Here is a 55442-nt window from a genome sequence, read left to right on the forward strand (position 1 = left end):
GTCCTGATCCTCGATGTGCGACGCGTCGGACCACTTCTCGACGGCACAGCGCAAGGCCCCTAAGGTTCCCCCGTGAGCACGTTTGCCGACGAGAACGTCCCCGGCCGCCACGGCCCCTCCGCCACCGTCCAGGCCGACCCGCGGGAGGTGGGCCGGGTGCGCACGGAGTACTCGCCCGCCCGCGACGGGGATCCCGACCCGGGCGAGATCGTCTGGACGTGGGTGCCCTACGAGGAGAACGACGGCCGCGGCAAGGACCGCCCGGTGCTCGTGGTCGCACGCGAACCGGCGGGGACGTTCCTCGCCGTGCAGTTGTCCAGCAAGCGGCACGACGGCGATCGGGAGTGGGTGCCGATCGGCAGCGGGCCGTGGGACCGGTCGGGCCGCGACTCCTGGGTCGACGTGGACCGGGTCCTGCGCCTGCACGAGGACGGGATGCGCCGGGAAGCCTGCGCCTTGGACCGCATGCGGTTCAACCTGGTCAGGCGCCGGCTGCAGGAGCGATACGGCTGGAGCTGAACGCCTTCCGGGTGCCGAGCACCTTCTCGAAGGCGCCCAGCACCGCACGGTCCCGCGTCCGGTCCAGGATCCCGAACACCACGTGCTCGAAGGCCTCCGCGAACCGGCCGCCGGGCCCCAGCAGCGCCCGGAACGCCTCCGCCACCCGCGCGGGGTCGTTGCGGAACACCCCGCAGCCCCAGGCGCCGAGGACGAGCCTGCGGTAGCCGTGGGCGACGGCCGTCTCCAGGACGCGTTCGCCCCGGACCGCGAGGGCCCGCGGCAGTTCGGGGGCCCGTTCGGGCGCCGTGCGGAGCACCACGCCCGCGTTGGGCGCGGGCGAGGTCAGGAAGCCTGCGGTGTACGGCTCGGCCAGCAGGCCGCCCCGGTCGTCGCGGAAGACGGGCACGGCCGGTGAGTGAATGACACGGTCCGTGTAGAACGGGTCGCGGTGGGCCCGGTGATGGTCGTAGAAGGCGCGGGCCTCGAGGAGGCAGGTGTAGAGCGCGGAGGCTCGGCACAGGGCCTCCTCCTGGGCCTGGGCGCCGTTCAGATAACCGCCGCCGGGATTACGGGCGGAGGCGAAGTTCAGCACGGCCACGTGCCCACCGAGCCGGCGGGCGGCCTCCAGGCTGCTCTCGCCCGTGACCTCGACCAGCGTCTCCCGCGCACCCGTCACCCGATCGGCGGGCACCGGCACCGGCTCCGGGCCGTACATGCGCGTCCCCGCGCGGGCCGCCCGCAACTCCGTGGCGATCGACACCTCACGGCCGTCCGCCGTCCGGTAGGCGCCCGCCGCGACGATCTGCTCGGTCTGTTGCGCGATACCGCGCAGGCGCGCGCTCACGACCCGACCCCCGTACGCGCCGTGACCGCGTCCCGCGCGGTCGTTCTTGTCGTGCTCACGCACGCATGGTGGGCGATCCCTGAACCGTGGCGCAACGGAGTTTCCGCGATCAGAGAAGGCCGGGCGAAGTCGCGGGAGATGCACGGCGAACCCGGACGACCGACCCGGAACGCCCCGATTGGCCCCCTTGTATCGAACAGCGCGAACGTCTTGGGTGGGACGAGTGATCCCGGTCCGGGCCGCCGAAGAGCCCGGACCGATGGCATGGTGGAATCTCAGGAGGATCCCGACATGTCCGAATCGATAGGTGGCTGTACCCGGCCACGCACCTCACTGTCCGAAGCAGAGGTCGAAGCACTGGTCCGCGGCATCTGCTTCAAGACCGGCCCGCCACGCCGCCTCGGGGTCGAGGTGGAATGGCTCGTCCACGAGCTGCGCGCCCCGCAGCTCCCCGTCACACCCGAACGACTCGAAGCGGCCTACGCCGCACTGCGGACCCTGCCTCTGAGGTCGGCGCTCACCGTGGAGCCCGGCGGCCAGCTGGAGCTGAGCTCGCCACCCGCCGCCTCGCTGACGGAGTGCATCGGTACCGTCTCCGCCGACCTCGACGCCGTCCGCGCGGTCCTGCGCCAGGACGGCCTCGCGCTCGTCGGCCTCGGCCACGACCCCTGGCACGAACCCCGCCGGTTCCTGCGTGAACCGCGCTACGACGCCATGGAGGCCTGCCTCGACCGCACGGGCCCGGCCGGCCGCGCCATGATGTGCACCTCCGCCTCCCTGCAGGTGTGCTTGGACGCCGGCCACGAGGAGCCCGGGCCCCTCGGCCACGTGCGGCGCTGGTGGCTGGCCCATCATCTGGGTCCTGTCCTGGTGGCCGCGTTCGCCAACTCCCCGCTCGCCGGTGGCCGGCCGACCGGCTGGCTGTCCACCCGGCAGCTGCAGTGGACGCGGATCGGCCCCGGCCGGGCGGGCGGACCGCCGCTGGACGCCGACCCGCGCGGCGCGTGGGCCCGGCACGTGCTGGACTCCCCCGTGATGTGCGTACGGCGGGACGGCGCGCCCTGGGACGTCCCGGAGGGGCTCACGTTCCGCGAGTGGATCCGCACGGGCGCGCCCAGGCCGCCCACCCGGGAGGACCTCGACTACCACGTCACGACGCTGTTCCCGCCGGTCAGGCCGCGCGGCCATCTCGAACTGCGCATGATCGACGCGCAGCCCGGCGACGACGGCTGGATCGTGCCGCTGGCCGTGACGGCGGCGCTGTTCGACGACCCGGAGGCCGCCGAGACCGCCTACCGGGCCGTGAAGCCGCTGGCCGAGCGCACGCTGGGGCTGCCCGCGCCGCACAATCCGCTGTGGCTCGACGCTGCCCGCTCGGGCCTCGCCGACGGGGAACTGCGCGAGGTGGCCGTCACGTGCTTCACGACCGCGCTGGACGCCCTGCCGCGGCTGGGCGCCGGCCCCGAGGTCGTCGAGGCCGTCACGGCCCATCTGGACCACCATGTCGCCCTGGGCCGCTGCCCCGCCGACGACTTGCTCGACCGACGGCGCGGCACGGACGGTCGCGCCCACGGGAAGGACTTCCGCCCATGACCGACACCCGTCCCGCCGTCACCACGGACACCGAGGCCGTGGGTCCGCAGACCGCTGACCCGGAGGTGCTGCGCGAGCGGGCGGTCGCCTCGCTCGTCGTCGCCCGCGACCGCACCACCCTGCTGACGAGCTGTGTCGAGGAACCCGACCTGACCGCACAGCACTCGCCGCTGATGTCACCGCTGGTGTGGGACCTCGCGCACATCGGCAACCAGGAGGAGCAGTGGCTGTTGCGGGCCGTCGCCGGGCAGGAGGCGATACGGCCCGAGATCGACACCCTTTACGACGCCTTCGAGCACCCGCGCGCCGAGCGGCCGAAACTGCCCCTGCTGTCGCCCGCCGAGGCCCGCGCCTACGCGGCCGACGTACGCGGCCGGGCGCTGGACGTGCTGGAGAAGGCCGCGTTCCACGGGACGCGGCTGACGGAGGCCGGGTTCGCCTTCGGCATGATCGCCCAGCACGAACAGCAGCACGACGAGACCATGCTGATCACCCATCAGCTGCGCAGGGGCCCGCAGGCGCTGACCGCGCCCGACCCGGAGCCGACGCCGCTGTTCACCGGCCCGTCCGAAGTCCTGGTCCCGGGCGGCCCGTTCACAATGGGCACGTCCACCGAGCCGTGGGCCCTGGACAACGAACGCCCCGCACACCGGCGCGAGGTGCCACCGTTCTACATCGACACCACACCGGTGACGAACGGCGCGTACCAGGCGTTCATGGAGGACGGCGGCTACGACGACCCGCGCTGGTGGGCCGCGGACGGCTGGGCCCACATCCGCCGGAACTCCATCACACACCCGCTGTACTGGCGGCAGGACGGCAGGCAGTGGCTGCGCCGGCGCTTCGGCGTCACCGAGGTGGTCCCGCCCGACGAGCCGGTGCTGCACGTCTGCTGGTACGAGGCCGACGCCTACGCCCGCTGGGCCGGGCGCCGGCTGCCCACGGAGGCCGAGTGGGAGAAGGCGGCCCGGTACGACCCGGCCGGGGACCGCTCGATGCGCTACCCGTGGGGCGACGCCGACCCGGGGCCCGAGCACGCCAACCTCGGCCAGCGGCACCTGCGCCCGGCGCCCGCCGGCAGCCACCCGGCCGGCGAGTCGCCGCTCGGGGTACGGCAGTTGATCGGCGACGTGTGGGAGTGGACGGCGAGCGACTTCCTGCCCTACCCGGGGTTCCGGGCGTTCCCGTACAAGGAGTACTCGGAGGTCTTCTTCGGCCCCGAGCACAAGGTGCTGCGTGGCGGTTCGTTCGCCGTGGACGCGGTGGCCTGCCGGGGCACGTTCCGCAACTGGGACTACCCGATCCGGCGGCAGATCTTCTCCGGCTTCCGCACGGCCCGCTCGCTCAAGGAGGCCTGATGTGCCGTCATGTGGCGTACGTGGGCCCGCCGGAGCGGCTCGGCCGACTTCTCGTGGAGCCCCCGCACGGGTTGTACCGGCAGTCGTGGGCGCCCCGGCACCAGCGGTACGGGACGGTCAACGCCGACGGTTTCGGCGTGGGCTGGTACGCCGAGGGCGACCCGGTGCCGGCCCGCTACCGCCGGGCCGGGCCGATCTGGGCGGACCTGTCGTTCGCTGACCTCGCCCGGGTCGTACGGTCCGGCGCGCTGCTGGCCGCGGTACGGGACGCGACCCTGGCGGGCGCGGACGCGGAGGCCGCCGCCGCCCCGTTCGCTGCGGGGACCTGGCTGTTCAGCCACAACGGGGCGGTCAGGGGCTGGCCCGGCTCGCTGGCCGCGGTGTCCCGGACGCTGCCGCGAGAGGATCTGCTGTCGCTGGAGGCCCGCAACGACTCGGCGCTCGTGTGGGCGCTGGTCCTGGCGCGGCTGCGCGGCGGTGACGAGGAGGGCCAGGCCCTGGCCGACACGGTCCTGGAGGTCGCCGCGGCGGCACCGGGCTCCCGGCTCAACCTCCTGCTCACCAACGGCGAGACCATCACCGCGACCGCCTGGGGCGACGCCCTGTGGTACCTCACCCTTCCCGGCGGCGGCACGGTCGTGGCCTCCGAGCCCTACGACGACGACCCGCACTGGCAGGAGGTCCCTGACCGCACGCTGCTCGCGGCGAGCCGCAGGGACGTGCTGCTCACGCCGCTGAAAGAACCGACCGCCGCCTGCGTGACCGCACCACCGAAGGAGCCCCGTACGTGAGCCCGTTCCACCTCACCCGTACCCTGCCCGAGGACACCACGGGCGCCGCGCTGCGCGCCGACGTCCACCGGGGTCTGACCGGCCGCCCGAAGACGCTGCCACCGAAGTGGTTCTACGACGCGCAAGGCAGCGAGTTGTTCGAGAAGATCACCGAACTGCCCGAGTACTACCCCACGCGCGCCGAACGGGAGATCCTGGTCGACCGCTCCGGCGACATCGCCGCCGCGACCCGGGCCCGCACCCTGGTCGAGCTGGGCTCCGGCTCCTCCGAGAAGACCCGGCACCTGCTCGACGCCCTGACGAACCTGCACACCTATGTCCCCGTCGACGTCAGCGAGAGCGCCCTCACCCAGGCCGGGCAGGCGCTCGCCGCCGAGCGGCCGGGGCTGGACGTGCACGCCCTGATCGCCGACTTCACCGCGGAACTGACGCTGCCGGACACGCCGGGGCCCCGGTTGGTGGCGTTCCTCGGCGGCACGATCGGCAACCTGCTGCCGGCAGAGCGCGCCGCGTTCCTCTCCTCCGTGCGGGCCCTGCTCGCCCCGGGCGACGCCCTGCTGCTGGGCACGGACCTGGTCAAGGACGAGGACGTGCTGGTCCGGGCGTACGACGACGCGGCCGGGGTGACGGCCGCGTTCAACAAGAACGTCATGACCGTGATCAACCGGGAGCTCGGTGCCGACTTCGAGCCGGGTGCGTTCGACCACGTGGCCCTGTGGGACACCGAGCACGAGTGGATCGAGATGCGGCTGCGGTCCCGCACGGCGCAGACGGTGAAGGTACCGGTGCTCGGCCTCGCCGTCGACTTCTCGGCGGGCGAGGAGCTGCGCACCGAGGTGTCGGCGAAGTTCCGGCAGGAGGGCGTGCGTGCCGAACTGTCCGCAGCGGGGCTGGACCTGACGCACTGGTGGACGGACGGTGCCAAGCGGTTCGCGCTGTCGCTGAGCATGGCCCGCTGACGCCGGCGTGCCCCACGGCGGCGGAGGCTGCGGACGACGTCTCGCGCTTCGCCGCCGCGTGGGGCACGGTGGAGTGACGTGTGACACACCCGTCACTGGAAGAGGAGCAGCGGCATGTCGAACCACACCTACCGGGTCACGGAGATCGTCGGCACCTCCCCCGACGGCGTCGACCAGGCCATCCGCAACGGCATCGGACGAGCCTCGCAGACCCTGCGCAACCTGGACTGGTTCGAGGTGACGCAGGTGCGCGGGCAGCTCGAGGAGGGGCAGATCGCGCACTGGCAGGTGGGGCTCAAGGTGGGCTTCCGCCTGGACGAGGCCGAGTAGGCGGGCGGTCTCAGTCCGGCAGCGGCTTCGAGGTGGCACGGCCCGGCTGCCTGCCCTGGAGGCGGGTAGTCGCAGCCGATGCCGGTCACTTACCGGTCGCCGTCCTCGGTGTCGGCCACGGCCACGCCGGTGCAGGCCCGCCCGTGCTCGTCCGTCCGGGTGACGATCTCGCTCCGGTCGGGGTCAGGGGTCCCTGCACTGTGCCCGCCCGGGTCGCGCGGCCTGGCCCCGCGCCTCGCCGCGTTGCCGAAGCGCCCAGGCAGCTCCGAGCTCCGCTACCCGGGCACTCCGGCGCTGCGATGCACGGCACCGGACCACGCGACCTGATCGGACGCTCATGGTGCACGGACCTCTCAGCGCAGCCCGTGAGCAGCAGCGCGGCGCCGAGCAGCGCCGCACCCGCGAGCGCGCCCGGTCTCAGGCGCTCCTCCGACTCACGCTTTCAGGTGCGCCCTTCCCGCTCCTGCGCCGCCTTCATCTCGGTGGACCGGGTCGCCCAGTCGGCCCGTACGACGGTGAAGCCCGCGCGCCGGGCGTCGTCGCAGACCAGTTCGTCGTCGTCCACGAGGACGCGGACCTCACGCGTACGGGCGAGCCGCCGCAGGATCTCCAGCTTGGTGAACCGGGCGGGCCTGCGGTCGGCGTCCCGCCGCATGTACACGCGCCCCTCGGGCAGCCCCTGGGCGGCGAGCCAGTCGAGCGTGTCGCGGCGGCAGCGCTCGGGCCGGCCGGTGAGATAGACGATCTCGCACGCCCGCGCGCTCTCCCTCACCAGCGCGATGCCCTCCGGCAGCGGCGGGTCCTGCGGCGCCGCGGCGAAGAACCCGTCCCAGTCCCGCGGCCTGCGCTCCAGGAACCGCTGCCGGTGCGCGGTACCGGCGAGCGTGTTGTCCAGGTCGAACACGGCCAGCGGGGCCTTGCCGCGGTCATCACTCACGCTGCCCAGCCTAGGCCTCGGGGCCCCGCGCGCCCCCGGCATTTCCTCCGGTCCGTGCCGCGCCTTTGAGACAGCCTGGCCCGGGAAAGGGTCCGTACCGTTGACCGACGACCCCATTTCCGCAGGCCGATGCAGTGCGGGCGCCCCGTCGGCGGGACGCGAACGAGCCATGACCGCATCGCAATTCACCGTGACAGTTGATGACTCAAGCACGGCCCTGCCATACTCCGCATTCAGCCTCGCCACCACCCGTGGACGGGGCTGTCCGGGGATCCCCACACAGAACCCCGAGACCATCCGCGTGAATCCGAGCAGCGCGTTTTCCGGTTTCACGACACCCCACGGAGCCCGCACCCCCACCGCGTGTCCGGCACCTCTCCCCTGCCCGAAAGCCGGACGCGACCACTGACTCGACGGGGTCGTGTGCGGGGCACGAAGCAGCGAAGAAGGTGCGCCTGTGCCCGAATTCCCACCGCGACGGGATGACACTCCCACATTCCCGCTTCCGCACATCGAACATACTCCGCCGTCTCGCATATCCGGCCATCCCGAATTTCACTCTCTGCGGCGCGCACAGCGCCGGTTCGGCGCCCGGGCGACGGTCCTGTCCGTCGGCGGATTCCTGCTGTATGTGGTGCTGTCGAGTTTTGTGCCCGCGGTGATGAACCAGCCGCTGTTCGGCCACCTCACCATCGGACTCACCCTCGGCCTCGGGCAGTTCGTCGTCATGGGCGTGACCGCATGGTGCTATGTCCGGCACATGCGCTGCCGGGTCGATCCGCTCGCCCGCGGTCTGAGATCCCGGCTGCACGACAGCGAGCGCCGTCGCGCCCGTGCGGCCGCGCCGGCCCAAGGGGCCGGACAGCCCCTGCGGCACGGCACGAGGGGGTTCCGTACGTGGTGACCGCCGCCGCCATCGACGACGACAGCCTGCAGTTGACGTTCGTACTGTTCCTGACCGTGGTCGTCATCACCCTGTTCACGGCACTGCTGACGGCCCCTCAGCGCGACGAGATCAGCGAGTTCTACCTCGGCAACCGCACCATGTCGCCGCTGCGCAACGGCCTCGCCATGTGCGGCGACTACCTGTCCGCCGCCACCCTGCTGGGCAGCACCGGGCTGGTCGCCCTGACCGGGTACGACGGGCTGATGTACCTCGGCGGCACGACCGTAGCCTGGATGATGGTGCTGCTGCTGATCGCCGAACCCCTGCACCGCACGGGCAGGTTCACGCTCGGCGACACGGTGGCGCTGCGCCTGCCGCGGCAGCAGCGGCCGGTGCGGGTCGCGCTGGCGGTCTGCGTCCTGGCCATCGCCACCCTCTACCTGGTGGCGCAACTCGTGGGCAGTGTCGTTCTGTTGACCCAGTTCACGGGAGTGCCGAGCGCCACGACGCGCACGCTGTGCGTGGTCGTGATCGGCACCTTCGTGATTCTGTACGCCTCCCTCGGCGGCATGCCCGGAGCGACGGTCATCCAGATCATCAAGGCCGTGATGCTGGTGGTGGGTGTGCTGTTCACCGCGGGCTGGGTGCTGTACCACTTCGACTGGAACCCCAACGCCCTGCTGGAGAGGGCGTCCGAGCGCAGCGGCTCGGGCCCGAGCTTCCTCGAGCCCGGGCTGCGTTACGGCGGCTCCGTGAGCAACAAACTGGACTTCCTCAGTCTCGAACTGGCCATCGTCCTCGGCCTCGCCGCCCTGCCGCACGTGCTGATGCGGCTGCTCGTCCCGCGCAGCGGCGCTGTCCTGCGCTCCTCGGTGCTGTGGGCCGTCGGCCTGGTCGGCGCGGTCTGCTTGGGCGCCGGCATCCTCGGTCTCGGCGCCACCGCGCTGCTCGGCCGGGACACCCTCGTCAGCACCGACCGCACGGGCAACGCCTCCGTCCTGCTGCTCGCCCACGAACTCGGCGGCAGCGTCCTCACCGCGCTGCTGACCTGTCTGGCGTACCTGACACTGCTCGCCGTGGCGGTCGGTCTCACCCTGGCCGCGGCGTCGTCCCTCGCCCACGACCTGTACAGCGAGGTGATCCGCAAGGGCCGGGCGAGCGAGACGGAGGAGCTGACCGTCGCCCGGCTGTCCGGGGCGGTCATCGGCGTCCTCGGCATGCTGCTCGCCCTCGTCGCCTGGGGGGCGAACACCGCCACGCTCGCCTTCCTCGCCTTCGCCATCGCGGCCTCCGCGATCCTGCCGACGATCATCTACACCCTGTTCTGGCGGCGCTTCTCGGCGAAGGGCGCCCTGCTCAGCCTCTACGGCGGCCTGCTCTGCTCGGTCCTGCTCGCCGCGTTCTCCCCCGTCGTCTCCTCCGCCCCGGCCTCGTTCTACCCCGAGGCCGACTTCGCCTGGTTCCCCCTGCAGAACCCCGGCATCGTCTCCATCCCCGTGGGCTTCCTGCTGGGCTGGCTCGGCACGGTGCTGGACAAGGGTCCGGCCGAAGAGGCCGGCACACTCGAGGAGTTCGAGGTGCGGATGCTCGTGGGCGCCGACGACTGACCAGCGCCGGGACACCAGCGGCAGGCTCCGGGGAGCACATTGCTCATGGGATCCATTTTCATATAGCCTCCTCGGTGCCTGCCCACCGAGGAGGAGTCCCATGGCTGTCCCGAAGCGGAAGATGTCCCGCAGCAACACCCGCCACCGCCGCGCCCAGTGGAAGGCGGCCACCCCGACGCTGGTCCCGGTCACGATCGACGGCGTCCGTCACCTCGTCCCACAGCACCTGGTCAAGGCCTACGAGCGCGGGCTGCTGCGCCCCCAGGACTGAGCAGCGCGCCACGGCCACCCGGCCGGACCCGCTCACGCGGCAGCGGGTGAACCGGCCTCCGTGTAGAAGTGCGCGCGGACCCGGCGCAGCCAGGCCTCGACCGGCGCCTCGTCGGGCTCGTCCGGCAGCGCCGCGGGGCCCGCGTCGAAGGCGTCCTCGTAGTGCCTGAGCAGGGGCAGCGCGACCGCCGGGTCGGCGGCGACGCGCTCCCCGAAGGCGTGGTACTCCTCCGGGTTCTCGAGGCGGATCGTCAGCCGCCCGGTGGTGTACAGCTCCAGGCCCTGCCGGCACAGCCGCTTGAGATGCCGGGCGTGCTTCGCGGTGCGCTTGCGGGTGTCGGCGGAGAACGAACCGTCGCCGCGCTCCTCCAGCCGCCGGAACTGCTGGGTGGCGTAGCCGAGATAGGCGTCCCTGACCCGCCGGGCGGACAGGAAGCACGTACGGATGCCGATGAGCTCCTCGCCGAGCGGGGTCCGCACCTCGTACAGTCCGTCCGGGAGCCACACCAGCTCCATCGCGGTCGGATTGCCGCCCAGGGCCAGCCGGCACCACTTGGCGGCCTCGTGCAACGTGCGGTCCGGCGCCGTACTCACGTGGGACTCCTTGGGCCGGCGCAGGCCGTGCAGTTTCGCGGTGGGCGCCGCGAACAGACCTAGGCGGTCGATGTCGGAGCCCTCGTGGGCGAGGCCGTACGCCGTCGATCCGACGATGCCGGAGAGCAGGACGTTGGGGACGGTCATGGTCGGCCGCCTTTCGCTTCTGGACACCGGGGACATTGTCCTGACGTGCGCGGACGCGGTCACCCGGTTTTCGCTGCGCCCGCCGGCCACGGTGTCCTGGCCGCCCGGCGGAATACCGACGGCCCCGGTCGGCGTAGACACCCGTATGGAACCTGTGCGCCTGTCCGTCCTCGACCGCTCCCGCACCCGCGAGGGGCACACCCACCCCGAGGCGCTGCGCGACACCGTGCGGCTCGCACAGGAGCTGGAGCGGCTCGGATATCACCGGCTCTGGGTGTCGGAGCACCACGGCGTGCCCGGGGTCGCCGGGTCCGCGCCGACCGTGCTGGCCGCCGCCGTCGCGGGCGCCACCCAAAGGATCCGGGTCGGCACCGGCGGGGTGATGCTGCCCAACCACCGGCCGCTGGTCGTGGCCGAGCAGTTCGGGGTGCTGGAATCGCTGTTTCCCGGGCGGATCGACATGGGTCTGGGCCGCTCCGTCGGCTTCACGGACGGGGTGCGCAAGGCTTTGGGCCGGGACAAGGGCGACGCCGAGGACTTCGAGGCGCAGGTGCGGGAGCTGCTCGGCTGGTTCGGCGGCACCTCCCCCACCGGAGTCCGCGCCCGGCCGGCCGAGGGCTTGACCGTGCCACCGTTCGTGCTGGCCATGGGCGAGGGCGCGGGGATCGCGGCCCGCCTGGGCCTGCCCATGGTGATCGGCGACCTCAGGAACCGGGAGAAGATGCGGCACGGTATCGAGCACTACCGCGCGCAATTCCGCCCCTCCGCCTGGGCGGACGAGCCCTACGTCGTCATCTCGGGCACGGTCGCGGTGGCCGCCACGGCCGAGGAGGCCCGACGGCTGCTGATCCCCGAGGCCTGGTCGATGGCCTACTCGCGCACCCACGGCACCTTCCCGCCCCTGCCGCCCGCCGAGCGCGTCGAGGCGCTCACGATGAGCGCCAAGGAGCGCGGCTTCTACGAATCCGGCCTGACCGGTCACATCGCCGGCACCGAGGAGGAGGTCGCGCACGAGCTGGAGACGGTGCTGAAGGAGACCGGCGCGCAGGAGGTCCTGGTCACCACCAGCACCCACGACCGCGCGGCGCTGCTGGACTCCTACCGGAGGCTGGCCGCGATCACCTCCGGTTAGGGTCGTTCACCCTGCACGACCCCCGGCGCGCCCACGACCCGTACGTCCGTGTCCGGGGAGCCCGCGAGCACAACCTCCGAGGCGTGGACGTCGACATCCCCCGCGACGTGCTGGCCGTGTTCGCCGGCGTCTCCATAAGGGGTCCTTGCACTGTGCCCGCCCGGGTCGCGCGGCCTGGCACCGTGCATCGCAAGGCGCCGGACCACGCGACCCGATCGGACGCTCATCGTGCAAGGACCCCTTACGCCACGAGCACCGTGTGCGTCCACGCCGGCGCGGCCGTCTCCTGCGGCTGGGCGGCGTCGGCGAGGGAGCGGCGGTCGGGGCGGCTGCCCGGCGGGATCGCGTTCCGCACCTCGACCTCCGCGATCACGCCACGGGCCGTCGCCACCCGCCACAGCGAGGCGAGCAGCGTGTCGTCGCCGACGAACGCCGGGGCGGTGGTGGCCGCTCCGCCGTCGAGCCGGTAGCTGATCCGCACCGGCTGTACGGGCACGCCGGCGTCGAGGGCGGCCTGGAAGACGGCCCGGCGGAAGGGGCCCTGGGCCCGGCCGCACCAGGTGCTGCCCTCGGGGAAGGCCGCGACCGCGGCGCCCTCGCGCAGGGCGTCGGCGATCCGGTCGACGGTGTCCGGGAGGGCCCGCAGCCGGTCCCGGTCGATGAACAGGGCGCCGCGCGCGGCCAGCGGCCCGGCGACGGGCCACCGCCGCACCTCGGTCTTGGCCAGCATGCGCGCGGGACGTACGGCGGCGAGCAGCGGGATGTCCAGCCAGGAGATGTGGTTGGCGACCAGCAGCAGTCCGCCGGCGGGGGCGGCTTCGCCGTTGATCCGGACCCGGACCCCGGCGGCCCGCACGATCCACCGGCACCAGCGCCGGACCATCGACGCCGGTATCCGTGCGCCGAGCGGCGACAGCGCGATCCCCGCGAGGAGCAGCAGGCCGACGCCGGTGAGCCGCACGACGGCACGCGGCACAGCTCGCGCCTTCGCCGTCGCCGGCGTCTCCACACAGGCCTGCGGCGTGCAGGGCGCGGTGGGCAGCCAGGCGCTCATCACGCCGGCACGAGGGAGAGGAAGTGCCGCAGGTAGCGGGGGTTGACCCGGCTCATCGGCAGCAGCACGTACAGGTCGGCGACGCCGAAGTCCGGGTCGTGGGCCGGTTCCCCGCACACCCAGGCGCCGAGGCGCAGGTAGCCGCGCAGCAGGGCGGGCAGTTCGACGCGGGCGGCGGGCGCGGGCCCCGGGACCCACGGCAGCAGCGGCCGCACCCGGAACTCCTCCGGCGAAAGGTGCCTGGCGCTCACCCGGTCCCAGGTCGCGCGGGCGAGGGCGCCGCCGTCGGCGAGCGGGACGGAGCAGCAGCCGGCGAGCCACTCGTGGCCGTGGTCGGCCATGTAGCGGGCGATGCCGGCCCAGATGAGGCTGATGACCGCGCCGTCGCGATGGTCGGGGTGCACGCAGGAGCGGCCGACCTCGACGAGCTGCGGCCGGATCGCGTCCAGCGCGGAGAGGTCGAACTCGCCCTCGGAGTACAGCCGCCCGGCGACCGCCGCCCGCTCCGGCGGCAGCAGCCGGTAGGTGCCGACGACCTGGCCGGTGATCTCCTCCCGGACGAGCAGGTGGTCGCAGTACGCGTCGAACGAGTCGACGTCGAGGCCCGGCTGCGGGCCGGCCAGCAGGGCGCCCAACTCCCCGGCGAAGACGTCGTGCCGCAGCCGCTGCGCGGCACGCACGTCCTCGTCGTCCCGGGCGAGGGAGACGGTGTAGCGGGTGGGTGCCGTGGGCTGCGCGGGGCGGTCGACGGTCAGTACGCCGGTCATGGCTTCTCCTGGTCGCGGGCCGGAGGCGGCGAGCGGTGCCGCCGCTCACTGTTGTGCCCATGCCGACTGACGACCGCGTGACCTGTGCCAGGAGAGCGGATGCCAGGAGGTTGAATGCCAGGAGTGCAACGCCTCGTCGAAGGCGCGGGAACTGCGCGACCAGCCCCACGCCCCCGCCCGGCACTACCGCTTGCCCGCCCTCCGAGCAGCCCGCAACCACTCCTTGTTCATGCTGGTGATGGACATCAGCGGAATCCCCTTGGGACAGGCGGTGGCGCACTCCCCGGCGAGGGTGCACCCTCCGAACCCTTCCTCGTCCATCTGCTCCACCATGTCCAGCACACGGGTCTCCCGCTCGGGCGCCCCCTGCGGCAGCACGTTCAAATGGTTGATCTTGGCGGACGTGAACAGCATCGCCGCCCCGTTGGGGCAAGCCGCCACACATGCCCCGCACCCGATGCACTCGGCGTGCTCGAAGGCGAAGTCGGCATCCGGCTTCGGCACCGGCGTCGCATGCGCCTCGGGAGCCGCACCCGTCGGAGCGGTGATGTACCCACCGGCCTGGATGATCCGGTCGAACGCGGACCGGTCCACGACCAGATCCTTGATCACGGGGAACGCGGACGCCCGCCACGGCTCCACATCGATCGTGTCGCCGTCCTCGAACGACCGCATGTGCAGCTGACACGTGGTCGTTCGCTCAGGACCGTGCGCATCGCCGTTGATGACCAGCGAACACGCCCCGCAGATCCCCTCGCGGCAGTCGTGGTCGAACGCCACCGGATCCTCACCCCGCAGGATGAGCTCCTCGTTGAGCGTGTCGAGCATCTCCAGGAAGGACATGTCGGGCGAGATCCCGTCCACCTCGTACGTGGACATCGTGCCGTCGGCGTCGGCGTTCTTCTGCCGCCAGACGCGCAGGGTGAGCCTCATGCGTAGCTCCGCTGGGTGGGGTGGACGTACTCGAAGACCAGGTCTTCCCTGTGCAGGACCGGAGCCTCGCCGGTGCCGGTGAACTCCCAGGCGGCCGCGTACGCGAACTCCTCGTCCCTGCGGGCGGCCTCGCCGTCCGGCGTCTGGGACTCCTCACGGAAGTGGCCGCCGCAGGACTCCTCGCGGTGCAGCGCGTCGAGGCACATCAGCTCGGCCAGCTCCAGGTAGTCGACGATGCGGTTGGCCTTCTCCAGCGACTGGTTGAACTCCTCGCCGGTGCCGGGCACCTTGATGCGCCGCCAGAACTCCTCACGGATCTGCGGGATGCGTTCCAGCGCCTTGCGCAGCCCCGAGTCGGTGCGGGCCATGCCGCAGAACTCCCACATGAGTTCACCGACCTCGCGGTGGAAGGAGTCGGGGGTGCGGTCACCGTCGACCGACAGCAGCAGGTTGAGCCGGTCCTGCGTCTCGGCCAGCACCTCCTGGACGACGGGGTGGTCGTCGCTCACCTCGTCGTGGTGCGGGGTGCGGGCCAGGTAGTCGTTGATGGTCGCGGGGAGCACGAAGTAACCGTCAGCAAGCCCCTGCATCAGGGCCGAGGCACCGAGCCGGTTGGCCCCGTGGTCGGAGAAGTTGGCCTCGCCGATCGCGAACAGCCCGGGGATCGTGGTCTGGAGGTCGTAGTCGACCCACAGGCCGCCCATCGTGTAGTGCACGGCGGGGTAGATCCGCATGGGCACCCGGTACGGGTCCTCGTCGGTGATCCGCTGGTACATGTCGAAGAGATTGCCGTACTTGGCCTCCACGGCCTCGCGGCCCATCCGCCGGATGGCGTCGGCGAAGTCGAGGTACACGCCCTGCCCGCCGGGGCCGACGCCCCGCCCCTCGTCGCAGACGTTCTTCGCGGCGCGGGAGGCGATGTCACGCGGCACGAGGTTGCCGAAGGAGGGGTAGACGCGCTCCAGGTAGTGGTCGCGCTCGTCCTCGGGGATCTCGTTCGGAGGGCGCTGGTCTCCCTTGGCCTTCGGCACCCAGATGCGGCCGTCGTTGCGCAGCGACTCGCTCATCAGCGTCAGTTTGGACTGGTGGTCGCCGGTGCGCGGGATGCAGGTGGGATGGATCTGGGTGAAGCAGGGGTTGGCGAAGTACGCGCCGCGCCGGTGGGCCCGCCAGACGGCGGTGGCGTTGGAGTTCATTGCGTTGGTCGACAGGTAGAAGACGTTGCCGTAGCCGCCGGAGGCGAGCACGACGGCGTCCGCGAAGTACGTGTCGATCCTGCCGGTGACGAGATCCCTGGCCACGATCCCGCGCGCCCGCCCGTCAACGACGATCAGGTCGAGCATCTCGGTCCGCGGACGCATCTCGACGTTCCCGGCGGCGATCTGCCGGCTGAGGGCCTGGTAGGCGCCGAGGAGGAGCTGCTGCCCCGTCTGGCCGCGGGCGTAGAAGGTCCGCGACACCTGCACCCCGCCGAACGACCGGGTGTCGAGCAGCCCGCCGTACTCCCGGGCGAACGGCACGCCCTGGGCCACGCACTGGTCGATGATCTCGACGGAGATCTGTGCCAGCCGGTGCACGTTGGACTCGCGGGCCCGGAAGTCGCCGCCCTTGACGGTGTCGTAGAACAGCCGGTGGACGGAGTCGCCGTCGTTGCGGTAGTTCTTCGCGGCGTTGATGCCGCCCTGCGCGGCGATGGAGTGGGCGCGTCGTGGGGAATCCTGGTAGCAGAACTGGACGACGTGGTAGCCCTGTTCGGCGAGGGTCGCCCCGGCGGAACCGCCGGCGAGTCCGGTGCCGACGACGATGACGGTGTGCTTGCGCCGGTTGGCGGGGTTGACCAGCTTCGCCTCGAAGCGGCGCTTGTCCCATCGCTCGTTGATCGGTCCGGACGGGGCCTTGGTGTCGACGACCGGCTCTCCGGTCGCGTAGTCGGCGTAGGAAGTCATCTTCAGCTCACCACTCCGGTCATGACGCCCACGGGGACGGCGATGAAACCGGCCGTGAGCAGCAGCGCGAGGACATTGGCGACGGTCTTCAGGGCGCGGTCGCGGCTGCGGCTGCCGACGCCGAGGGTCTGGGCGGCGCTCCACAAGCCGTGCCGGACGTGCAGGCCGAGCGCCAGCATCGCGACGATGTAGATGACGTTGCCGTACCAGGTGGAGAAGGTGTCCACGACGTTCTGGTACGGATGGCCGGGCCGGAAGCCGGGGTGCACGGTGCCGGTCGTCAGGTCGAGGATGTGCCAGACGATGAACAGCCCGAGGATGATCCCGCCCCACCGCATGGTGCGGGTCGCGTAACCGGCACGCGGCTTCTTGTGCACGTACTTGCTCGGCCGTGCCCTGATGTCGCGGCGGCTGAGCTGGTACGCGGACACGGCGTGGGCGGCGACGGCGACCACGAGCACGACGCGGATCAGCCAGAGCGTCCACTCGTAGTGCATGAACGGCTCGCCGACGGTGCGCAGCCAGTGGGCGTAGTGGTCGAACTCGCCGGCCCCGAAGAAGATCTTCAAATTCCCGATCATGTGGGCGATCAGGTACAGCAGCATGATCAGACCGCTGACCGCCATCACGGTCTTCTTGCCGACGGTGGAGTCCCACACGGTGCGTGCGAAGGACGGCCGCCGGTCCGTCCGCGTTGCCAGTGCCATGGAACAGCACGCTAGGCGCGGAGGCCGGGATCGGTCCAAGACATGGTCCGGCTGGATTCGATAGGGTCAGCCTATTCTGCGTCCATGCAGTTCCATCAGCTCCAGTACTTCGTGGCCGTCGCCGAGACCCGGCACTTCACCCGGGCCGCCGACCTCGTCCATGTCGCGCAGCCGTCGCTGTCGCAGCAGATCAAGGCGCTGGAGCGGGAGCTGGGCGCGGACCTGTTCCTGCGCGCCCGGGGCAACATCACGCTGACGGACGCGGGCGAGGCGCTCCTCCCACTGGCCCGCCGCATCCTGGCCGACACGGACACCGCACGGCACGAGGTGCAGGAACTGGTGCAGCTACGACGCGGCCGGGTCAGGCTCGGAGCCACGCCCAGCCTCTGCACGGGCCTGCTCCCGGACGTCCTGCGCGCCTTCCACGACCGCTATCCCGGCATCCGGCTGCTGATCGAGGAGAGCGGCTCGCACGACCTGGTGCGTGAGCTGGCCCGCGGCGCCCTGGACCTGGCACTGGTGGTCCTGCCCCTGCCGACGCCCTCCCCCGCTCTGACCACGGTGGAGCTGCTGCGCGAGGACCTCGTCGTGGTCTCCTCCCCGGACGCCCCGAGACCCGGCCGGGGCAGGAGAGCGGTACGCGTCGCCGACCTGGAGGGAGAACGCCTGGTGATGTTCCGCCACGGATACGACCTGCGCGAACTGACGGTCGCCGCGTGCCGCGCCGAGGGCTTCGAGCCGGACTTCGCGGTGGAGGGCGGGGAGATGGACGCGGTACTGGGATTCGTCCGGGCCGGACTGGGTGTGGCCGTCGTACCGCGCATGGTGGCGGCGAAATCCGGGCGCGGGCTGCGGGTGACTCCGCTGGCCCGGCCCGGACTGCACCGGACCATCGCCCTGGCCCACCGCAGCGACGTGGCTCCGCCTCGGGCGGCGCGGGAGTTGCAGCGGATGCTGCTGGAGCGGTGAGGTGCCCGTGGCGGGCCGTCGCCCGCGGGAGCCGGCGTACGGCTGCGGCTACCGCGCCGAGGGGTCGTCCGCGGTCGGCCGGTCGCAGGACGCCAGGCGCAGGAGCTCGTCGACCGGCCACTGGTCGGAGACGTGCTCGCCGTACTTGGCGGCGAGGATCCGGCCGCCGGGGCCGATGAGGAAGTCGGCGGGCAGGCCGAGCCGGCCGCCGGGCTGGCTGGTCGCGGGGAGCCGCTCGCGGCCGCGGAGGACCTCCCACCCGCCCCGCAGCACCGCCCGGACGACCGGCCCCCAGGCACGCGGGCTGAGCAGCGCCCGGGGGGCCGACTCGACGCCGAACTCGACGTACAGCCGCTTGTCGGGGTCGGCGACGACCGCGAAGGGCAGGTCGGCGGTGTGCCGGCGCAGCTCCTCGGCGGGCGAGTGGAAGACCACGACCTCGCGGATGCCGGCGGTCTCGATCTCCGCGTGCCTGCGGACCACCGACCGCAGGTGCAGATGGCACACCGGGCACCCGGCGAACCGCCGGAACTGGAGGTGGACGAGGCGCTCGGGATCGGGGACGGCGACGAGGTCGCCGGAGACGGCGACGAGGTGGCGTTCGGTGACGGTGGAGCCGGGCCGTATGGGCCGCGCGGGCCTGCGCATGAGCATGGGCGCTCCTTCGTAGGTGTACGGCGTACTCCTACGAAGGGTAGGCGTATACCGTACGCCTAACAAGAGGCGTATGGCGTACGCTGAACGTCGTCATGCCACGCCCCCGCTCACTCAGCCACGCCCAGCTGGCCTCGGCCGCCCTCGCCGTGATCGACCGCGACGGGCTCAACGGGCTGTCCATGCGCTCGGTCGCGAAGGAACTCGGTATGAGCACGATGGCGCTCTACCGGTACGTGGACGACCGGGAGGAGCTGGAACGACTCGTCGTCGATCTCGTGCTCGGCACCGTGGACACCGAGCCGCCCGGCCCCGAGGCGCCCTGGCAGGAGCGCATCGAGGTGCTGGTGCGGCGGCTGCGCGACGCCGTGGTCGCCCACCCGCGGATGCTGCCCCTGACCGTCGCCCACCGGCACCGGTCCCTTGCCGGGCTGCGCTGGTCGGAGTCCGTGCTCGGCGTGCTCGCGGAGGCGGGGTTCGACGACGACCGGCGGGTGGTCGCACTGCGTGGCCTGCTCGGGTACGTCATCGGCGCCATCCAGCTGGAACACCTCGGGCCTCTGTCCGGCGAGGGCACGCTCGCCATCACCGAGCTGCCGCCCGACGCCTTTCCGCACATGACCGAGACTGCCCGCCACGCCCGGACGGTCAGTGCCGACCGAGTGTTCCTGGGCGGTCTCGCGCTGCTGCTGCGCGGGCTGGGTACCTGACCCGGCGCCGCGCAGCGGTCAGCGAGGGGGTCAGCCCGTGGCGTCCACCAGCGCCAGTTCATGCAGACGGTCCGGCGGGCCCGGTCTGGCGTAGTACCAGCCCTGAGCCGTGTCACACCCGAGTATCCGCAACTGCTCGGCCTGCGCTCCGGTCTCCACGCCCTCGACCGTCACCGCGAGATCCAGGCTGTGCGCCAGAGACACGATCCCCTCGACGATCTTGAGGTCGACGGGATCCGCCGGGAACTGCTGCATGCTCTGCGTGAAGGACCGGTCCAGCTTCAGGATGCTGACCGGCAGCCGCCGCAGGTTGGCCAGGTTGGAGTACCCCGTCCCGAAGTCGTCCAGGGCGATGTCGACGCCCATCTCCGCCAGCCGCCGCAGCGGTTTCAGCAGATCGTCGTCCGCCCCGATCAGCGCCGACTCCGTGACCTCCAGGCACAACGCGTCCGGTGCGACCCCCGTCCGCTCCAGGATGTCGACCGTGTCCTGAACCAGCCCGGGATGCGTCAGCTGGCACGGCGACAGGTTCACGTTGATCCGCAGCGGACCCGCCTCCACACCCCCGTACAGCTCCCGCCACTCGCGCGCCTGCCGTACGGACTGCTCCAGCACCCAGCGCCCCAACGGCACGATGAGCCCGGTGTGCTCGGCGAGCGGAATGAACCGGTCCGGCCCGAGTATCCCGTGCTGCGGGTGCAGCCAGCGCACCAGCGCCTCCGCCCCCCGCACACTGCCGTCACCGAGATGCACCAGCGGCTGGTACTCGATGAAGAACTCGCCCCGCTCCAGCGCCGTCGGCAGCGCCGTGGTCAGTCCGTGCCGGGTGATGGCCCGGGCATCGGCCTCCGCGTCGGCCAGTTCGAAGCGGTTGCCGCCCAGCGACTTGGCCCGGTACATGGTGATGTCCGCGCTGCGCAGCACCTCCGCGGGGCTGCGCTCCCCGGCCGGGCCCTCGACGATGCCGATGCTGCCGCGCACGGTCAGCTCCCTGCCGTCGACGCTGATCGGCGCGAGCAGCGCGTTCATGATGCGCGCTGCGAGCTCGTCGACCTGGTGCTGGGTGTCGGGGCCGGTGGTCAGTGCCACGAACTCGTCGCCGCCCAGCCGCGCGACCATCTCGCCGGGCGCGGTGGCGCAGGACTGCAACCGGTCGGCGACCTCCACGAGCAGTCGGTCGCCGGCCGCGTGCCCGAGGCTGTCGTTGATGGTCTTGAAGCCGTCGAGGTCGAGGTAGCAGAGCCCGAACCGCTGGCCTTCCCCGGCGCTCAGTGCCTTCTCCAGGCGCTCGAAGAAGAAGGTGCGGTTCGGCAGCCCGGTCAGCGCGTCGTGGGTCGCCTCGTAGCGCAGCCGCAGGTTGAGCAGCCGCCGCTCGGTCGTGTCCTCCATGAGGGCGAGCTGGTACTGCGGGTTGCCGTCTGCGTCGCGCAGCAGGGAGACCGTCAGGTTGGTCCACAGGACGGTTCCGTCGGGGCGGTAGAACGCCTTCTCCAGGTGGTAGTGCTCCCGCTCGCCGCGGACGAGTTCGTCGTAGAGCCGCCAGGTCTGCGGGGCGTCGTCGGGGTGGGTCCACTCCATGACGTTGCGGCTGCGCAGCGTCTGCTCTGAGACCCCGAACATGCGCGTCAGCGCGCCGTTGACCTGCAGGATGTTGCCCTCGAGGTCGGCCATGCCGATGCCTATGGCCGCGCCCTCGAAGACGGCGCGGAAACGCGCCTCGCTCGCGTGCAGGGCCTGCGCCACCACGCCCTGCGCCTGCAGGGCGGCCTGGGCGATGGACTCCTGCTCGGCCAGGGTCCGCTCGTGCAGCGCCCGCGCGAAGCCGGCGGCCATCGCGTGCTGCAGTCGCGCGCAGCGGGCCCGCAGGCCCTCCTGGTCTCCGTCGCCGCCGCAGTACAGGACGAGGTAGGCGTCCACGCAGTCCAGGCTGCGGCTGAGCGCCTCGGGGTCGGTGCAGTGCGCGGACACGAGGGCGGCACCGACGGCCTTCCCCGCCTCGGAGTCGAAGGCCCGGGCCACCAGGGCCTGGCTCAACGTTCGGGCCAGCGGCAGCAGTTGCGCCTCCAACTCGGGCCGGGTCGCCGACGTCGAGGTCACCGGGAAGACCGCCCGGCTCCAGATCGTCGCGAACCGGCGGAGTCTGTCCTCCGGCCCGTCCGGTTCCGCGGTCACGCCGTACGCCCCACGCCCGCGAACCCGGAGAACGCGTACGGATCCTCGTCCTCCGGTGCGGTGTCGGGCCGCCAGCGCGGCATCGCCACCAGTCCGGGTTCCACCATGTCGTACCCCTCGAAGAACCGCGCGATCTCCTCGCGCGAGCGCATGATCAGCGGGTTGCGGATGTCCTCGTACACGGCCACCGCGCCCCCGGCCCGCTCCGGCGGCAGGGGGATCCCCTCGTAGGAGGCGTGGGTGAGCACGAGCAGGCTGCCGGGCGCGAGCGCCTCGCCCAGCTCGCGCACCGCCCCGTACGGGTCGTCCTCGTCCTGCACGAAGTGCAGTATGGCAACGAGGAGCAGCGCCACTGGCTGATTCACGTCGATCAGCCGCTCCACCTCGGGACTGCGCAGGATCTCCTGGGGTTTGAGCAGATCCGCGGCGACGACGGCCGCGTCGTCGTTGCCCTCCAGGACCGCCTCGCTGTGCGCCACGGCCACCGGGTCGTGGTCGACGTACACCACGCGCGCGCCGGGGCGGGCGGCCTGGGCCACCTCGTGCACGTTGCCGAAGGTGGGGATGCCGGAGCCGACGTCCAGGAACTGGCCGATGCCCTGGTCGGCCGCGTAGCGCACGGCGCGGCGCATGAACGCGCGATTGGCCTGCATGATCTTGGGGAGTCCCGGCATGAACTCCATGGCCCTGCGGGCCGCTTCCCGGTCGACCTCGAAGTTGTGCGATCCGCCCAGGTAGTAGTCGTACATCCGGGAGACGCTGGGCACCGAGATGTCGATGCTCCGCGGGGCCCAGGCGGGACGCTCCATCTATCTCTCCAAGGCGTAGGCGATCCGGTGTTCGAGCAGAGGCTACTGATCGCCCGCCAACGGAGCGACCCGAAACGGAAATTGACCATCCGTTCTCGGTCACTGCCTGCGGCACGTGCCGAATTGATACCCGCCCGCATGCCCGTCGAACATATGACGAACCGTGCCCGGGGCATCCCGGAGAGTGCCGGTTCGGACGGGGAAGATGTCAGGAATTTCGATGAGTTCAGGTGAAGCACGGCAAAGCGGTCCGCCCCTCCGTGGGGGCACGGAGGGGCGGACCGGGTCGGCGCTTGGGGATGGACGAGCTGATCGAGCCCGGGGAGGCTTCCCTACTTCTCCGGGGCGCCGACCGGCTTTCCGTCGGGCCGGACCGCGTACCAGGTGCCGCCGACGCCCTGGCCGTTGGTGTCGCCGGGCGCCTTGTCGCCGGCGAAGGTGTAGATCGGCGAGCAGTTGATCGTCTGCTGCGCGCCCTTGCCGTCGGTCCGGTCGAAGATCATGTAGCCCTTCTTCTGAATGCCCTTGGTGTCGTTGAAGTCGACGGGCTCCACGAGGGGCCACTTCGCGAGGCACTCACCGGTGCAGTTGGAGACGGGCTTCGGCCAGGCCTCGTCCTTCATGAACCGGTAGACGGTCATGCCGTTCTTGTCGACGACGATCTCGCCGAGCTCGGGGTCGTTGCGGGTGGACAGTCCGGCCAAATCGGTCTCGCCGACCGCGCCCCCCTGCGCCTTCTTGCCATCGGGGGCGAGCGCGTACCACTTGCCGCCCACGCCCTGCCCCTTGACGTCACCGGCGTTGACGTCCTTGGCGTAACGGTAGGCCGGCCAGCCGCCGACGGTGAGCTGCTTGGTGCCGTCGGCGCGGGTGACCGAGCCGAGCAGCGACTTGTCGATGCCCTCGCCGGCCTCGGCGTCGTCCGCCGGAACCGGCGGCCAGGTCTTGGCGCAGTCGCCGTCGCAGTTCGACTTGGGCGGCTGGTCCGCGTCCTGGTCGAACCGGTACAGGGTGAGGCCGAGACTGTCGGTGACCACCTTGCCGATCTCGTCGGCCGTGGAGACGGACAGCTTGCCCGCGGGAATGGACGGGCTGGAAGGGCTCGGTGCGGCCGGCTGTCCGCTCGCGGTGCCGCCCGCGGTGTTCCCGATGCCGGAGCCGATGCTTCCGTAGTCCCCGGGCGCGGCCGTTGCGCCCACGTTCTGGCTGGCCGCCGGTGGGCTGTCCTGGCCGCACGCCGTCGTCAGCGCCAGGACCGCCGCGGCGCTCGCCACGAGTGAGGCGCTCCGCCAGGAGGTCTTCATCGTCAACTCCCCATATTCGCAAGGGTGTTGCAGCGCCCTGCTGCGCCGCCGCACGGCCATGAGTACGCACGGGGGCAGCGGAAGTGTTCAACCGGCGGCCAAATTTCTTTCCGGAGTCCGTGACGAGCGCCGCTCACCACCGCACACACGTGCGCTTCGGACACCCTGCGGGGTACCGCCGATCAAACCGGCCGCATCCAGATTTCCCTCTTTCGGGGCAATCCCCTTGCGCTCCGGCACGTCGCGGCACCATAGGTCGCATGATCTTCGTCGTGCATGCACCCCTCTCGATTCAACCCGCCCTTGCCGCACGGGTCTTGGCGGTGGCGACGCTGACCTGGACACTCGTCGGCGCACCGGCCGGCACGGCCGTGGCCGACGCCTGCGCGTACGCCTCGACGGGGCCGGACGGCATCGAGGCGGTGGCGATCGCCGGCAGCAGGACCTGGCCGTGCCCGACGCCCACACCGACCCCCACCCCCACACCGACCCCGACGCCACCGCCACCGAAGCCGACCCCGACGCCACCGCCACCGAAGCCGACTCCGACTCCGTCGCCGACCCCGACGCCGAGCCCGGACCCGCCGCCACCGCCTTCGCCGAAGCCACCGCCACCGCCATCGCCCCCGCCTCCGAAGCCGACGGCGAAGCCGGAGCCGCCCCCTCCACCCGCGCCCCGGCCGGCGACGCCGTCGCCACCCCGGCCGGCCCCCAGACCCGTACCGCCACCGCCTGCACCCCCGGCGCCGGCCCCGGCTCCGTCGGCCACGCCCGCACCCCCTCCGTCGGCGGCGCCCGTGCACTACCCGCGGTACCGCGCCGCGCCGCCACGGCCACGACCGTCGGGCGGCGCGCTGTCGCCGCTCACCTTCGTCCTGCTCGTCACGGTGCCCGCGGTGGTCGCCGTCGCCGCGCTGCGCGCGCGCTGATCCTTAATTTCTGGAGGCACCTCTTGCCGGAATGGCTTGCTCTCACCCTCGCGATGCTGGCTGCCTGCGCCGTGGTGGTCGTCATCACCCTCGTGCGGCACCGCAGGGCGCCCGAGGACGAGGACCCCAGCGAGACCCCTGACGTCATCGAGTACATGACGATGTGGATCGGCGTGGTGTACGCCATCGTCCTGGGCCTGGCGATCGCCGGTGTCTGGGAGGGGCGCAGCGCCGCCCAGGACCACGTCCAGGCCGAGGCCACCGCGCTGCACGAGATCTCGGAGCGGGTACGCGTCTACCCGGCCGACGCACGCGACCGCATCCGGGACGACATCCGGACGTATGTCAGCCACGTCGTCACCACCGAGTGGGACACCATGGCCGACAAGGGTGAGGTCACCGAGCGTGGCGGCGAGCTCTTCGAGCGGATCCGCCAGGACGTCACGGACTACGAGCCGAAGACGGATTTCCAGGCCCAGGCCTATCAGCCGCTCCTCGACCAGGTGACCGCGGCGAGCCAGGCCCGGATCGCCCGGGCCGAGTCGACCGGGGAGACCATGCCGGGCGTGGTGTGGTTCGGGCTGATGGCCGGAGCCGTCATCACCATCGGGATGATCTTCGCTCTGCAGATCCGCAGAACGACACGCGAGCTGGTCCTGGCCGGGCTGTTCTCCGCGCTGATCGCCTTCCTGCTGTTCCTGATCTGGGACTTCGACTCGCCCTACAGCAGGGGCGTGACCGCGTCGGCGGACCCGTTCCTGAACCTCTTCCCAGGGGTCGGGGACTGACGCCCCCGCACCACGGATCCGGGCCGGGGGACGCGCGACACACCGTCGCCGTCACCCGTCCGCAGCAGCGGAGTTCCCCCGGTCGGCCCACACATGTGCCCCATTCGCGCGACTGCGATCGCGCCCCCACGCGTACCTTCTTAGCGTTTCGGGTATCGAGGTGCATTTGTGACGCAAGCGGAACAGGTCCGCGGCTGCTCCTCGGGGACCCGGAGGATTCACCATGCGCGCGATATGCGTCGCTTCGGCCGTACTGCTGGGCGCCGGCGCCCTCACCTCCTGCGTACCCGCCGCCGATGCGGCGAGCCGGCACGACTTCCGCTTCGGCGTCGAACCGTCGACGGTCCCGGCAGGCGGTCGGGTCATGTTGCGCGTGGACCGCAACGAGGCCTGCCGGGGGGAGGCAGCGGTCAACTCAAAGGTCTTCGACCTGGTCATCATCCCGCCGGGGGAGTCATGGGCGAAGGCCGTGGTCGACTGGGACGCCAAGCCCGGCGCCGTGTACGACGTGGAGTTCGTCTGTGACGAGTCGAGCGGCACAGCCCGCCTGACGATCGCCGGCGGCCACCCGACGCACCACCCCACCCACCACCACCCGACGCACCACCCCCGCCACCCGAAGGGTGTGCACGCGGGTGAGGGCGGCACCATCGCCGGGTTCGATCTCAAGGAGATCGGTCTCGGCGCCGCGCTCATCGCCGGATCGCTCGGCGCCGCCTATCACTTCTCGCGCCGCCGCACCGACGAGGACGCCGGCTGAACGCACCCCGCGCCCCGCAGGCCTTCGCCCCGGATCCCCTCCACGAGGGGGCCGGGGCCAAGACCGTTCACGTGCGAGGCTCGTAGAAGAAGAAGCGGACAGCGAGGCGTCAGATGCGCCGCTCGGCCCGGCGGCGCATCCAGAACACGCCGCCGCCGACGACCGCCGCGGCCACCAGACCGCCGCCGATGGCCATGTCGGTCGGCGTCGCACCGGTGGTGCTGCTGCCGCCGATACCGCCGCGGACACCGCCGATGACGGTGAAGGCCTGCGGCTTGGTCAGGGTCCTGCCGTTGCAGGTGACCGTGATGTCGTACGACCCCGGGCGGGCGTTGCTGTTGATGGTGGCGGTGCCCCTCGCTGTCTCGTTCGCGCCGCGGACGGGCGAGAGCCTGGTCGGCGAGAACGCGTTGGACGTCGCCGAGCCGCCGTGGCGGCAGCCGTCGACCGTGATGGTCAGCTGACCGCCGCGGGCGATGACGCTGGGCAGGGCGACGATGTTGCTGGGTGTGTCCCACGCGACCGCCGCGGGGGCTGACAGGCCGAGGGCGGCGACCGCTGCGCCGGCGACCGCCAGGGCACGAGTGTTACGCATGTGAACCTCCGGGGAAGACGCCCCGGGACCCGTTCCCCGGTCGATCGGCGAGAAAGCGCCTCCCAGAAAGACAGTCAGTTACCTTGCCCCGAGCCGCATTTCGGGAATGGTCCGTCCTGGTGAGAGAAGGCACCTTCGGAGAACCGCACAATCGGACATCACCGCAGGCCACGGACCGTCAGAAAATTCCTCGCGGCGGCAACTCGGATGGCGCACCTCTGGGCGCCGGTCCGCTCCTCACAGCCCTGGGCCACCCGTTCGCCCCCGCCCCGTCGCCGGTTTCCTGCGCGGCGCTTAGCGTTCTGCTATGCGCGATTGACACGGCGACGGCCGCGTCGAGAGGGGATGGCGAATGTCTGCGTCCGAGCTGGCCGAGGCGGAAGAGGAGGCACGGCGGAAGAAGCGCGCCCCGTGGGGCGTGATAGCGCTTGTTCTGCTGACCGGCCTCGCGCTCATCCGGAATGGTTCGGGGGAGTTCGACCAAGGCCCGCCGCAGCCGGCGACGGCGGCCGCCGCGGACAGCCGGGTGCCCGGCGCCACCTTCGCCGGGACCGTGAAACCCCTGTCCTACGCGCCCCCGGCGCGGGTCAGGATCCCGGGCATCCAGGTCGACGCGCCGATCATCCCCGTGGGCCTGGACGCGGACGGCTGGGTCGGCGCGCCGCCGCCCGAGGACCCCAACCTCGCCGGCTGGTTCACCGGTGCCGTCACCCCCGGCGAGAAGGGCACCGCGGTCGTCGTCGGCCATGTCGACAACCAGCAGGGCCCCGCCGTGTTCTACGGCCTCGGGGCCCTGAAGAAGGGCAATCGCGTCGAGGTCGACCGGCAGGACGGGAAGACCGCCGTGTTCGAGATCTACGGCCTCGAGGTGTTCGAGAAGGACAACTTCCCCGGCGACCGCGTCTACGCGTCCAAGGGCGCGGCGGAGCTGCGGGTCATCACCTGCGGTGGCGGTTTCTCCGAGCAGGAGGGCTACGCGGGCAACGTCGTGGCTTTCGCCCGCATGGTCGAGGTGCGCTGAGCACTCCCGGCCGGGCGGGCGAAAACCTGACGGCGTTCCTCACGTGTAGTGCCGCCGGGGCACGGTGACGTGGTAACCGGAGTCCAGCAGTTCGGGCAGATAGCGCCGCAGGGCGCGCACACTCTGCGAACGGTCGCCCCCGGCGTCGTGGGAGAGCACCACGACGCCGGGGGCGGCGCCGTTCTCCACCCGGTTCACGATGGACCGGGTACCGGGCGTGGTCCAGTCGAGGGTGTCGAGCGTCCAGGCGAGCGGTTCCATGCCGAGTTCCGCGCCGAGCTGGAAGGCGGCGCGGTTCCAGGCGCCGTAGGGGGCGCGGAACCACTCGGGGCGTTCCCCGTAGGCGTCCTCGATGACGTCGCTGGTGCGTTCCATCTCGGAGCGGATCTGCCGGCGGGTGAGGCGGGTCAGCAGCGGGTGGGACCAGGTGTGGTTCCCGACGACATGGCCCTCGTCGGCCATCCGGGCCAGCAGGTCCTTGCTGCCGGCGACCATCTCGCCGCACACGAAGAACATCGCGCGCACGTCGTACTCGGCCAGGGTGTCCAGGATGTCCGGGGTGTAGCGGGGGTCGGGGCCGTCGTCGAAGGTCAGCACCATGGTGCGGCCGCGTCCGGACACGCGCAGCAGCGGTTCACGGCGAACCAGGGTCCGGTGGGGCGCGGCGCGCGGCGGGCCGAAGCCGGTCAGGGGCTGGAGGCGGTACGCGGAGGACGCGAGCGGGCGGCGGGCCTGCGGGCCCGACGCCGGGACGGTGCCGGTGGGTGCGTCCCCGGTGACCGCCGTGAGCACTCCGGCCGTCGCGGCCGCTCCCATGGCTCCGGCGCCCGCGATCAACGCCCGGCGCCGGGTGAGCAGCCGGGAGAGCAACTGATCCTTCTTCATGACTCATCAGTCGCCCGGCGGAAGGCCGACGCACCTGAGCAACACCGGTGCGGCGGCACGGATTCACCCGATCGGCCCATGCAGACGGGTCAGCGGCGGCGCACCAGGGGGAAGGGCAGGGTCTCGCGGATCGTCAGCCCGGTGAGGAACATGACCAGGCGGTCGACGCCGATGCCGAGGCCGCCGGTGGGCGGCATGGCGTATTCGAGGGCCTCGAGGAAGTCCTCGTCGAGTTCCATCGCCTCGGGGTCTCCCCCGGCGGCGAGCAGCGACTGGGCGGTGAGGCGGCGGCGCTGCTCGACGGGGTCGGTGAGCTCCGAGTAGGCGGTGCCGAGTTCGGTGCCGAAGGCGACGAGGTCCCAGCGTTCGGCGAGGCGCGGGTCGGTGCGGTGCTGCCGGGTGAGCGGGGAGACGTCGGTCGGGAAGTCCTTGTAGAAGGTGGGCAGCCGGGTCCGCTCCTCCACCAGCCGCTCGTACATCTCCAGGACGATGTCGCCGTGGCCGTCGTCGGCGACGTACGGCACGCCGGCGCCGTCGCACAGGCGCTTGAGGGCCTCGATGTCCGTGCCCGGGTGGACCTCCTCGCCGAGGGCCTCGCTGATGGCGCCGTAGACGGTCTTGACGGGCCACTGCCCGGAGATGTCGTACTCGGTGCCGTCCTTGTGGGCGACGGGCCTGCCGAAGGCGGCGGTCGCGGCGCCCTGGACGAGTTCGCGGACGAGGTCGAGCATCACGTCGTAGTCGGCGAAGGCCTGGTAGGCCTCCAGCATGGTGAACTCGGGGTTGTGCTTGTAGGAGACGCCCTCGTTGCGGAAGGTGCGGCCCATTTCGAAGACCTTCTCCAGGCCGCCGACGCAAAGCCGCTTCAGGTACAGCTCGGGGGCGATACGCAGATAGAGGTCGAGGTCGTAGGCGTTGATGTGGGTGGTGAAGGGGCGGGCGTTGGCGCCGCCGTGGATCTGCTGGAGCATCGGTGTCTCGACTTCGAGGTAGCCGCGCTCCAGCAGGCCCTGGCGCAGGGCCTGGACGGCCGTGGAGCGGGCGCGGACGACCTCGCGGGCGTCTCGGCTCACGACCAGGTCGAGGTAGCGGCGGCGGATCTTCGCCTCGGGGTCGGCCAGGCCCCGGCGTTTGTCGGGCAGTGGGCGCAGGCACTTGCCGGTGAGCTGCCAGGAGGTGACGAACACGGTCGGTTCGCCCTGGTCGCTGCGGCCCGCGCGGCCGGTGGCGGTGATGTGGTCGCCGATGTCGGTGTCGGCGGTGAAGCGGTCCAGGGCCGGGCCCGAGCGGTCGCGGGTGAGGGCGACTTGGTGGTCGCCGGACCAGTCGCGCAGGACGACGAAGACGATGCCGCCGAAGTCGCGGACGAGCATGATCCGGCCGGCGACGGTGACCTCCTCGCCCTGTTCGATGCCTGCCAGGGTGTGGGTGCGGGCCGGGACGCCCACCGGGTAGGGGTCGGTGCCGTCGGCGCGCAGCCGGTCGAGCTTGTGGTGCCGGACGCGGACCTGGTCGGACAGACCGGAGAGGGGGTCGGCGGGCTCGGTCCCGTCCCCTCCGGCGAGGCCGAGCGCCGCCAACGACGGCAGCCCCTCCGTGGTGGCGGGCCGCTGTCCGCCCTTCGGGTGCCCCTTTCCCCACAACTTGCGCATCGACGGTACGGAGACGAAGCCCTCGGCGATGCCGGAGGCGAGACCGACCCGGGCGAGGGACGCGGCCTCTCCGTAGCAGAGGAAGCGGGGGTACCACTCGGGGCGATACTTGGCGTTGGAGCGGTACAGGGCCTCCAGTTGCCACCATTTGGAGAAGAACAGCAGCAGGCGGCGCCAGAGGCGGAGCACCGGTCCGGCGCCGATGCGGGCGCCCTCCTCGAACACCGAGCGGAACACGGCGAAGTTCAGCGAGACCTTGCGCACGCCCAGTTTCGGGGCGGCGGCGCACAGTTCGGCGATCATGAACTCCATGACGCCGTTGGGGGCGGTGCGGTCACGGCGCATCAGGTCCAGGGAGACGCCGTCCCTCCCCCAGGGCACGAAGGACTGGAGGGCGAGGAGGCGGCCGTCCTGGTCGTGGGCCTCGGCGAGGAGGCAGTCACCGTCGGCCGGGTCGCCGAGGCGGTCCAGGGCCATGGAGAAGCCGCGCTCGGTCTCGGTGTCGCGCCAGGCGTCGGCCCGTTCGACGATCTGCCGCATCTCCTCCTCGGTGAGGGTGGAGTGCCTTCGGACCCGGCAGGTGACGCCGAGGCGGCGGACGCGGTTGACGGCCTGACGGGTGACGCGCATGTCGCGGCCGTCGAGGTCGAAGTCGAGGACGTGCAGGATCGCCTCGTCGCCGAGTTGGAGGGCGCCGAGCCCGGCGCGCACGAAGGCCCGGGCGCCGTCTTCGGAGGCGCCCATCACGGCCGGGACCCAGGCGTAGCGGCGGGCCACGTCCTGCCAGGCGGCGATCGCGTGCGGCCAGGCCTCACGGTCGCCCACCGGGTCGCCGCTGGCCAGGCACACGCCGGCCTCGACGCGGTAGGTGACGGCGGCCTTGCCGCTGGGTGAGAAGACGACGGCCTTGTCGCGGCGGGTGGCGAAGTAGCCGAGGGAATCCTGGTCGCCGTAGCGGGCGAGGAGGGCGCGGATGCGGGCCTCCTCGTCGTCGTGCAGGGCGGCTTCCAGGCGCTGGGAGCGGAACAGGGCGGCGGCGGCGTTCAGCAGGGCGAGCGCGCCGAACAGGCCGAGCAGGAAGAACAGGGCGTGCGGCGGGCGGCCGTCGAAGCTGCCGGCGGGTACGAGGCCGCCCAGGACCCGGTTCGCGGCCCATGCCGGGCGCTCGCCGCTGGGCAGGCTGCCCGGGAACGCCTCGACCAGGGCCCAGCCGACCAGGATCGCCACGATCAGACCGGCGACGAGGACGGCGAGGGCCCGGCGTACGGCCGCGCGGCGGGAGGCGGCGTAGAACTCGCGGCGGGCGACGATCAGCAGGGCGAGGGCGAGGCCACACACCACGAAGGAGGGCACGGACTCGGCGAACTCGCCGACGGCCATGCCGAGGATGTCGGTGAGGACCAGCAGACCCAGGTAGACGACGACCAGCCACCAGGCGATCTTCTTGCGGGCGGCGGTCGCCGCGGCGAGCAGGAACAGGAAGACCGCGTAGGCGAGGTTGGCGCTGACGGGGACGAGCAGCAGGTCCAGGAAACGGACGAGGGGGCGCAGTCCCGTGCGCAGCGGCGGGATGACGGCCAGCAGGGCGCAGAGCAGGCCGAGGACGCCGAAGAGGACCGCGAAGCCCTGGGGTACCCGGCTCAGGAAGCCGTGGGCCCGGTGGGGTGGGCGTATCGGGCCCGTGGTCTCCTCGGCCGTCCCGGTGCCCGCGATGACGCTCATGCTTCGACTCTAGGAAGACCCGCGCCACCTCGCCCGTCGAGCGCTCCCGGCCGACGTCTCTTGCGGGGCCGGATGTCCCGCCCATAGGGGCGTCGCGGGTTCGATGCCCGGCCCGGCGACCGGGCCGGGGGCCTTCGACACCGTGGGTGGCCCAGGGCGTCCGGCAGGCGCGGACGGTACCGGGACCCCGCAGCCGCTCGACGGCCGGCCCCGGCGACGACTCCCGCCCGGCGGCCAGCCCGGGCGGCCCCGGCTCCCGCCCGGCGCACAACCCCGGCGGCCCCGGCTCCCGCCCGGCGACCGGGCTGCCGGGCTCCCGGGCTCCCGGGCTCCAACAGCCTCGCCGCGCTGACGGAACAGCACTTCCGTCAGTTCGGACGGGGCACGGACGGGTCGGAGGTGATCGTGGTCGGGGTGGACGGCTCGACTCCTCGCTGCGGGCGGCGGCCTACGCGGACGGCGCTGGCCCGGCGGCAGCGCGCGCTGCCGGCCGGAACAGCGTGAGGCGCGGCGGCGCGCCGGGTCCCGCTCGTGGACACCTGGCGCGGCTGCCTGCGGGCGAGTGGAGCGGAGCGATGGGGTCAGCCGCGGGGCAGGAGGAGGCGGGACAGAAGGGCAGTGCCGAGGAGGAGGGCGGCGACGGTGAGGAGACCGATGCGCATGCCGGGGAGGGAGAATTCCCCGCCGGGTCCGGAGAGCAGGCTGCCGAAGAGGGCGACGGAAAGCGCACCGCCGGTCTGGCGCAGGGAGTTGAGCAGCCCGGACGCGGTTCCCGTGCGCTCCTGCGGGACGGCGTCCATCAACAGCGCGGTGAGCGCGGGCACCGCGAGCGCCCCGCCGAAGCTCAGCGGCAGCAGCAGGACGAGCACCAGCCACAGCGGGGTGTGCGCGGCCAGCGGCAGCATGGCCAGCATCGCTCCTGTGAAGACCAGCTGCCCGGCGACGATGACGGGGCGCCGTCCGATCCGCTCCGCCAGCCGCGGCGACAGCACGTTGGTCATCGTCACCACCGCCGACATCGGGACGAACATCAACCCGGCCGCGATCGCCGACATCCCGCGCAGCTGCTGGTAGTACAGCCCGAGCAGGAAGATGCCGCCGTAGAAGGCGGCGTTGACGGCGAAACCGACCGCGAGCGGGACGGCCACCCTGCGATCCATCAGCACGGCCGGCGGGACCATGGGCCGACGGTGCCGAGCCTCCACCACGCCGAACGCGCACCCGGAGGCGAGGGCGAGCGCGGCGGCGGCCGGCACGGGGCCGCTGGTCCAGCCGAGGTGGCCGCCCTCGATCACAGCGAAGGCCAGCCCGGCCAGGGCCAGTACGGCGGTGAGCTGGCCGCCGATGTCCAGCGCGGCCGGTCGACGCGGGGAGCGCGGCACCCGGACCAGCAGGCCCAGGATCAGCGCACCCACGGGGATGTTGAGCAGGAAGACCGCCCGCCAGCCCGCAGAGTCGGTGAGCAGCCCGCCCAGCACTGGCCCCGCGGCCATGGCGACCGAGCCGCCGACCGTCCACAGCGCGATGGCACGGGCACGCACCCGGGCGTCCTCGTAGGCATGCCGGATCAGCGCCAGTGAGGCCGGCATCACGATCGCGGCGGCGGCTCCCTGCGCCACGCGAGCGCCGACCAGGACGCCGATGCCGGGGGCGAGCGCGCAGACGAAGGAGGCGAGGGTGAACAGCGCGACGCCCCAGGCGTAGGCGCGGCGGGCGCCGGTGCGGTCGGAGAGGGCACCCGCGGAGAGCATCAGGGCCGCGAACATCAGGGTGTACGCATCAACCACCCACTGAAGACCGGACATCCCGCTGTGGAGGGAGTCGCGAATCGCAGGCAGCGCGATGTTCACGGCCGAGACGTCGATGGTGATCACTGTGAAGCCGAGAAGCGAAGCGACCAGCGCGACGCCGTTCCGCTGCGTAGCGGTGGACGCTTCGCCAGGCGGCACGGTAGGTCGGGAACGGTCCGGCTGTGGCCGCCGCGGCCCGGGCGTCGACGGCTCCGCGTCGTGCCCGGGGACGGAGGCGGTGGACGGGGCAGGGGTGGCCGGCATGGTGAACTCCTCGGCGACTGCAGGTACGGCTCATCAGAAGTGACCGGGCGGGCGGCCGCGGCCCGCCGGGGCCGCGGTCCGGTGTCTCGCACCCCCTGGGCTCCGGCGGCCGGGCCGCCCGCTCCGGGATCGACTCTCCTCCCGTGTGGGCCCGCCCGGCAGACCGCGCTGTACCCGGGGTGCGGCGTTCCAGGCCCTGACACGGCCCCCCACGCCCCGTGACGGCCTGCGACAATGGCCGGATGACAGCAGCATCGGATGCGAGAGGCACGGAGCTCGGCCGATACCTGAAAGCCCGCAGGGCACAGGTACGCCCGCAGGACGTCGGTCTCCCGGCCGGCGCGGGCCTGCGCCGCACTCCCGGACTGCGCCGGGAGGAGTTGGCCGCGCTGGCCGGAGTGAGCGTCGACTACTACATCCGCCTCGAGCGCGGCCGGGAGACCAACCCCTCCCCCGCCGTCGTGGACGCCCTCGGCCGCGCCCTGCGGCTGCGTGGCGACGGATACGAACGCCTGCACGAGCTCGCGGAACTGGCCGCCGGCCGGTCTGCTGAGCTGCCGGCCTGCTCGGACCACACCGTCCGCGACTCAGTACTGCGGATGCTGGAGTCGGTGCGCCCGCTGCCCGCCTATGTGGTGAGCCGCCACAACCGGGTTCTGGCCGCCAACCCGCCCGGCCGGCGGCTCATGCCCGGGCTCTGGGACTGGCCGGAGGACCAGCGCAACCTGACCCGCTACATCTTCCTCCACCCGGTCGGCCGGACTCTCTACGAGCCGTGGGAGGAGACCGTCGCCCTCTCGGTGGCGCATCTGCGGGCTGTCGCCGGGGTCGACACGGACGATCCCGAGCTGACCGCGCTCGTCGGCGAACTGATGTTGAAATCACCGGAGTTCGCAAGGTGCTGGGAGCGGTACGACGTCTGCGAACGAGGCGGCGGGCAAAAGCGCTTCCGGCACCCGAAAGCCGGCCCGATGACACTGACCTACGAGGTCATGCGACTGGCCCGGACGGGCGGCCAGCGAATGGTGGTCTACCAGGCTGTCCCCGGTACCCGGGACGAGACGGCCATGCTCCGCCTGGACTCCGCGGACGCCCGGCCGGAGTCGGTGTCCCCGATCCACCCGGAGCGGGCCGCCGAGTCGCGCCCGGCCGGCGTGTCCTTCCCGGCCCACGCCCCCGCCGGCTGAGCCACGAACCGCCGAGCGGGTGTCCGCTCTCCGACTCCGCAGTGCCGAAACCGACGTCCCTCTTCCCCTCCATGCCGGGACGACACGAACCGCTGCCGGAGTACCGGTCCTACTCCCCCATCACCAGACCGTCCTTCGCGGCGCCCCGGCTGAGGACCACGTCCCGGATGCGGTCGCGGACGGCCCGGACGCCGGCGCGCTGGACGACCGCCCGGTTGAGGTTCACGACCCGGCCGGCGTCGACGTCGAACCACTGCGGGACGAACTCCGCCTTGGTCACCTCCCAGCGGCCGCCCGGCCGTGCGGGCGGGGCGAAGGTGAAGCGGCCGAGGGTGGACTGGTTGCCGCGCGGGTCCTTGGCGCCCTCGGGGTTGGTCATCTCGCCGGCGATCTGGTCTCCCATGCCGTAGATCACCCAGGTGCCGTTGACCTTCTCGTAGGCCTGTGGGACGTGCGCGTGGGTGCCGAGGATCAGGTCGATGGCGGGGCGGTCCCCGCTGCGCGCGGCGGTGAGGCTCCGGGCCAGGGTCAGTTGCCGCTCGTCGGGGGCGTCCTGCCATTCGGTGCCCCAGTGCAGGGAGACGACGACCACGTCCGCGCCCGCCTCGCGCGCGGCCCGGGCGTCGGCGAGGACCGTGGCCTCGTCGATGAGGTTCACGGCCCAGGGCTGCCCGTCGGGGAGCGGGATGCCGTTGGTGTCGTAGGTGTAGGCGAGGTGGGCGACCTTCGCCGGGCCCGCCTGGAGGACTGTCACCGTGCGGGCCTCCTCCTCGGCGCGTGCCGAGCCGGCGTGCTGCACGCCTGCGCGGTCGAGGGCGTCGAGGGTGCGGCGGATGCCCTCCGCGCCGTCGTCCAGGGTGTGGTTGGAGGCGGTGGAGCAGCCGTCGTAGCCGGTGGCCGCGAGGGCCCGGGCCACTTCGGGCGGGGACTTGAAGGTGGGGTAGCCGGTGTAGTGGCCGTTCTCGCCGTAGACGGTCTCCATGTGGCACAGGGCGACGTCGGCGCGGGAGACGACGGAGCGGATGCCGGAGAGCATCGGCCGGAAGTCGTAGCCGGTGCCGCCCGCGTCGAAGCGGGCGCGGTCGATGATCGAGCTGTGCGGGAGGACGTCGCCGGAGGCGACCAGTGTGAAGCCGCGGGGCCCGGCGGCGGACGGTGCCGGGCGTCCGTGGCCGGACGGTTGATGGCTGCGGGCCTGGCAGGCGGCGCCTGCGGCGAGAACGACGGTCAGGGCGAGGGCCACCTGTCGGCTGCGTGCGAGCATCCATTCACCCCACTATGGGCGTAGTAGTTGTATTTACGCACAATCAGGAAAGAAGGCTCAGGGCGCCCCATGCGGCTTCGACACGCTCATCAGCCCGTCCGGCACCCACATGGCCGGGCGCCCTGACCGTTCGTCGAACCGTTCGTCGACGCGATCGACCGTCCGCCGCACAGCGGGGTACGTGCCCTGTGCCCCGGCCGCGCCCTGCGGTGGCATACGGCCCATGACGGCCGGATCCACTCTCACGAACGGGACGACCGCCGAGCACGAGCTCGCCGCACTGCAGCGCGAGCACGGCCGGCCCCTCTTCGCGCTCCTGCTCCGGCTCTGCGACGGTGACCGGCAGCGCGCGGAGGACTTGGTCCAGGAGACGCTGGTGCGCGCCTGGCAGCACCCCGAGGCCCTGCGCGCCGACGACTTCGACTCCGTACGGCCCTGGCTGATGACCGTCGGGCGGCGGCTCGCGATCGACGCCCGGCGCGCCCGGCAGGCCCGTCCCCCCGAGGTCGGCGACGCGGTGCTGGAGAACGCGCGGGTCATCTCCGACCACGCCGAGCGGGCCGCCGCGATGCTGGATGTCCGCCAGGCTGTGAAGACACTCACTCCGGAGCACCGTGAAGTACTGGTGCTCGTGTACTTCCAGGGGGCGAGTGTGGCGGAAGCCGCGGCAACCCTCGGGATCCCGCCCGGTACCGTGAAGTCCCGCGCGTACTACGCGCTGCGCGCCCTGCGCCGGGTGCTTCCTGGATACTCCGCCGACCTGCGGTGAAACCAATGGTCGAGTCAAACCTCCGTAAAGCGCCTTGCTGAGGACCCCGGTTGAGTAATCGGCTGTTCTCATCCGTGTTCCGGATGGGGCCGACAGCGCCCCGGGATTCCGGTGTCGGGCGACGCGCACGTACCGGAGGAAGGCAGGAAGGGATGCTGGACAGAGGTCAAGGGAGGACGGACGGCGCCGACGGCGAACTGACCGTCCCCATGGCGTGGTTGTATGCCGAGTACATCGCCGACGAGCTGCTGCGGACCGGCGATCTGATGCCGCCGGCGTCCTTCGAGTTCCGCGCCGGGCGCGATGCCCTGGCGCTGACCGTCTTCCTCTCCGACACCGACGGGGAGCTGTCCGGCATCCGGGTCATCACCCAGCTGGAGACGTGGCTGTCACTGACCGCGTACGACCAGCCGTGGCAGGAGTGGGTGCGAGGTCGGCTGGCCGAGCTCGCCGCCGAGGCCGCGGGTTCGCGGAGGCCCGCGCCGGACCTGGATCTCGCGGAGGAGGCCTGGCGATGGCTGCAGGAGACGGAGCTGCTCGCTCCCGACCTGAACGCCGTGCCGGGCGGTGCTCCGGTGGTCGGGGAGGACGAGGGGCCGAAGGTCTGGACGCCCGCCTGGCAGCTCGGGCTGCCGCTGGGACACCTCGCGATCCACCTCTTCTGAGATTTTCGCGGCCCGGGCCAATCCGCGGGCCGGAGGGCTCCGAATCCTTTGGTTGCGATTGTGTCACCGGCTTGAGTGATTCCGCTGCCTGGTCCGTACCGGTGGGAGCAAGGAGTAACCCCACCCGCACCCAACGGCACGAGGATTCGGCATGAGGTCCCTGGAGAGGCATCGCGACGTCGGCGCCTACGCGCTCGGCGTGCTGGACGAGGCGGAGGCCTTCCGCTTCGAGGACCACCTCATGGAGTGCCCTCGGTGCGCTGCAGAGGTGACGGAATTCGGCCCGACGACACGGCAGTTGATGCTGTACCGGCGGGCCACGCCACGGTTCGTGAATCCGACGGCGCAGCCCGGGCCGCGCATGCTGGACCGGCTGCTGGCCGAGGTGGCGACCCGGCGCCGGGCCGGCCGCAGACGCATGCTGTTCGCCCTGGCCGCGTCGGTGGTGCTCGCGGTGTCGGTGCCCGGTGTCGCGATGATGGCCGAGGGCAGCGACGAAGGGCCCCGGACGGTCGCGGCGACCGACGCGCGGACAGGGGTGTGGGCGCAGGTCACGACGGAGGACGAGGCCTCGGGCAGCCAGGTCGAGCTGCAGGTGAAGGACGCCGCGGCTTCCCGTGCCTGCCACCTGGTGATCGTCGGCCACGACGGCACCGAGGAGACCGCGACCAGCTGGCACGGGCCCGGCCACGACGCACGGCCCCACACGATGATGGCCAGCTCGTCCATGCATGCGGCGGAGATCGCCCGCTATGAGATCCGCTCGACAACCGGAGAGGTCCTCGTACGGCTCGAGTCGAGCTGACACGCCGCGGGCCGGCCTGTCGTGCGTCCGCCCCTGTCGCCGCGCAGCCCGTGTGCGCCGGTGTACCTGCTGGGCGATACGCCCGGGAAGGGCCGGCGGGGGCGAGGTGACGACGGCAGAGCCCGGCGACGGGCGCCTCGAGGAGTTCCTCGCCGACCCGGAGAGCTCACGGCTCGACCTGGTGGACCTGGCCTCGGTGATGCCGCGCCGGTCCGAATGCGGTCATCCCACCCCGCTGCTCATCCGCGACCGGCGGCTGCTGGTGGACGCCGTGCGGCGCGAGCCCGACCCGCCGATGGGGCTGCCGTCCGCTTGCATCTTCCGGGCGACGGCCGTAGGCGAGCCGGCGCCCGAGACGCTCCGCCGGCTCATCCACTCCGTCCTGGACTCGCCCACCAGCCGGCTGCGGGACGACGCGACCATCCTGATGTTCGAATGGACGCCGCCGTCCCGGTGACAGGGTCCCGGGGTCACTTCAGCAACCGCGACAACCTGCGATCCGCCAGCGGCTTCCCGCCCGTCTGGCAGGTCGGGCAGTACTGCAGCGAGGAGTCGCTGAAGGACACCTCGCGGATGGTGTCGCCGCACACCGGGCAGGCCTCGCCGGTGCGGCCGTGGACGCGCAGGCCGCTCTTCTTCTCGGCCTTCAGCCGGCCCGCCGCCACGCCCCGGGAGCGTTCGACCGCCTCGGTGAGCGTGTCGCGCAGGGCCGCGTACAGGCGGCCGGTCTCCTCCGCGCTCAGGGACGCCGCCAGTTTGAAGGGGGACATCTTCGCCGCGTGCAGGATCTCGTCGCTGTAGGCGTTGCCCACGCCCGCGATCAGGCCCTGGTCGCGCAGCGCGCCCTTGAGCTGCCGCCGTTCACCGGCCAGGAGCTCCGCGAGGCGCCGCTCGTCGAAGTCATCGGCGAGCGGGTCCGGGCCGAGCCGGGCGACGCCCGGGACCTCCTGCGGATCCCGCACGACGTACACCGCGAGCCGCTTCTGGGTGCCGGCTTCGGTCAGGTCGAAGCCGGCACCGGTCTCCAGGGCCACGCGCAGGGCGAGGGGGCCCTTGCCGGGGCGGGGCGGGCCGTCGGGGAGGCGGTCCTTCCAGTGCAGCCAGCCCGCGCGGGCCAGGTGCGTCACGAGGTGCGGACCGTCCGCGGTCGCGAGGTCGAGGAACTTGCCGTACCGGCGTACGGCGGCGACCTCGTGGCCCTCCAGCGCGGACAGGGGCGGGTCGTACGTCTTCAGGACGCTGATCGCGACGGGCAGCACCCGTACGATCTCGTGGCCGACGAGGTGCTCGGTCAGGAAGTCCTTGAGCGCCTCGACCTCGGGGAGTTCCGGCATAGGTCCAGAGTGCCACGCGGGGTCAGTCCTGGTCGGGCACCACGAACTCGCACCACACGGCCTTGCCGCCGCCCCGGGCCTCCACGCCCCACACGTCGGTGAGCATCTCGACCAGCAGCAGGCCCCGCCCGGAGACGCCCGACTCGCCCGCGTCACGGCGGCGCGGCAGGGCGCTGGAGGAGTCCTCCACCTCGACGCGCAGCCGGGACTCGGAGCCGGTGAGGGCCCGGAGGGTGACGGCCGCTGAGCCCTCGGTGTGCATCAGGGCGTTGGTGATCAGCTCGTCGGCGACCAGTTCGATCTCGTCGGCGAGGTCCCCGGCACCCCAGGCGCCGACCGCGGTGCGGATCATGTGCCGGGTCTCGGACAGGGCCGCCGGGTCACCGGGGGCCACCTGCCGCTGGAGCCGGCGGCCCGACTGGGGGCCGTCCGGGCCGCGCCGGCGCAGCAGGAGCAGCGCCACGTCGTCGTCGCCGCCGCGCTCGGCGGCCACGTCGATGAGCCGGTCGGCGAGGTCGCGTACGTCGTCGGGGCCGGTGGAGACGAGTGCGGTGAGGGTCCGCATGCCGTCGTCGAGGTCGGCGCCGGGCTGCTCCACCAGTCCGTCGGTGCACAGCAGCAGGGTGTCGCCGGGGTCGAGCTCTATGGTGCCCACCGGGTACTCCAGGCGTCCGAACTCGGCGGACAGGCCGAGCGGCAGACCGCCCGGGACGGTGACGCGGCGGCAGGAGCCGTCGGTGTGGCGCACGAGCGGGTCGATGTGGCCGGCCCGGACCATCTGGAGCACGCCCGTGGACAGGTCGGCCTCGGCGTAGAGGCAGGTCGCGGAGCGGTCGGTGTCGAGTTCGTGCAGGAAGACGGAGGCGCGGGCCATGACGGTGGCAGGGGGGTGCCCCTCGGCGGCGTAGGCGCGCAGGACGATGCGCAACTGGCCCATGACGGCGGCCGCGTGCGTGTCGTGGCCCTGGACGTCACCGATGACCGCGCCGACCCGGCCGCCGGGCAGCGGGATCAGGTCGTACCAGTCGCCGCCGATGTCCCGGCCGACGGAGCCGCCGATGGTGGCGGCGCGGTAGCGGACGGCCACGTCGGCGCCGGGCACGCTGGGGATGGTCCGGGGCAGCATGGCCTGCTGGAGGCCCTGCGCCAGGTCCATCTCCTGCTCGTAGAACATGGCCCGCTGCAGGCTCTGCGCGATGCTGCTGCCGAGGGCGACGAGGATGTTGCGCTCCTCGGGCGTGAAGCCGCGCCGGTCGCTGTAGAGCAGGCCCATGGCGCCGATCGGGCGGGCCTGGACGATGAGCGGCAGATAGGCCGCCGAGGTGATGTTCAGGCCGGTGATGTGCGGCCACAGGATCGGGTAGCGCTCGGCGAACTCCTCCGGCGACTCGATGAAGCACGGGCCGAGGGTGCGGACGGCCTCGCTCATCGGGTAGGGCTCGTCGATCCGGGTGACGCGGGTGCCGGGCACGAAGCTGTCCGAGGGGCCCTCGGCGACCAGGCGGATCCGGCCGGCCTCGACCAGGCCCATGACGAGACTGGTGGCGCCCAGGTGGGTGAGGCCGTGAGTGTCCTTGAGGACGTCGATGACGTCCTGGACGGTGCGGGCGTGGGCGAGGGCTGCCGTGGTGAGCTCGACGACGTTGGTCTGCTGCCGGCGGGCCTCGTCCTGGGCGGCCTGGTCACGGCGGGCGTCGATCTCGCCGATCTCCTGGGTGGCGTCGCGGATGATGCCGATGATACGGCGGGGCCTTCCGGTGTCGTCGCGGCGGATGTAGCCCTGGGCGTGGGTCCAGCGCAGCGTGCCGTCGCGGCGGCGGAGGCGGAAGTAGGCGCCGTAGTTCGCGCTGCCGTCCTTCAGGGCCTGCGAGACCGCGGCGTCCAGGCGCCGGGCCTCGCCGGGCGGGACGCGCTTGGAGAGGGTCTCGGGACGGCCGTCGTACTCCTCGGGGCGCACGTCGAAGACTTCGTGCGCCCGGGGGTCCATGTGCATCAGGCCGGTGTCCAGGTCCCAGTCGAAGCTGCCCATCCGGTTCAGCGCGAGGATCGGATCCGGGTGGGCGGGCCAGTCGTCCGGGAGTGACAGGGCGGCGCTCGCTCCCCGATCAGCCATGGGCCCACCTTGCCAGGATCCGTCCGGTTCTTCGACCGGATGTGCCGAGTCTACGGGCCACCCGTCCGGGTCGGCCCTCAGTTGCTGGAGACGTCCGTGGGGCTGCCGAGGATGTGGTCGGCGGCCGGTTCGTCGGGAATCAGCCCGGCTCCGTCGGGAGGATCGGGGCTGTCCGCAACGGCGTCGGGGCCGACCTCCCCGGACTCGCCGGGGTCCTCCGGGGCCGGTTCTCCGGGGTCCTCCGGGGCCGGTTCGCCGAGGGTGGCCGGGGCTGGTTCGTCGGGGAGCGGGTCGGTCTCGTACGCCGGAAGCGGGGCGGGTTCTGTCGGACGGCTCACGTCGGCCGGGGAGCTCGCATCCCTGCGAGGCGGGCTGGGGCGGTCCGGGGCCGTACCGGATCCGTCCGGGGCGACGGACGGTGCGGGGGAGCTCGTCACCCAGGCGGGCGGCGGCAGCGCCCGGTCGTGGCGTACGTCGTGCCCGCGCCGCCGTTCGATCCAGGTCCGGGCGGCGACGTCGATGATCGTGAAGTCGGTGATCGCCCGGGGCGCGGGGGTCACGGTGATCACCTCGCCGGGCCGGTAGCCGGGCCAGGGCGTACCCCTGCCGACCGGCGTGCCGCGCATCCGCTCGGGCGGGCGGAGCGGGTTGCCGCAGGCACAGCGGACACGGGGCACGCCCCGGTCGTCGACCAGGACGGCGGTGCCCGCCTGGAGGACGGACTGGTAGGCGGTGACGCGCCCGGCGCGGTAGCCGTGGCCGGTGACACGGGTGTCGGCGCGCAGCACGACCGGGGTGAGGGCGCGCACGTGGTCGGGGACGGACGCCGGGGAGACGCCCGCGGCCCGGGCGAAGGCGCGGGTCCTGGCCCGGTCCCGGGTCAGGTGGCCGACCTGCCGGCCGATGTCGCAGCTGCCGGTCCGCTCGGTTCCGGCGTACAGGCCGGGCGTGGCGCCGGACAGGGAGCGCGGGCCGGTGGAGACCCGGGCGGCGCCGTGTGCTGTCTGCGGCGTTCGCGGGCCGGGGGACGGGGTAGCCGCCGTGCGTGCGGTGGAGTCCGTGAAGGGGTTCGGTCCCGGGGTCGCGGCCGGCTGGAGGAAGAGCTCTTCGCCGTTGCCCGCGTCGTGTCCGTGGCGGGTGCTGCCGCCGCCGCATCCCGAGAGGAGGAGGGCCGCCGAGAGTGCGCAGGCCGTGGCCGAGACTCCCGTGGGTGTCCGCACCTCGTCCTCCCGCTCACCTCGGCCCGTTTCGGGCAATTCATCACTATTGTTTGCCTCGCTCACTCGGGTCACGCAACCGGAGCGGCGGCACACGGAGCGTGACCACGAGGTCCGGCGCGGCACAGGGAGGAGCGCACGGACGTGGAATGGTTCACCGCATCCGACTACTGGCTGACCCGGCTGGTCTTCCAGCGGGCGCTGGCCGCCGTGTACCTGGTGGCGTTCCTGACGGCGGCGCTCCAGTTCCGCCCGCTGATCGGGCGGCGCGGCATGCTGCCGGTGCCGCGGTTCGTCGAGCGCGTGCCGTTCAAAAGGGCGCCGAGCCTGTTCCAGCTGCACTACTCGGACCGCTTCTTCGCGCTCTGCGCCTGGGCGGGCTGCGCGGTGTCGGCGGCGCTGCTGGCAGGGCTGGACTCACTGCTGCCGCTGTGGGGCGGCATGCTGCTGTGGCTGGTGCCGTGGCTGCTGTACCTGTCGATCGTCAACGTGGGGCAGACCTGGTACTCGTTCGGCTGGGAGTCGCTGTTGCTGGAGGTCGGCTTCCTCGCCGTGTTCCTCGGCAACGACGAGGTGGCGCCACCGCTCGTCGTGCTGTTCCTGCTGCGGTGGATCCTGTTCCGGGTGGAGTTCGGCGCGGGGTTGATCAAGATGCGCGGCGACGAGTGCTGGCGGAAGCTGACATGCCTGGACCACCATCACGAGACCCAGCCGATGCCGGGCCCGCTGAGCTGGTTCTTCCACCATCTGCCCCGGCCCTTGCACCGCGTGGAGGTGGCGGCGAACCATGTCACCCAGCTCGTGGTGCCGTTCCTGCTGTTCACCCCGCAGCCCGTCGCGACGGCCGCCGCGTCGCTGATGATCGTCACCCAGCTGTGGCTGGTGCTGTCGGGCAACTTCTCCTGGCTGAACTGGATCACGATCGTGCTGGCCCTGTCGGCGGTGAGGTTCCCGGCCGATCCGCCGGACGTGCCGGGCGCCCCGCTGTGGTACGTCGTCGTGGTGCTCGCGGTGTCCGCGGTGCTGGTGGGCCTCAGCTACCGGCCGGTGCGCAACATGCTCTCCCGCCGCCAGGTGATGAACCGCTCCTTCGACCCGCTTCATCTGGTCAACACCTACGGCGCGTTCGGCAGCGTCAGCCGGGTCCGGTACGAGGTGGTGGTCGAGGGCACCGCGGACGAGGTGCCCCGGGAGGACGGGGACTGGCGGGAGTACGAGTTCAAGGGCAAGCCGGGTGATCCGCGGCGCTGGCCGCGCCAGTTCGCGCCCTACCATCTGCGCCTCGACTGGCTGATGTGGTTCGCGGCCCTCTCCCCCGCCTACGCCGAATCCTGGTTCGGCACGCTGGTGGAGCGGCTGCTGGAGAACGACCGGGCCACGCTGAAGCTGCTGCGCCGCTCGCCGTTCCCGCCGGACCGGCCCCCGCGGTACGTGCGGGCCCGCCTGTTCCGCTACCGCTACACGACGTGGCGCGAGCTACGGGAGACGGGCGCGTGCTGGGAGCGGACGTACGTACGGGAGTTCCTGCCGCCGACGCGGCTGGTGGAGTCGGTTCAGAGGCCGTAGACCCGGGTGGCGGTGGTCTGGAAGATCTGCCGCTGGTCGTCCGGGTCGGTCAGCCGGCGCGTGACGTCGAGGATGTCGCCGTACGTCGCCGCCAGGGTGGACACCGGCCAGTCCGAGCCGTACATCAGCCGGCCGGGCCCGAAGGCCTCCAGGGCGATGTCGGCGTACGGGCGCAGGTCCTCGACGGTCCAGGAGGCGAGGTCGGCCTCGGTGGCCAGGCCGGACAGTTTGCCGGCCGTGTTGGGCAGGGCCGCGAAGGCGCGGAGGGCGGACGCCCAGGGTTCGACGGCGCCGGAGGCGACGGGCGGTTTGCCGAGGTGGTCGAGGACGAAGGTGAGGCCGGGCAGGGCGGCGGCGGCCCGGACGCAGGCGGGCAGCTGGTGCGGGAGCACCACGAGGTCGTAGACGAGCCCGGCGTCGGCGACGGCGGCCAGTCCGCGCCGGACCTCCGGGCGGAGCAGCCACTCGGGGTCGGGTTCGTTCTGGACCTGATGGCGGATGCCCTTGAGGTACGGCCCGCCGGGCAGTTCGCGCAGCCGGGCGAGTTCGTCGGCGACGTCGGGGCGCGTGAGGTCGGTCCAGCCGACGACGCCCGCGATCAGGTCGTGCTCCTCGGCCAGGGCGAGGAACTCGGGGGTCTCCTCGGGCACGGTGACCGTCTGGACGAGGACCGTGCGGCCCACTTTGGCGGCTCTCGCCTCGGGTTCGAGGTCCTTCATGGTGAAGTCGCGCCGCAGCGAGGCGAGTTCGGGGCCGGTGATCCAGTCCTGGTCCCGTACGGACAGGTCCCACACGTGGTGGTGGGCGTCGACGTTCATGACGCCTCCTTCGACGGCTCCTCGCCGGGAACCGGGACACCGTCGGGCAGCAGGCGCTCGGCACGCAGGTCCTGCCACAACCCGGCGGGCACCCGGGCGGCGAACTGGTGGGCGCAGTCGCGGACCTCGTGTGCCGAGCGGGCCCCGACGAGGACGCTCGCGACGGCCGGGTGGGCGGCGCAGAAGGCCAGGGCGGCGGCGCGCAGCGTGGTGCCGTGGCGCTCGGCGACGGACTTCAGCCGCAGCGCACGCTGGACCAGCTCGGAGGGGGCGACGGTGTAGTCGTACTTCGCGCCCGGCTCCGGGTTGGCCAGCAGGCCGGAGTTGAAGGCGCCGCCGATGACGACGGACGTGCCGCGTTCCCGAGCCGCCGGCAGCAGGTCGGTGAGGGCGCTCTGGTCGAGCAGGGTGTAGCGGCCGGCGCACAGCACCACGTCGACGTCGGTGTCGCGGACGAAGCGGGTGAGCATCTCCGTCTGGTTCATGCCGACGCCGATCGCGCCGACCACGCCTTCGGAGCGGAGCTGCTCCAGGGCCGGGTAGCCCTCGCGGAAGGCCGCTTCGGCGTGGTCGTCGGGGTCGTGGAGGTAGACGACGTCCACCCGGTCGAGGCCGAGTCGTTCCAGGCTGGCCTCCAGGGTGCGGCGGATGCCGTCGGCGCCGAAGTCCCAGACGCGGCGGTGGGTGGCGGGCACGGCGAAGCCGTTGGCGAGGTCGTCGCGGGTGCCGTCCGAGGGTTCCAGGCGGCGTCCGACCTTGGTGGAGATCGTGTACTGGTCGCGGGGGCGGTCGCGCAGGGCGGCGCCGAGGCGGCGTTCGGACAGGCCCAGGCCGTAGTGCGGGGCGGTGTCGAAGTAGCGGATGCCCCGCTGCCAGGCCGCCTCCACGGCCTCGTGCGCCTGTGCCTCGCCGACCTCGCTGTACAGGTTGCCGATGGCGGCGGCGCCGAAGGACAGGGCGCTGACCTCGACGCCGCTGCCGCCGAGCCGGTTCACCGGGCCACCGGGCGCAGCCGCAGGCCCTGCATGCCGCCGTCGACGGCGAGCGCGGTGCCCGTGGTGGCGCCGGACAGGGGACTGGCCAGACAGGCGATGGCGCCCGCGACCTCGGCCGGCGAGACCAGGCGGCCGGTGGGCTGGCGGGCCTCCAGGGCGGCGCGTTCGGCGGCCGGATCGGGCGCGGCGTCGAGGAGTCGCCCGACCCACGGGGTGTCGACGGTTCCCGGGTTGACGCAGTTGACGCGGATGCCCTCGCGGACGTGGTCGGCGGCCATGGCGAGGGTGAGGGAGTACACCGCGCCCTTGGTGGCGCTGTACAGGGCGCGCTGAGGCAGGCCGGCGGTGGCGGCGATGGAACAGGTGTTGACGATCGCGGCGTGTGCGGAGGCGCGCAGGTGCGGCAGGCAGGCGCGGGTGGTGCGGACCATGCCGACGACATTGACGTCGTAGACGCGGTGCCACTCGTCGTCGGGGTTGTCCTCGACGGTGCCCTGGGCGCCGATGCCCGCGTTGTTGATCAGTACATCGAGGACGCCGTGCCCGCCGAGATCGGCTACCGCCGCCGCGACGGCCTCGCGCACGGACGTGTCGTCGGTGACGTCCGCGCGGTAGGCCAGCAGCGGCTTGTCGACCGGCGACGGGTCGAGGTCGAGGACGGCGACCCGGGCGCCGCGCTCGGCCAGGAGCTCGGCGGTGGCCCGGCCGATGCCGGAGGCGCCTCCCGTCACCAGGGCCTTGATGCCCTCGAAGTCGCTCATGCAACCCGTCCCTTCTTCTGGTTGTCGAGGTCGGCGGCCCAGAACGCGCCGCCCGGGTACGCGTACCGCGCCAGCGACTCGGGCCGCATGGCGGCCGAGAAGCCCGGCACGGTGGGTGCCGTGTAGCGACCCTCGCGGATCACCACCGGATCGAGGAAGTGGTCGTGCAGATGGTCGACGTATTCGATGACACGGTCCTCGGTGGTGCCGGACAGGGTTACGTAGTCGAACATCGACAGGTGCTGGACCAGTTCGCACAGGCCGACACCGCCCGCGTGCGGGCACACCGGCACGCCGAACTTGGCCGCGAGCAGCAGGATCGCGAGGTTCTCGGGGACGCCGCCGACGCGCGCCGCGTCGATCTGGACGACGTCGAGCGCGCCGGCCTGGAGGAGTTGCTTGAAGACGATCCGGTTGTGCACGTGCTCGCCGGTGGCGACCTTCACGGGGGCGACGGCCCGGCGGATCGCCGCGTGCCCGAGGATGTCGTCGGGGCTGGTGGGTTCCTCGATCCAGTAGGGGTCGAACCGGGCGAGGGCCTCGGTCCAGCGGATCGCCTCGTCGACGTCCCAGCGCTGGTTGGCGTCGAGGGCCATACGGATGTCCGGGCCGACGACCGAACGGGCCACGCGGCAGCGGCGGATGTCGTCGTCGAGGTCGGCGCCGACCTTGAGCTTGATCTGCCGGAAGCCGTCGGCGACGGCCTCGGCGGCGAGCCGGGTGAGCTTGTCGTCGTCGTAGCCGAGCCAGCCGGGCGAGGTGGTGTAGGCGGGGTAGCCGCGCTCCAGCAGGCGGGCCGTGCGGTCCTCGGCGCCTCGCCTGCCCTGGCGCAGGAGGGTGAGGGCCTCCTCGGGGGTGAGGGCGTCGGTGAGGTAGCGGAAGTCGACCTGACGCACCAGCCATTCCGGCTCGGCCTCGGCGAGCAGCCGCCACAGGGGCAGGCCGGCGCGCTTGGCGGCCAGGTCCCACACGGCGTTGACGACCGCGCCGATCGCCATGTGCATCACACCCTTCTCGGGACCGAGCCAGCGCAGTTGGCTGTCGCCGATCAGGTCGCGGTTCAGGGTGGACGGGTCGGCGCACAGCTCGTCCACCTCGCGGCCGACCAGGTGTCCGCGCAGCGCCTCGATCGCGGCGACCTGCACCTCGTTGCCCCGCCCGATGGTGAAGGCGAACCCGTGCCCCTCGTGGTCGTCGGCCGCGTCCGTGCGCAGGACGACGTAGGCCGCGGAGTAGTCGGGGTCCGGATTCATCGCGTCGGAGCCGTCCAGCTCACGCGAGGTGGGGAAGCGGATGTCGTGGGTGTCGACCGCGGTGATGCGGGCGGGCGTCGGGGACACGGGGGCCTTTCAGGTCGGTGGACGGGGCGGGGAGGCCAGCGCTGGGCCCGCTGTGCGGTGCGGGGCCCCGACGGGCGCTGACCGCGTCACGGCGTCCCGGCTGACGCACCTGGCCGCCGCCCCGGAATGCGACGCAGCCGGTGCGCATGCGGCCGCCGACGGCGGCGAGGACGCCCGCGACGTCGAACACGCCGAGCAGGACGCGCTCACGCGGATGCCCGCGGCCGGGACGCGGTCTCGATCGCGCACTGTGCGTCCGGGCATCTTCGGGGGCTCCCATCGACCGGTGGTCCAGCAGCTGTCCGCATATTTATCAGACCACTCACCCGCCGGAACACCCTCTGACGGCAGATTCATCCGCACTCAGCACATAGTGGTCCGACCACTCGGCTGGTTAGACTGCGCCGGAGCGCTGTGACCGGAGGAGTGGCGTGGACGACGAGACAGCCCCGCAGAAGGGCACCGTGACGCAGCGCGCCATCGAGCGGATCAAGGCGATGATCACCGAGGGCCGGCTGGAGCCGGGCCAGCGGCTGCCGACCGAGCGGGACCTCGCCGCCCAGCTCGGCATCTCCCGCAGCTCGATGCGGGAGGCGATCCGCGCGCTCACGGTGCTGGGCGTGCTGGAGGCCCGGCACGGGTCGGGCATCTACGTGACGCAACTGGAGGCCGGCGACCTGCTGGAGACCTTCGGAGTCGTGGCCGATCTGTCGCGCGGTCCGCGTCTGGTGGAACTGCTGGAGATCCGACGGGTCCTGGAGTCGACGGGGACGGCGCTGGCCGCCGCCCGGATCACCGAGGACCAGCTGGCCGAGGTGGAGAAACACCTGGCGGCGATGAACGCCACGGAGGATCCGGAGGAGATCCTCTCCCACGACCTGGCCTTCCACCGGGTGATCGCGGTGGCCGCGGGCAACGAGACCATGGCCGCGATCCTGGAGGGCCTGTCGTCGCGGACGTTCCGCGCCCGGGTCTGGCGCGGCTACCAGGAGGAAGGCGCCCTCGCCCGCACCCGCCGCGAACACGCGGCGATCCACCGCGCGCTGGCCGCCCGCGACCCGGAGGCGGCGCGCGCGGCGGCGGCCGCGCATGTGGGCGAGGTGGAGCAGTGGCTGCGGGCACAGCTCGGGCCGTAGGCCCGGGGCCTGGTCACCCCGGGGCCCACGGCCCGCCCGTCCACCGGTGCCGCTACGCGAACTGACCGGGCTGGTAGTCGCCCGCCGGCTGCCGCAGCATGACGTTCAGCCGGTTCGCCGTGTTCATGAAGGCGATCAGGGTCACCAGCGCGACGAGCTGCTCCTCGTCGTAGTGCTTGGCGGCCCGCTCCCACACCTCGTCCGGGACCCCGCCGGCCCCGTCCGCGACACGGGTCCCCTGCTCCGCCAGCTCCAGCGCGGCACGTTCGGCCTCGGTGTACACCGTGGCCTCCCGCCAGGCGGCGACGAGGTTGACGCGTACGGAGGTCTCACCGGCCGCCGCGGCCTCCTTGGTGTGCATGTCGATGCAGACCGCGCAGCCGTTGATCTGGCTCACGCGGAGCGAGACCAGCTCTCGGGTGGCGGCGGGCAGCGGTGACTCCACGACCAGCCGCCCCAGGGACATGAACTGCTTGATGACCTTGCCGGCGCTCGGGATGGCGAAGACGTCCAGGCGCGCGCTCATGGTGAGCTCCTCTGTCGTTGTCGATGCTGACACCCCTATGAGTCAGAGGCCCGGCCCGATGTGACATCGAGGAATGTGACCTGCGTCTCCCCCTGTCCCCGAGCCGCCCGTTGTCCGCGCCGCAGCCACAGCGTCACCGGCTCGAACGGCCGCAGCCGCAGCCGCAGCGCGAGGACTCGTGGAACCGGACGACTCGCACTGGGCATCGCCGGATCGCACACATCGAGTACGTCCTGGGCCGGACCTGCCCCCACGCAGCCCGACGGGTTCACAATGGACGGTATGCGGCCACGGCGCACCGCCTGCGCCGCCGCCGGACTGCTGCTGGCCGTCACGCTCGGCTGCACCGGCGGCGGGACCGCCGCGCCCGGGGCCACCCCGGCGACCATCAGGGCGGCCGAGGAAGCGAGTTCGCGCGCCGCTCCCTCCCCCACGCCGGCCGAGCCGGTCTCCCTCCCGGCCCTGATGCGGCGGAAGCACACGGGCTCCGGCTTGCGCCTCGGCGACGTGCTCGACCGCACCGCCGCCTACACCCGCTACGCCGTCACCTACGAGGCGAACGGCCTCACCATCTCGGGGATCATGAACATCCCGGAGGGCAAGGGCCCCTTCCCGGCGCTGGTGCTGGCGCACGGGTACATCGACCCGGACGTCTACTTCAGCGGCCAGGGCATGCCACGCGAGCAGGACCGCCTGGCCCGCGACGGCTACGTCGTCCTGCACACCGACTACCGCAACCACGCCCGCTCCGACGACGACCCGGACAACGACGTCGACCTGCGCCTCGGCTACACCGAGGACGTCATCGGCGCCGCCCTGGCCCTGCGCGATTCCGGGCGGCCGGAGGTCGACGGCGACCGCATCGGACTGTTCGGCCGGTCCATGGGCGGCGGAGTCGTGTACAACACGCTGGTCGTGGCGCCCGGTCTGTTCGACGCGGCGGTCGCGTACGCCCCGGTGAGCGCACGGCCGCAGGAGAACATCGACCACTTCCAGCGGCCCGACGGCGACCCGCTCGTCGCCGAGATCGAGGAGAAGCACGGCACACCCGAGGAGAACCCGGCGTTCTGGCGCGGCGTCTCGCCCCTCACCTACGCCGACCGCATGACCGAGCCGCTGCTGATCCAGCACGGCACCGCGGACGGCACCTGCCCCCTCCCCTGGTCACGGGAGGCCGCCGCCGCGTTCGAGAGGGCGGGCAAGGATGTCGAGCTCCGCACGGTCGCCGGCGAGGGCCACACCTTCGGGCCGCGGTGGGCAGCCGAGATGGACGTCACCGAGGCCTTCTTCGCACGCCACCTGCGCTGAGCCCGTGACACCAGGACCCGGCCGACCGCGTCGATCCCGCATCGCCCCCTGTCAACGAGGCCCGCCCGGCCGGCAGGCGAGCCGTTGACCGGCGGCTCCCGCGGGCGGGCAAGGCGGGCCCGGGCGCGTCCACGTGACCGGCGACCTCGACGCACGCCCCTGGTCCGTGCACAGTTCTCCCTGCGTACTCATCAGCAAGTCCACGCCATTCCCCTCCGAGGAGCCGCTGTGACCACCTGGGCCGGCCGCACCGCCGCAGAGATCTCCGCCGCCGTCCGCGAGAAGCGGGTCACGCCCCGCGAGGTGGTCGCCGAGCACCTCGCCCGGATCGAGCGGCTCGACGGCCGCGTGGGCGCGTTCCGCACCGTGCGTGCCGAGGCGGCGCCGGCCGAGGCCGACGAGGTGGCCGCCCGCGCCGACCTGCCCGAACTGCCGCTGGCCGGGGTGCCCGTGGCCGTCAAGGACAACCTCGCGGTGCGCGGTGAGTCCACCCGTATCGGCTCGGCGGCCACGCCGGACACGCCTGCCGCCGAGGACCATGTGACGGTGGCCCGGCTGCGGGCGGCGGGCGCGGTGGTCGTGGGGCTGACGAACGTGCCCGAACTGTGCGTCTTCGGCACGACGGACGGCGTGCTGGGCATTTCCCGCAACCCCTGGGATCCAGCGCGCTCGGCGGGCGGTTCGTCGGGCGGCAGCGCGGCCGCCGTCGCCGCCGGCATGGTGCCGGTCGCCCTCGGCAACGACGGCATGGGCTCCCTGCGCATTCCGGCCGCCAACTGCGGTCTGGTCACGATCAAGCCGGGCCGGGGAGTGGTCCCGACGGGTGCCGGCGACAGCACCTGGTTCGGCATGTCGGAGAACGGCCCGCTCGCCACGACCGTCGAGGACGCCCGCCTGATGCTCTCCGTCCTCACCGGCACCCCGCCCGAACCCCGCTCCGGGTCCGGCACGCTCCGGATCGCCGTGTCGCTGCGCAGCCCGCTGGCCGGCGTCACCATCAGCCGCCCCTACGCGGCGGCCGCCCGGGACGCGGCCGGACTGCTGATGCGGGCGGGACACCAGGTCCGGCGCGCCGACCCGCCCTACCCGATGTCGCTCGCCACGACCGCCCTGGCCCACTGGACGGCTGGCCCGGCCGCGGACGCCCAGTCCCTCGACCCGCGCCTGCTGACGCGACGCACCCGCGTGCACGCGCGACTGGGCCGCCCCTTCGTCCGCACCGTCAGCTCCGGGGCGAGCCGCGAGCGGCTGCGCCGACGCCTGGAGCCGTTCTTCGACGAGTACGACGTGCTGCTGACACCCGCGCTGGCCCGCCGCTCCCCCGAGGCCGGGCCCTGGCACGAGCGCGGATGGCTGAGCAATCTGCTGGTCAACACCACCTGCTCGCCCCTGACGCCCCCGTGGAACCTGACCGGCTGGCCCGCCATGACGGTCCCCTGCGGAACCCTCCCCTCCGGCGCTCCCTGCGCCGTGCAGCTGGTGGGACGCCCCGGCTCGGAGTCCCAACTCCTCGACGTGGCCGGGCAGCTGGAGGAACGAAAGCCGTGGCGGCGTACGGCGCCGATGAACTAAAGTCGGCCGGGTGACTGCCGGGTCGGCCGTAGGCCATGCACGAGTGAGGCGCCCGGCCTCGGCGTGAGCGCGGCGGGGGTGACCCCGCCCGGGCCCGTCCGAGAGCCGGAGAGGGCACGCGCCCCGCCTATCGTCTCCGTGTCCCCATCCCCTCGCGCCTCAGCGGCGCTTCACCACGGATTCCCTAACCCGGAGACGAACCCACCCATGTCCCACACCCAGCCCGCCCCCGAACTGCCGGCCACCGTCGCCCACCTCGATCACACCGCCGTCTACGCCTACGACCGCCGGTTGTCGGCCGAGTTCCTGGCGGCCGTCCTGGGCCTGGCGGTCGGCGCCCCCTTCGGGCCGTTCCTGCCGGTCGACCTGGGCAACGGCGTGACGCTCGACTACTACGAGAAGCGAGACGAGCCCATCCAGCCGCAGCACTACGCGTTCCTGGTGCCCGACGAGCAGTTCGACACCATGATCGCCCGGCTGGAGGCGATCGGAGTCACCTACTACGCCGACCCGAGCCACACCGAGCCGGGCCGGGTCAACGGCCTCTTCGGCGGTCGCGGCGCCTACTTCGACGACCCGGACGGCCACAACATGGAGATCATGACCCGGCCGTACGCCCGGCCCTGACGGTCACCCAGGCACCGTCCGGGACACCACCCAGTGGTGCTTGCCGAGACGCCGGATCCGCTCGAAGCCCTGCCCCTCGAACAGCGTCACCGTGCCGGTGCGAGCGCGGCGTGCGCGCCGCCCTCGCGGACCCGGCTCCCCTTCTCGAAGCGGTTCTGTCCCGGGGTCTTGGTGCGGCCGGCGCCCTCGGGAGGGAAGGCCATGCACCAGCAGCCGCCCCTCACGCCCTTGTGCCGCTCGACCAGACCGGCGAAGTCCGGCCAGGTGGCCGCTACCAGAGGTTTCACGCGAAGGCCGGTCACGGCTCCTCCGTTGCTCTACAGCGCCCGGTGCATGATGTGCAGTCCCACCCGGCCGTGCCGGGGATGGTCGAAGGCGTCCGGGACCGTGCCGAGGATCGTGAAGCCGAGGGACGTCCACAGTTTCACGGCCGGGTTGGTCTCGACGACGGCGTTGAACACCATGCCCCGGTAACCCATCGTCCTCGCCTCGGTCAGGAGGTGCTCGGCGAGGGCCCGGCCGTAGCCCCGGCCGCCCTGATCGGGGTCGACCATGAAGCCGGCGTTGGCGATACGGGCGGCGGGGCCGCCGTAGTTGGGGGTGAGGTAGGCCGAGGCGACGACGGTGCCGCTGTCGTCCTCGACTGCGTAGACGCGCTTCGCGGGGTTCATCCACAGGACCCGGGCCTCCTCCTCGGAGGTTCCCGGGTCCCATGCGTAGGTCTCGCCCGCGGCGACGATGCGGTGCCAGAACGGCCAGATGCGAGGCCAGTCGTCAGCCGTTGCTTCCCTGATCAGCATGGGTGCGAGTCTGGCACGCCCATGCCCTCGGAGGTCGCGGTGGGGGCAGCCCGTGGTCAGTCGACGCTGGGCAGGATGTGGGGCTCAGCGAGGTCCTCCTCGTAGCCCGCCAGGCGGATCGGGGCCGACCTGGCCCACACGTCCAGGCTGCCGAGCTCGTCGGCCCTACGGCCGACTCGCTCGCCGGGTTCCTTGGGGCGCTGATCGCGCTTCGTCTTCTCCGGTGTCACCGCGCACTCCTTATGTGTCGGTCACCCTC

Annotated in this window: 54 protein-coding genes and 1 pseudogene; 26 read left to right on the plus strand and 29 right to left on the minus strand. The window is 72.4% G+C overall.

Going from position 1 to position 55442, the window contains the following annotated elements; all coding sequences use genetic code 11:
* Positions 1–72: 72 nt before the first annotated feature.
* On the plus strand, positions 73–519 hold the full coding sequence (locus tag ACWD1U_RS09045; RefSeq protein ID WP_451105810.1) for a type II toxin-antitoxin system PemK/MazF family toxin: 447 nt from the start codon (positions 73–75) through the stop codon (positions 517–519).
* Here the strand turns inward: ACWD1U_RS09045 and ACWD1U_RS09050 are convergent.
* Positions 482–1345 (minus strand): TIGR02452 family protein, encoded by an 864-nt coding sequence (locus ACWD1U_RS09050; protein ID WP_451106399.1) that lies wholly within the window; start codon positions 1343–1345, stop codon positions 482–484. The two genes, ACWD1U_RS09045 and ACWD1U_RS09050, sit on opposite strands and share 38 nt — an antisense overlap.
* 291 nt (positions 1346–1636) lie before the next feature.
* Here ACWD1U_RS09050 and egtA point away from each other — a divergent pair, with 291 nt between their 5' ends.
* The 5 genes from egtA to ACWD1U_RS09075 all read left to right on the plus strand — a co-directional run bounded on the left by egtA (position 1637) and on the right by ACWD1U_RS09075 (position 6376).
* Positions 1637–2938, plus strand: a complete 1302-nt coding sequence (gene egtA, locus ACWD1U_RS09055) for an ergothioneine biosynthesis glutamate--cysteine ligase EgtA (protein WP_451105812.1) — start codon at positions 1637–1639, stop codon at positions 2936–2938.
* A complete protein-coding gene (gene egtB / locus ACWD1U_RS09060) occupies positions 2935–4296 on the plus strand; it encodes an ergothioneine biosynthesis protein EgtB (RefSeq protein WP_451105813.1) in 1362 nt (453 codons plus the stop codon). The genes egtA and egtB overlap by 4 nt, the downstream gene beginning before the upstream one ends.
* Positions 4296–5087 carry an ergothioneine biosynthesis protein EgtC gene (gene egtC / locus ACWD1U_RS09065; RefSeq protein ID WP_451105815.1) on the plus strand — a complete coding sequence of 264 codons (792 nt, stop codon included), beginning with the start codon at positions 4296–4298 and terminating at the stop codon, positions 5085–5087. Before egtB ends, egtC begins: the two co-directional genes overlap by 1 nt.
* Complete coding sequence (gene egtD / locus ACWD1U_RS09070; protein ID WP_451105817.1) at positions 5084–6046, plus strand: L-histidine N(alpha)-methyltransferase; 963 nt, start codon at positions 5084–5086, stop codon at positions 6044–6046. Before egtC ends, egtD begins: the two co-directional genes overlap by 4 nt.
* 114 nt (positions 6047–6160) lie before the next feature.
* Positions 6161–6376, plus strand: a complete 216-nt coding sequence (locus tag ACWD1U_RS09075) for a dodecin (RefSeq protein ID WP_451105818.1) — start codon at positions 6161–6163, stop codon at positions 6374–6376.
* Between the two features lie 442 nt (positions 6377–6818).
* On the opposite strand, the gene ACWD1U_RS09080 is transcribed toward ACWD1U_RS09075, so the two are convergent.
* A complete protein-coding gene (locus ACWD1U_RS09080; protein WP_451105820.1) occupies positions 6819–7313 on the minus strand; it encodes a phosphatase domain-containing protein in 495 nt (164 codons plus the stop codon).
* A 457-nt stretch (positions 7314–7770) separates the two neighbouring features.
* Here ACWD1U_RS09080 and ACWD1U_RS09085 point away from each other — a divergent pair, with 457 nt between their 5' ends.
* The 3 genes from ACWD1U_RS09085 (at position 7771) to rpmF (ending at position 10077) form a co-directional block, all read left to right on the plus strand.
* Positions 7771–8217 (plus strand): DUF485 domain-containing protein, encoded by a 447-nt coding sequence (locus ACWD1U_RS09085; RefSeq protein WP_451105822.1) that lies wholly within the window; start codon positions 7771–7773, stop codon positions 8215–8217.
* Positions 8211–9806, plus strand: a complete 1596-nt coding sequence (locus ACWD1U_RS09090; RefSeq protein WP_451105823.1) for a sodium/solute symporter — start codon at positions 8211–8213, stop codon at positions 9804–9806. The genes ACWD1U_RS09085 and ACWD1U_RS09090 overlap by 7 nt, the downstream gene beginning before the upstream one ends.
* Before the next feature lie 100 nt (positions 9807–9906).
* Positions 9907–10077, plus strand: a complete 171-nt coding sequence (rpmF, locus tag ACWD1U_RS09095; RefSeq protein WP_451105825.1) for a 50S ribosomal protein L32 — start codon at positions 9907–9909, stop codon at positions 10075–10077.
* A 32-nt stretch (positions 10078–10109) separates the two neighbouring features.
* Here the strand turns inward: rpmF and ACWD1U_RS09100 are convergent, their stop codons facing one another.
* Positions 10110–10853, minus strand: coding sequence for a nucleotidyltransferase domain-containing protein (locus ACWD1U_RS09100; protein ID WP_451106401.1), 744 nt, complete (start codon positions 10851–10853; stop codon positions 10110–10112).
* Positions 10854–10962: 109 nt separating this feature from the next.
* On the opposite strand from ACWD1U_RS09100, the gene ACWD1U_RS09105 reads away from it, so the two are divergent.
* A complete protein-coding gene (locus ACWD1U_RS09105; RefSeq protein ID WP_451105827.1) occupies positions 10963–11949 on the plus strand; it encodes an LLM class flavin-dependent oxidoreductase in 987 nt (328 codons plus the stop codon).
* A 241-nt stretch (positions 11950–12190) separates the two neighbouring features.
* Here the strand turns inward: ACWD1U_RS09105 and ACWD1U_RS09110 are convergent, their stop codons facing one another.
* From ACWD1U_RS09110 to ACWD1U_RS09130, 5 genes are all read right to left on the minus strand, one after another.
* Positions 12191–13003: a lysophospholipid acyltransferase family protein gene (locus tag ACWD1U_RS09110; RefSeq protein WP_451106403.1), complete on the minus strand. Its 813-nt coding sequence runs from the start codon at positions 13001–13003 to the stop codon at positions 12191–12193.
* Positions 13003–13770, minus strand: coding sequence for a GNAT family N-acetyltransferase (locus ACWD1U_RS09115; protein WP_451105828.1), 768 nt, complete (start codon positions 13768–13770; stop codon positions 13003–13005). Before ACWD1U_RS09115 ends, ACWD1U_RS09110 begins: the two co-directional genes overlap by 1 nt.
* 183 nt (positions 13771–13953) lie before the next feature.
* On the minus strand, positions 13954–14703 hold the full coding sequence (locus tag ACWD1U_RS09120) for a succinate dehydrogenase/fumarate reductase iron-sulfur subunit (protein ID WP_451105829.1): 750 nt from the start codon (positions 14701–14703) through the stop codon (positions 13954–13956).
* Positions 14700–16649 (minus strand): fumarate reductase/succinate dehydrogenase flavoprotein subunit, encoded by a 1950-nt coding sequence (locus tag ACWD1U_RS09125; protein WP_451105830.1) that lies wholly within the window; start codon positions 16647–16649, stop codon positions 14700–14702. Before ACWD1U_RS09125 ends, ACWD1U_RS09120 begins: the two co-directional genes overlap by 4 nt.
* Positions 16650–16651: 2 nt before the next feature.
* A complete protein-coding gene (locus ACWD1U_RS09130) occupies positions 16652–17356 on the minus strand; it encodes a succinate dehydrogenase (RefSeq protein ID WP_451105831.1) in 705 nt (234 codons plus the stop codon).
* A gap of 84 nt (positions 17357–17440) precedes the next feature.
* On the opposite strand from ACWD1U_RS09130, the gene ACWD1U_RS09135 reads away from it, so the two are divergent.
* A complete protein-coding gene (locus tag ACWD1U_RS09135) occupies positions 17441–18325 on the plus strand; it encodes a LysR family transcriptional regulator (RefSeq protein ID WP_451105833.1) in 885 nt (294 codons plus the stop codon).
* Between the two features lie 48 nt (positions 18326–18373).
* Here the strand turns inward: ACWD1U_RS09135 and ACWD1U_RS09140 are convergent, their stop codons facing one another.
* Positions 18374–18979: a peroxiredoxin-like family protein gene (locus ACWD1U_RS09140; RefSeq protein ID WP_451105835.1), complete on the minus strand. Its 606-nt coding sequence runs from the start codon at positions 18977–18979 to the stop codon at positions 18374–18376.
* A gap of 95 nt (positions 18980–19074) precedes the next feature.
* On the opposite strand from ACWD1U_RS09140, the gene ACWD1U_RS09145 reads away from it, so the two are divergent.
* The gene (locus tag ACWD1U_RS09145; protein WP_451105837.1) at positions 19075–19689 is read left to right on the plus strand and encodes a TetR/AcrR family transcriptional regulator; all 615 of its coding nucleotides are present in this window, start codon (positions 19075–19077) and stop codon (positions 19687–19689) included.
* A 30-nt stretch (positions 19690–19719) separates the two neighbouring features.
* Here the strand turns inward: ACWD1U_RS09145 and ACWD1U_RS09150 are convergent, their stop codons facing one another.
* The 4 genes from ACWD1U_RS09150 to ACWD1U_RS09165 form a co-directional block, all read right to left on the minus strand.
* Positions 19720–21861, minus strand: a complete 2142-nt coding sequence (locus ACWD1U_RS09150) for a putative bifunctional diguanylate cyclase/phosphodiesterase (RefSeq protein WP_451105839.1) — start codon at positions 21859–21861, stop codon at positions 19720–19722.
* A complete protein-coding gene (locus tag ACWD1U_RS09155) occupies positions 21858–22670 on the minus strand; it encodes an SAM-dependent methyltransferase (RefSeq protein WP_451105841.1) in 813 nt (270 codons plus the stop codon). Before ACWD1U_RS09155 ends, ACWD1U_RS09150 begins: the two co-directional genes overlap by 4 nt.
* 332 nt (positions 22671–23002) lie before the next feature.
* Complete coding sequence (locus ACWD1U_RS09160) at positions 23003–23974, minus strand: SCO0930 family lipoprotein (protein WP_451105843.1); 972 nt, start codon at positions 23972–23974, stop codon at positions 23003–23005.
* A 292-nt stretch (positions 23975–24266) separates the two neighbouring features.
* Positions 24267–24440: a hypothetical protein gene (locus tag ACWD1U_RS09165; protein ID WP_451105845.1), complete on the minus strand. Its 174-nt coding sequence runs from the start codon at positions 24438–24440 to the stop codon at positions 24267–24269.
* A gap of 516 nt (positions 24441–24956) precedes the next feature.
* Between ACWD1U_RS09165 and ACWD1U_RS09170 the strand changes: the two genes are divergently transcribed.
* Positions 24957–25691 carry a bestrophin-like domain gene (locus ACWD1U_RS09170; RefSeq protein WP_451106405.1) on the plus strand — a complete coding sequence of 245 codons (735 nt, stop codon included), beginning with the start codon at positions 24957–24959 and terminating at the stop codon, positions 25689–25691.
* 223 nt (positions 25692–25914) lie between these two features.
* The gene (locus ACWD1U_RS09175; RefSeq protein WP_451105847.1) at positions 25915–26451 is read left to right on the plus strand and encodes a hypothetical protein; all 537 of its coding nucleotides are present in this window, start codon (positions 25915–25917) and stop codon (positions 26449–26451) included.
* 109 nt (positions 26452–26560) lie between these two features.
* On the opposite strand, the gene ACWD1U_RS09180 is transcribed toward ACWD1U_RS09175, so the two are convergent.
* On the minus strand, positions 26561–27046 hold the full coding sequence (locus ACWD1U_RS09180) for a hypothetical protein (RefSeq protein WP_451105849.1): 486 nt from the start codon (positions 27044–27046) through the stop codon (positions 26561–26563).
* Positions 27047–27398: 352 nt separating this feature from the next.
* Between ACWD1U_RS09180 and ACWD1U_RS09185 the strand changes: the two genes are divergently transcribed.
* Positions 27399–28067, plus strand: a complete 669-nt coding sequence (locus ACWD1U_RS09185) for a class F sortase (protein WP_451105851.1) — start codon at positions 27399–27401, stop codon at positions 28065–28067.
* 39 nt (positions 28068–28106) lie between these two features.
* On the opposite strand, the gene ACWD1U_RS09190 is transcribed toward ACWD1U_RS09185, so the two are convergent.
* Both ACWD1U_RS09190 and lysX read right to left on the minus strand, forming a co-directional pair.
* Positions 28107–28952: a polysaccharide deacetylase family protein gene (locus ACWD1U_RS09190; protein WP_451105853.1), complete on the minus strand. Its 846-nt coding sequence runs from the start codon at positions 28950–28952 to the stop codon at positions 28107–28109.
* A gap of 89 nt (positions 28953–29041) precedes the next feature.
* The gene (lysX, locus tag ACWD1U_RS09195) at positions 29042–32326 is read right to left on the minus strand and encodes a bifunctional lysylphosphatidylglycerol synthetase/lysine--tRNA ligase LysX (RefSeq protein ID WP_451105855.1); all 3285 of its coding nucleotides are present in this window, start codon (positions 32324–32326) and stop codon (positions 29042–29044) included.
* Positions 32327–32674: 348 nt separating this feature from the next.
* Between lysX and ACWD1U_RS09200 the strand changes: the two are divergent.
* Positions 32675–32818, plus strand: a pseudogene (locus ACWD1U_RS09200) (universal stress protein); the annotation flags it as partial.
* A gap of 89 nt (positions 32819–32907) precedes the next feature.
* Here ACWD1U_RS09200 and ACWD1U_RS09205 read toward each other — a convergent pair.
* The gene (locus ACWD1U_RS09205) at positions 32908–34380 is read right to left on the minus strand and encodes an MFS transporter (protein WP_451105857.1); all 1473 of its coding nucleotides are present in this window, start codon (positions 34378–34380) and stop codon (positions 32908–32910) included.
* A gap of 242 nt (positions 34381–34622) precedes the next feature.
* Between ACWD1U_RS09205 and ACWD1U_RS09210 the strand changes: the two genes are divergently transcribed.
* A complete protein-coding gene (locus tag ACWD1U_RS09210; RefSeq protein WP_451105859.1) occupies positions 34623–35567 on the plus strand; it encodes a helix-turn-helix domain-containing protein in 945 nt (314 codons plus the stop codon).
* Positions 35568–35676: 109 nt separating this feature from the next.
* On the opposite strand, the gene ACWD1U_RS09215 is transcribed toward ACWD1U_RS09210, so the two are convergent.
* Positions 35677–36831 (minus strand): CapA family protein, encoded by a 1155-nt coding sequence (locus ACWD1U_RS09215; RefSeq protein ID WP_451105861.1) that lies wholly within the window; start codon positions 36829–36831, stop codon positions 35677–35679.
* A gap of 223 nt (positions 36832–37054) precedes the next feature.
* On the opposite strand from ACWD1U_RS09215, the gene ACWD1U_RS09220 reads away from it, so the two are divergent.
* The 4 genes from ACWD1U_RS09220 (at position 37055) to ACWD1U_RS09235 (ending at position 39527) form a co-directional block, all read left to right on the plus strand.
* Positions 37055–37600: a sigma-70 family RNA polymerase sigma factor gene (locus tag ACWD1U_RS09220; protein WP_451105863.1), complete on the plus strand. Its 546-nt coding sequence runs from the start codon at positions 37055–37057 to the stop codon at positions 37598–37600.
* Positions 37601–37752: 152 nt separating this feature from the next.
* Positions 37753–38265: a hypothetical protein gene (locus ACWD1U_RS09225; RefSeq protein WP_451105865.1), complete on the plus strand. Its 513-nt coding sequence runs from the start codon at positions 37753–37755 to the stop codon at positions 38263–38265.
* Between the two features lie 151 nt (positions 38266–38416).
* On the plus strand, positions 38417–39070 hold the full coding sequence (locus tag ACWD1U_RS09230; RefSeq protein ID WP_451105867.1) for a zf-HC2 domain-containing protein: 654 nt from the start codon (positions 38417–38419) through the stop codon (positions 39068–39070).
* Between the two features lie 106 nt (positions 39071–39176).
* Positions 39177–39527 carry a hypothetical protein gene (locus ACWD1U_RS09235; protein WP_451105869.1) on the plus strand — a complete coding sequence of 117 codons (351 nt, stop codon included), beginning with the start codon at positions 39177–39179 and terminating at the stop codon, positions 39525–39527.
* A 13-nt stretch (positions 39528–39540) separates the two neighbouring features.
* On the opposite strand, the gene ACWD1U_RS09240 is transcribed toward ACWD1U_RS09235, so the two are convergent.
* The 3 genes from ACWD1U_RS09240 to ACWD1U_RS09250 form a co-directional block, all read right to left on the minus strand.
* Positions 39541–40404, minus strand: coding sequence for an Fpg/Nei family DNA glycosylase (locus ACWD1U_RS09240; RefSeq protein ID WP_451105871.1), 864 nt, complete (start codon positions 40402–40404; stop codon positions 39541–39543).
* Positions 40405–40426: 22 nt separating this feature from the next.
* Positions 40427–42517, minus strand: coding sequence for a SpoIIE family protein phosphatase (locus ACWD1U_RS09245; RefSeq protein ID WP_451105872.1), 2091 nt, complete (start codon positions 42515–42517; stop codon positions 40427–40429).
* 77 nt (positions 42518–42594) lie between these two features.
* Complete coding sequence (locus ACWD1U_RS09250) at positions 42595–43737, minus strand: DUF6777 domain-containing protein (protein WP_451105874.1); 1143 nt, start codon at positions 43735–43737, stop codon at positions 42595–42597.
* A 141-nt stretch (positions 43738–43878) separates the two neighbouring features.
* Between ACWD1U_RS09250 and ACWD1U_RS09255 the strand changes: the two genes are divergently transcribed.
* Positions 43879–45300 carry a lipase maturation factor family protein gene (locus ACWD1U_RS09255; protein ID WP_451105876.1) on the plus strand — a complete coding sequence of 474 codons (1422 nt, stop codon included), beginning with the start codon at positions 43879–43881 and terminating at the stop codon, positions 45298–45300.
* Here ACWD1U_RS09255 and ACWD1U_RS09260 read toward each other — a convergent pair.
* From ACWD1U_RS09260 to ACWD1U_RS09275, 4 genes are read right to left on the minus strand one after another with little or no spacing between them, the layout of a single operon-like run.
* Positions 45288–46118, minus strand: a complete 831-nt coding sequence (locus tag ACWD1U_RS09260) for an amidohydrolase family protein (RefSeq protein WP_451105878.1) — start codon at positions 46116–46118, stop codon at positions 45288–45290. The two genes, ACWD1U_RS09255 and ACWD1U_RS09260, sit on opposite strands and share 13 nt — an antisense overlap.
* Positions 46115–47113 (minus strand): aldo/keto reductase, encoded by a 999-nt coding sequence (locus ACWD1U_RS09265; RefSeq protein WP_451105879.1) that lies wholly within the window; start codon positions 47111–47113, stop codon positions 46115–46117. The genes ACWD1U_RS09260 and ACWD1U_RS09265 overlap by 4 nt, the downstream gene beginning before the upstream one ends.
* Positions 47110–47874, minus strand: a complete 765-nt coding sequence (locus ACWD1U_RS09270) for an SDR family NAD(P)-dependent oxidoreductase (RefSeq protein WP_451105881.1) — start codon at positions 47872–47874, stop codon at positions 47110–47112. The genes ACWD1U_RS09265 and ACWD1U_RS09270 overlap by 4 nt, the downstream gene beginning before the upstream one ends.
* Positions 47871–49214 carry an L-fuconate dehydratase gene (locus ACWD1U_RS09275; RefSeq protein ID WP_451105883.1) on the minus strand — a complete coding sequence of 448 codons (1344 nt, stop codon included), beginning with the start codon at positions 49212–49214 and terminating at the stop codon, positions 47871–47873. Before ACWD1U_RS09275 ends, ACWD1U_RS09270 begins: the two co-directional genes overlap by 4 nt.
* A gap of 431 nt (positions 49215–49645) precedes the next feature.
* Here ACWD1U_RS09275 and ACWD1U_RS09280 point away from each other — a divergent pair, with 431 nt between their 5' ends.
* Positions 49646–50350, plus strand: a complete 705-nt coding sequence (locus tag ACWD1U_RS09280) for a FadR/GntR family transcriptional regulator (protein ID WP_451105885.1) — start codon at positions 49646–49648, stop codon at positions 50348–50350.
* A gap of 52 nt (positions 50351–50402) precedes the next feature.
* Here ACWD1U_RS09280 and ACWD1U_RS09285 read toward each other — a convergent pair whose 3' ends face one another.
* On the minus strand, positions 50403–50876 hold the full coding sequence (locus ACWD1U_RS09285) for a carboxymuconolactone decarboxylase family protein (RefSeq protein ID WP_451105887.1): 474 nt from the start codon (positions 50874–50876) through the stop codon (positions 50403–50405).
* Positions 50877–51158: 282 nt separating this feature from the next.
* On the opposite strand from ACWD1U_RS09285, the gene ACWD1U_RS09290 reads away from it, so the two are divergent.
* The 3 genes from ACWD1U_RS09290 to ACWD1U_RS09300 all read left to right on the plus strand — a co-directional run bounded on the left by ACWD1U_RS09290 (position 51159) and on the right by ACWD1U_RS09300 (position 54383).
* Positions 51159–52184, plus strand: coding sequence for an alpha/beta hydrolase family protein (locus tag ACWD1U_RS09290; protein WP_451105888.1), 1026 nt, complete (start codon positions 51159–51161; stop codon positions 52182–52184).
* 228 nt (positions 52185–52412) lie between these two features.
* Positions 52413–53756 (plus strand): amidase, encoded by a 1344-nt coding sequence (locus ACWD1U_RS09295; protein WP_451105890.1) that lies wholly within the window; start codon positions 52413–52415, stop codon positions 53754–53756.
* Between the two features lie 207 nt (positions 53757–53963).
* Positions 53964–54383, plus strand: coding sequence for a VOC family protein (locus tag ACWD1U_RS09300; protein ID WP_451105891.1), 420 nt, complete (start codon positions 53964–53966; stop codon positions 54381–54383).
* An 86-nt stretch (positions 54384–54469) separates the two neighbouring features.
* On the opposite strand, the gene ACWD1U_RS09305 is transcribed toward ACWD1U_RS09300, so the two are convergent.
* From ACWD1U_RS09305 to ACWD1U_RS09315, 3 genes are read right to left on the minus strand one after another with little or no spacing between them, the layout of a single operon-like run.
* Positions 54470–54685, minus strand: coding sequence for a hypothetical protein (locus ACWD1U_RS09305; RefSeq protein WP_451105893.1), 216 nt, complete (start codon positions 54683–54685; stop codon positions 54470–54472).
* Between the two features lie 15 nt (positions 54686–54700).
* Positions 54701–55183: an N-acetyltransferase family protein gene (locus tag ACWD1U_RS09310; protein WP_451105894.1), complete on the minus strand. Its 483-nt coding sequence runs from the start codon at positions 55181–55183 to the stop codon at positions 54701–54703.
* 56 nt (positions 55184–55239) lie between these two features.
* Complete coding sequence (locus ACWD1U_RS09315; protein ID WP_451105896.1) at positions 55240–55413, minus strand: hypothetical protein; 174 nt, start codon at positions 55411–55413, stop codon at positions 55240–55242.
* Between the last annotated feature and the right edge of the window lie 29 nt (positions 55414–55442).

It is taken from the genome of Streptomyces sp. NPDC002788 (assembly GCF_053592115.1).

Bases quoted from the DNA above. Each gene is read 5' to 3' on its own strand.
- ACWD1U_RS09240 (WP_451105871.1), bottom strand. From the start codon at position 40,404: ATGCCGGAACTCCCCGAGGTCGAGGCGCTCAAGGACTTCCTGACCGAG.
- ACWD1U_RS09120 (WP_451105829.1), bottom strand. From the start codon at position 14,703: ATGAGGCTCACCCTGCGCGTCTGGCGGCAGAAGAACGCCGACGCCGAC.
- ACWD1U_RS09185 (WP_451105851.1), top strand. From the start codon at position 27,399: ATGTCTGCGTCCGAGCTGGCCGAGGCGGAAGAGGAGGCACGGCGGAAG.
- egtA (WP_451105812.1), top strand. From the start codon at position 1,637: ATGTCCGAATCGATAGGTGGCTGTACCCGGCCACGCACCTCACTGTCC.
- ACWD1U_RS09290 (WP_451105888.1), top strand. From the start codon at position 51,159: ATGCGGCCACGGCGCACCGCCTGCGCCGCCGCCGGACTGCTGCTGGCC.
- ACWD1U_RS09100 (WP_451106401.1), bottom strand. From the start codon at position 10,853: ATGTCCCCGGTGTCCAGAAGCGAAAGGCGGCCGACCATGACCGTCCCC.
- ACWD1U_RS09130 (WP_451105831.1), bottom strand. From the start codon at position 17,356: ATGGCACTGGCAACGCGGACGGACCGGCGGCCGTCCTTCGCACGCACC.
- ACWD1U_RS09145 (WP_451105837.1), top strand. From the start codon at position 19,075: ATGCCACGCCCCCGCTCACTCAGCCACGCCCAGCTGGCCTCGGCCGCC.
- ACWD1U_RS09125 (WP_451105830.1), bottom strand. From the start codon at position 16,649: ATGACTTCCTACGCCGACTACGCGACCGGAGAGCCGGTCGTCGACACC.
- ACWD1U_RS09300 (WP_451105891.1), top strand. From the start codon at position 53,964: ATGTCCCACACCCAGCCCGCCCCCGAACTGCCGGCCACCGTCGCCCAC.
- rpmF (WP_451105825.1), top strand. From the start codon at position 9,907: ATGGCTGTCCCGAAGCGGAAGATGTCCCGCAGCAACACCCGCCACCGC.
- ACWD1U_RS09190 (WP_451105853.1), bottom strand. From the start codon at position 28,952: ATGAAGAAGGATCAGTTGCTCTCCCGGCTGCTCACCCGGCGCCGGGCG.
- ACWD1U_RS09270 (WP_451105881.1), bottom strand. From the start codon at position 47,874: ATGAGCGACTTCGAGGGCATCAAGGCCCTGGTGACGGGAGGCGCCTCC.
- egtC (WP_451105815.1), top strand. From the start codon at position 4,296: ATGTGCCGTCATGTGGCGTACGTGGGCCCGCCGGAGCGGCTCGGCCGA.
- ACWD1U_RS09075 (WP_451105818.1), top strand. From the start codon at position 6,161: ATGTCGAACCACACCTACCGGGTCACGGAGATCGTCGGCACCTCCCCC.
- egtB (WP_451105813.1), top strand. From the start codon at position 2,935: ATGACCGACACCCGTCCCGCCGTCACCACGGACACCGAGGCCGTGGGT.
- ACWD1U_RS09115 (WP_451105828.1), bottom strand. From the start codon at position 13,770: ATGACCGGCGTACTGACCGTCGACCGCCCCGCGCAGCCCACGGCACCC.
- ACWD1U_RS09310 (WP_451105894.1), bottom strand. From the start codon at position 55,183: ATGCTGATCAGGGAAGCAACGGCTGACGACTGGCCTCGCATCTGGCCG.
- ACWD1U_RS09160 (WP_451105843.1), bottom strand. From the start codon at position 23,974: ATGAAGACCTCCTGGCGGAGCGCCTCACTCGTGGCGAGCGCCGCGGCG.
- ACWD1U_RS09210 (WP_451105859.1), top strand. From the start codon at position 34,623: ATGACAGCAGCATCGGATGCGAGAGGCACGGAGCTCGGCCGATACCTG.
- ACWD1U_RS09230 (WP_451105867.1), top strand. From the start codon at position 38,417: ATGAGGTCCCTGGAGAGGCATCGCGACGTCGGCGCCTACGCGCTCGGC.
- ACWD1U_RS09155 (WP_451105841.1), bottom strand. From the start codon at position 22,670: ATGGAGCGTCCCGCCTGGGCCCCGCGGAGCATCGACATCTCGGTGCCC.
- ACWD1U_RS09285 (WP_451105887.1), bottom strand. From the start codon at position 50,876: ATGAGCGCGCGCCTGGACGTCTTCGCCATCCCGAGCGCCGGCAAGGTC.
- lysX (WP_451105855.1), bottom strand. From the start codon at position 32,326: ATGAGCGTCATCGCGGGCACCGGGACGGCCGAGGAGACCACGGGCCCG.
- ACWD1U_RS09260 (WP_451105878.1), bottom strand. From the start codon at position 46,118: ATGAACGTCGACGCCCACCACCACGTGTGGGACCTGTCCGTACGGGAC.
- ACWD1U_RS09225 (WP_451105865.1), top strand. From the start codon at position 37,753: ATGCTGGACAGAGGTCAAGGGAGGACGGACGGCGCCGACGGCGAACTG.
- ACWD1U_RS09205 (WP_451105857.1), bottom strand. From the start codon at position 34,380: ATGCCGGCCACCCCTGCCCCGTCCACCGCCTCCGTCCCCGGGCACGAC.
- ACWD1U_RS09220 (WP_451105863.1), top strand. From the start codon at position 37,055: ATGACGGCCGGATCCACTCTCACGAACGGGACGACCGCCGAGCACGAG.
- ACWD1U_RS09140 (WP_451105835.1), bottom strand. From the start codon at position 18,979: ATGCTCATGCGCAGGCCCGCGCGGCCCATACGGCCCGGCTCCACCGTC.
- ACWD1U_RS09245 (WP_451105872.1), bottom strand. From the start codon at position 42,517: ATGGCTGATCGGGGAGCGAGCGCCGCCCTGTCACTCCCGGACGACTGG.
- ACWD1U_RS09175 (WP_451105847.1), top strand. From the start codon at position 25,915: ATGCGCGCGATATGCGTCGCTTCGGCCGTACTGCTGGGCGCCGGCGCC.
- ACWD1U_RS09135 (WP_451105833.1), top strand. From the start codon at position 17,441: ATGCAGTTCCATCAGCTCCAGTACTTCGTGGCCGTCGCCGAGACCCGG.
- ACWD1U_RS09180 (WP_451105849.1), bottom strand. From the start codon at position 27,046: ATGCGTAACACTCGTGCCCTGGCGGTCGCCGGCGCAGCGGTCGCCGCC.
- ACWD1U_RS09170 (WP_451106405.1), top strand. From the start codon at position 24,957: ATGCTGGCTGCCTGCGCCGTGGTGGTCGTCATCACCCTCGTGCGGCAC.
- ACWD1U_RS09110 (WP_451106403.1), bottom strand. From the start codon at position 13,003: ATGAGCGCCTGGCTGCCCACCGCGCCCTGCACGCCGCAGGCCTGTGTG.
- ACWD1U_RS09215 (WP_451105861.1), bottom strand. From the start codon at position 36,831: ATGCTCGCACGCAGCCGACAGGTGGCCCTCGCCCTGACCGTCGTTCTC.
- ACWD1U_RS09105 (WP_451105827.1), top strand. From the start codon at position 10,963: ATGGAACCTGTGCGCCTGTCCGTCCTCGACCGCTCCCGCACCCGCGAG.